A 55,171-nucleotide genomic window follows, 5' to 3' on the forward strand; every position below is an offset into this window, starting at 1 on the left:
GCAGGTGACCTCCCCCGCGTCGGGTTCGCGCAGGCCGGCGAGGATACGCAGCAGCGTGGTCTTGCCGGCGCCGTTGTCGCCGGTGAGTAGCACCCGGTCGCCGTCGCGCACCCGCAGGTCCACGCCCGCGAACAGGGGCCGGTCGCCGGCGCGGGCGGCCAGGCCCCGCGCGGCGAGCACGTCCCGGCCGTCGTCGCCGGCCGGGTCGGGAAACGCCAGGGTCAGCGCCGGGCGGGTCTGCGGCTGCGCCAGCCACCGCAGCGAGTCCATCTGCCGGCGTAGCCGCCGCTGCCGCGCCGTGGCCTTACGCGCGACCTTCTTCGCGTAGCGGCGCGCCTGGTCGGCGCCGAGGCCGCGGCGCACCGTCGACTCCACCCCGCGCGCGTGTTCCTTGGTGCGCGCGATGTCGGCCAGCAGCCGCTGGTGGGTCTTCTCCTGCGCCTCGTAGTCCAGCAGCAGCCGCTGCCAGCGGCGGGTCTTCTCCGCCCGGTAGTCGGTGTACCCGCCGGTGTACGTCTGCGGTGTGTCGTGGATGCCGTCGAGTTCCACGACGCGGGTGACGGTGCGGTCCAGGAACGCCCGGTCGTGGCTGACCACCAGCACGCCGCCGCCGAACGCGGCCAGCCAGCCGCCGAGCCAGGCGATGCCGTCGGCGTCGAGGTGGTTGGTCGGCTCGTCGAGGATCAGCAGGTCCGGGGTGTCCAGCAGCACCCGGGCCAGGGTCAGCCGGGCCTGCTCGCCGCCGCTGACGCGGTGCAGCGGCGCGTCGTCGGGCAGGCCGGCCACGTCGAGTCGCTGGCGGACCTCGGCCAGCCGTGCCTGCGCCCGCCACCCGTCCAGGGCGGCGAAGCGGTCCTGGGCCTCGCCGTAGGCGTCCAGGGCGGTGGTGTCCCCGCCGGCCAGCCGCCGCTCCAGGGTCCGCAGCCGCCGGTCGAGCCGGCCCAGCTCCCCGAGGCCGGCGGCGAGGAACTGCCCGACGGTGACCGTCGGGTCGGGCGGCTGCTGGGCGAAGTAGCCGATCCGGGTACCGGGGGCGAGGCTGACGTGCCCGGTCGACGGCGGCTCGGCCCCGGTGAGCACCCGCAGGAGGCTGGACTTGCCGACCCCGTTGGGGCCGACCAGGCCGACCCGGTCACCGGCGTTGACGACGAGGTCGACGCCGGTGAACAGCGGCTCGGCGTCGTACTGCAAGCTGACGGACACGACCTTCAACACGGTGATCCTCCGCGGGACGGCAGGCGGGCCGGGACGCCCACGACGGGCGGCCGGTCGGTGCGCGTGGCGGCGGGGCGGTCGGCCCGGCCGCGGCCTGCGGGATCACATGTGCTGGTCGGCTCCGGTGTCTCGGCTGCGGGGACGTCGTCGAGTCTGGCATCCCCCGCCGCCGTCCGCGACCGGTTTACGTGTCGTCGCGATCAGGGCACCCGACGCGGGGTGCCCTGATCGCGACGGGTGCCGTCAGGCGTCGATCTGCCGGTGGCCGTTGCTGCCGGTGGCGATGGCCACCCGGCGGGGCTTGGCCCGCTCTGCCACGGGGATGCGCAGGGTCAGCACCCCGTGGTCGTAGCCCGCCTCGAGGCGGTCGGTGTCGAGGGTGTCGCTGAGGAACAGCTGCCGGCTGAACGTGCCCATGGGGCGCTCCGCCGCGACCAGTTCGACGTTGTCGCCGGTCGGGCGGCGGCGCTGCGCGCGGACGGTCAGCACGTTGCGTTCGACGGTGCAGTCGATGCTGTCCGGGTCCACCCCGGGCAGGTCGAACGCGGCGTAGAAGTAGTCGCCGTCGCGGTAGGCGTCCATGTGCATCACGGCGGGGCGGGAGTTGGTGCCGAGCAGCTGCTCGGCGAGCCGGTCGATCTCCCGGAACGGGTCGGTGCGCATCAGCATCGTGGTTCCTCCTCGGTTCTCCTGGCCGAAGGCATCAAGTTGAGTCTGGGTGACTCAAGTCCTGGTTCTTTGATAGCGCGCACCGGCGGCCGTGTCAACCCGACGCCGCCTCACCCGGTCGGGAAGTCGGCCAGCTCCCGCACCGCCGTCTCCAGCGCGGCGTCGACGCCGTGGTCGACCATCGTCCGGTACGCGGGGTCGCCCGCCGCCGCCGTGCGGCGGATGCCCTCGGCCGAGGCGGCCACCCGCTGGCGGACCACCTCGACGAACGACCCCACCGGCCCGGCGTGACCGTAGGCGTCGAGGAACAGCCGCAGCCGCCGGGGCCGGTCCGCGAACGCCGTGAACCCCTCGGCGGCCACCACGTGCCGGGCGTGCAACGGCACCCACGCGAACGCGGTGAACGCCAGGTCCCACTCACGGGTGACCGGGGCCGCGAGGTCCCAGTCGAAGAACCCGACGAGCCGCCCGTCGGCCCACGCCGCGTTGTACGGGGCCGCGTCGTTGTGCCCGACGATCAGGCCCGGCCGCCAGACGCCGCCCTCGCGCCACCGCGCCCCTGCGGGCGGCACGAAGCCCGCCACCGCGGCGTGCAGGTCCCGCAGCCACCGCGCGACCTGGCGCAGCGCGTCGTCGCTGTGCGCCCAGGCCGGCCACGGCCGGGTGACGCCGACCGTCTCCCCGGGCAGGAACGACAGGACCTCCCGCCCGTGCTCGTCGAAGCCCCGCGCCCGGGGCGCCCCGTCGAAGCCGACCGTCTCCAGGTGCCGCAGCAGCGCGTGCACCGACGACGTCCACGCCCCCGGCGTACGCCGCACCGTGTCGCCGATGCGGACCGCGCCGCCGGTGTTGCCGCCGGCCAATCGCTGTTCCTCACCCACGGTCCCATCCTCGCGCACGGGCGGGTGATACGGTCACCCCGCCGTGCACGAGCACTGTCCGAGGAGGTGAGTCCGATCAACGCTGCGACCGGTCGGGGCTCCCTCCCCCGCATGGCCTAGGGAGCGCCCGCACAAGGCATCCCTGAAAGGCGCGTATTCGGCATGCGCATCCACGAAGAACACTTCACTGTCGACGGTGTGCCCGCTGTCCGGTGGACCCCGCCCGACAGCACCACTACCGGCCCTCGCCCGCTGATCCTCATCGGCCACGGCGGCGGCCAACACAAGACCGCCCCCGCCGTCGTGCACCGCGCCCACCGGTTCGCGGCCAGCGGTTTCGCGGCCGTCGCGGTGGACGCGCCGAACCACGGCGACCGCCCGAGCGACGACCGCTACCAGCGCATCGCCACCGAGATCCGGGCCCGCGCCGACGCCGGCGGCGACCCGGCACCCCTGCTCGCCGACTTCCAGACGCTCGTCGCCGCGCAGACCGTACCGGAATGGCGGGCCGTCCTGCACCACCTCGATCCCGGACCGGTCGGCTACTGGGGCGTCTCGCTGGGCTGCGGACTCGGTGTGCCGTTCGTGGCCGCCGAACCCCGGGTCCGCGCGGCGGTCCTCGGCCTGGGCGGGGCATCGGCCCCCGCCGCCGAGGCCGCCGCGCGGATCACCGTGCCGGTCGAGTTCCTGGTCCAGTGGGACGACGAGCGGGTCCCCCGCGCGCAGAGCCTGGCCCTGTTCGACGCGTTCGGCTCCACCGAGAAGACCCTGCACGCCAACCCGGGCCGGCACGGCGACCGGCTGCCCGAACACGAACTGGACAGCGCGGTCCGGTTCTTCACCCGGCACCTCACGCCCCCGCCGCACTGACCGACGGTCGCCGCCCGCCCCGGACCGGCCGCCGGTCCGGGGCGGGCGGCCTGATCAACCGCCCCGACGGGCCTGCCTGCCCACTGCGGCACGGAACACCGCGGCGAACCGCTCCGGCGCCTCCAGCCAGGGATGGTGACCCGCGTCCGGCACGACGGTCACCTCGCAGCCGAGGCGTGCCCCCAGCCGGCGCAGCGCATCGGCGGGGCGGCTGTCCCCGGCACCGCCGATGATCATCGCGTCGGGCGGTAGCCGCTCACGGAGTTCGTCCACGCGCGATTCGAGCGGGTCGGTCTTCGCCGCCGCGTTGAGCTGGTGGTTCATCGCGTAGTTGACGGGCCGCAGCGTCCGCGCCGCCGCCGACGCCCACTCCCATGCCCGGTCCCGGTCGGCGTGGTCGGTGCACCACGACAGCGTCAGGTACTCGATCTCCTCGGCGTCGGTGCGGGACTCCACCGCGTCGAGGGCGTCGAGCCTGGCCTGCTGCGGGTCGGTGCGTCGGGCCCGCTGGGCTGCCCGGTCGGCCTCCCGCCACGGCTCCAGGAAGGGCCCGGCGAGCTGCACCAGCCCGGCCACCCGATCGGGCTGCGCCAGCAGGAAGTAGCTGGTCAGGTGGGCGCCGAACGAGTGCCCGACCAGCACCACCCGGTCGTGCCCCCACGCGTCGAGCAACGACGCCAGGTCGCGCACGTGGCGGGCGATCGTGTGCTGCCCGGCCCAGGAGGACCACCGGTGCCACGCTGGTCGTAGCGGTGCACCAGATACCGGTCGTCGACGATGCCGGCGACCGGGGCCAGATAGTCGCGGATCCCGGGGCCGCCGTGCAGCATCACCAGGGGCAGCGTCTGCGGGTTCGTCGCGCCTGTGGTCCAGGTCCGTAACCGCGTACCGTCATCCGCCTCGATCAGGGCTTCGGTCATGGACGTGAGCGTAGTGGGATCGTTCCGATACCGAGCGTGCGCGCCGTGCGCCCCCGACACAGTTCGGCGGGCCGTTATCGTGTGATCCATGACGATTTCCGCGCCTCGTCTCATCCGTCCACCGGCCATCCTCGGTCGTGTCGGCACCATCGCCGTGACGCACTGGGGGTTGGTCGATGGCCTGCACGGGCTGTCGCTGGTGGTCGAAATCGTCGACGTGGACGGACCTGGCGTACTCCAGCAAGGGGCATGGAGACTGTCGGGAATCGACACCGTCAGGGTCACTGCCACCAGCGGCACCGGCGAGTTGGTCCACCCCTCGTACGGGGCAGCCGCAGCCCGCCGATGGCAGCGATGGACGATGGCATTCGGCCGCAGCGAACTGCGGGACCTCACCATCACGGTCCCGCCGATCACGTTCACCCACACCTTGACCGTGGGGGAATGACGTGGCTCCCGGCGTCGGGGGCCACGGGGCGGTTTCGGTCGGGGTGGGAGCTCATCCCCCGCCGGGATCCTTATTTCGTCCTTCGGGAGCACGGCAGAAACACGTTGGCGGGTCACGGCGGCCACTGCTAGCTTTCGGGAGGCCGTGTGAGAGACCGAGGAGGTGGTACCCGTGAACGTTTCGACATGGGTGCTCCCCTCCGGGGTCACGGTCGGGCGGTAGGTCGTCCGGGAGCGCCGTTACGAGCGATCCCGAAAGGCACGACCATGCGATTCACTACTGAACAGCGCCTTGACGACGGCGTCCTCGAACGCGAGTTCGCCCTCGGCGAGATCCCCGGCATCCTGTGGACACCCGCATCCGCATCCGCGCCGGTCCCGCTGACCCTGCTCGGCCACCCTCCGCTCGGACTGCGCAAGATGTACCCCCGTCTGGTGGCCCGGGCCCGGCGCGCCGCGGCGGACGGCTTCGCCGCGGCGGCCATCGAGCTCCCCGGCAGCGGTGACCGGCCCCGTTGGGCCGCCGCCGAGCAGGCCCGCGCCGACCTGCGCCGGGCGCTGGAGGCCGACGAGCCGGTCAGCGACGAGATCGTCGACTCCCTCATCCTCCCGCTCGTCGGCAGGGCGGTCCCGGAAACGCAGGCCGCCCTGGATGCCCTCCTGTCGCTGCCCGAGATCGGTGGTCCGGTCGGGTACTCGGGTGGTGTGATCTCCGTCGGCATCCGGCTTGCGGTGGTCGAGCCCCGCATCGTGGCCGCCGGTCTCTTCGCCGGGAGTTTCGTGCCTCGCGCCATGTTCGAGGAGGCCCGACAGGTCACCATTCCGCTGCATGTCCTGCTGCAGTGGGACGACGAGGGCAACGACCGCCAAGCGGCCCTGGACCTGTTCGACGCCTTCGGCTCCACGGAGAAGACGCTGCACGCCAACATGGGCGGGCACACCGGTGTCCCGCAGTTCGCCGGGGAGGACGCGGCCGGGTTCTTCGCCCGGCACCTGCGCTAGCCGCCGCAGGCCGTACGCGTCGCCGGCCCTCCTGCATAGCGGTGGCCACAGCAGAGGTGCGCAACCGCCCGATCGCGTCAGCTGGCAGACCCGGTCCTGTTCGGGTCTGTCAGCTGACGCTACGGTCAGTTGGTCGTCTCGACGCGCGCGATGAGCTGCTTGAGTCGCGCGATCTCGTCGGCGAGCGCGGTGGCTCCGGCGGCGGTGAGGGTGATCCAGGTCCGGCCGCGCCGCCCCTCGTAGCCTTTCTGGATCTCGATCAGGCCGGCCGTTTCCAGCACGCTGAGGTGCTTGGAGAGGTTGCCGGCGGTCAGCTCGAGGTGGGTGCGCAGGTAGCCGAACTCGACCCGGTGGGCCTCGTGCGCGATGGTCAGGATGCCCAGCCGTGCCCGCTGGTGCACCACCTCGTCCAGCCCGGTGACCGGGTGCCCTGGGCCCGGGGTGCCGATCGTCGCCGTCACCGCTGCCGCCTGCGGGCTGCTCTGAAGAACCCGGCCGCGCCGAGCAGCAACAGCGCGCCGCTGACGACTTGCGGTGCCGCGAATCGGGCCTGAACTCCCCAGCCGGCCAGTCCCCAGCCCTCGTTCGTCGGCAGCACCAGCAGTACCAGGGCCAGGTAGGCGAGGGTGAACAGCAGCAGTCCGATGTTGCGCTCGATCCGGGCCAGCACCACCAGCGCGATCCAGGGCGAGACCAACCGGTCCAGGACCAACCACCAGTACGGCAGCGGCTGGTACGGCAGCGGGTGATGCGGAAAGTACAGGGCTGCGGCTACCCACGCGGCGGTGAACACGACAGTCGTCGCGGCGCCGACGATCGCGTACGGCAACGTCCGGGCACCCAGGCCCCGGGACCGGGCGGCCCGCGAATAGCAGACGGCGATCGCCGTGTAGGCCAGCAGGAGCGCCGAGGGCCAGTAGAACAGCACGCCCCGCCGCGCGAACTCGCAGCTGGTGTCGGGGTGGCAGCGCACCGTCATGGCGAGCCAGTCGAACGGGATTCCGGCGAGCGTCACCGCGCCCAGCACCAGCAGGGCGACCCAGGTCATCCGTTGGTCGAGGCGCACCTGGTGCGCCAGGGAGCGAATGTCAGACAGCAGTCGGCGGGGATCGCCACCGGCAGCAACCGGCTCAGTAGTCATGCCAATAGGTTTCCACAGCAAACTTATTGGCGCTAGTGCCGAGTTCGCGCTCTTCCGACAGCGCCGGCACACCCGGCGGCTCGTTGACCACCGCATCCGTCGGCCCGCGGGACGCATGACGCCGACGCGCACATAACTGTCATTATGGTGCGCAGGTGATTCGCCCCTTTTGCCGCATCAAATTATCGGATTAGTGTTACCGGTAATGCGCTAATAAAGCGAAGTTGTCGGCGGGGACGAGGGCTGGCACGGTCGGGGCATGACGGACACGGGTGGGGCGGGCGTGCGCGCCGCGATCGGCGAGATGGGCCGGGTCCTCGGGCCACACACCGACGCCGACTGGACGGTGCCGGCAGGGACGCTGGAGTGGAGCTGCTGGACAACCGCGGCGCACGTGGCGCACGACCTGCTCGCGTACGCGGGGCAGCTGGCCGGCCGGCCCGCCGACGGCTACCTGCCGTTCGACCTGCGCGTCTCCCCCACCGCGACGCCCGCCCAGGTGCTGACCGTCGTCGCGGCCTGCGGTGACCTGCTCGCCACCGCCGTCGATGCGGCCGACCCGGGCGTGCGGGCCTGGCACTTCGGCCCCTGCGACCCGGCCGGGTTCGCCGCCATGGGCGTGGCGGAGACCCTGCTGCACACCCACGACATCACCCGGGGCCTACACGTCGACTGGCAGCCGCCCGCCGCGCCCGCCGCCGCCGTGCTGACCCGGCTGTTCCCGGACGCTCCGCCCGGCCCGCCGGCCGAGGTGCTGCTGTGGATGACGGGGCGGGCCGAGTTCGACGGTCGGCCCCGCCGCACCTCGTGGACGTGGCAGGCCGCGCTGCCCTGACCGCATCGGCCGATCAGGCATCGGGCCTGACGAGCACGATCCTCGCGCAGGAACCGACGCCGGTTCCTCCATTCGCCAGGGTCGGCACCTGCCCACCGTGACGGCCCCGGAGCCAGCGGACCACCTGCTCAGAACCGGCGAACACGGTCCGGACTAGAGGCCGAGCTGGACCGGCTGGTCCGGCGTTCCCACGGTGAGAAGCGCTGTCAGGGGTGTGGTGAGGTCGCGGGGCGAGAACAGCTCAGGTCCCCGGTGGGCGGCGATCTCCGAGAGCTGCCACCACCGGAACGCGGCCAGGTTCTCCGCAGCGAGTTGGTCGTCTGTCAGCTCACCGCGGGGCTGGAAATGGTTCGTGCGGACGAGGAAGTAGTCGTTGATGACGCCGTCGAAACCCGGCGCGACGTCGGCGGCCACGACTTCCTGGTGCCAGACGTGCGGCGGTTCGGCGACGATCGCCAGACCGGTCTCCTCCCGCAGTTCACGGCGCAGAGCCGTCAGCCGGTCCTCGCCGGGTTCGACGCCGCCGCCCGGGGCCGCCCAAACGGCCTTCGACTGCTCCGGCACGACCGGGTGGGGAAAGTCGAACCGGCAGAGCAGGATGCGGTCGTTCTCGTCGAGGACGATCGCGCGGACGGAGGGACGCAGGTGCGGCGTCATGCCGTGTCGGAAGCGGCGACGAGGCGCATGATCGGCATTGCCGCAGGTTATCAACCGCCCGCCTGCACCTCGGTCAGCCCCGGCCCGTCGCGGAGGGTTGTCGTCACCGAGCGCTCTTGTTAGCGTGCCGTTGCGGGTCGAGAGGCGCTGCGACGGATGACCATCCGCCACGCTCGGCCTGTTCCTTGGTCCAAGGGCGCCTCCCGCTGGGAGGCTGCCGTCCCTCCGGCGGATCACTCGCACGGTGAGGGTTGTGCAATGGCAACGGACCTGACTGACTTCATCGCCGGCTTGCCCAAGGTGGAACTGCACGTCCACCACGTCGGGTCGGCGACACCGCACACCGTGGCGCGGCTGGCCGAACGGCACGCCGGGACCACCGGGGTGCCGGCCGACCCGGCGCTGCTGGCCGAGTACTTCACGTTCACCGACTTCGCGCACTTCGTCGAGGTGTACCTGTCGGTGGTGGACCTGATCCGCGACGCCGAGGACCTGGCCACGCTCACCTACGACATCGGCGCCGGCCTGGCCGCCCAGTCGGTGCGGTACGCCGAGCTGACGCTGACCCCGTACTCGTCGATCGTGCGTGGTGTCCCGGCCGAGGCGTACTGCGAGGCGGTGGAGGACGCCCGGCTGCGGGCCGCCCGTGACCACGGCATCCAGCTGCGCTGGTGCTTCGACATCCCGGGCGAGCCCACGATGACCGGCGCCGACGTCACCCTGGAGGTGGCGCTCAAGCAGCGTCCGGACGGGCTCGTCAGTTTCGGGCTGGGCGGCCCGGAGTCCGGAATCCCCCGCGCCCGCTACGCCGGGCACTTCGCCGCCGCGCGGGCAGCCGGGCTGCGCAGCGTCCCGCACGCCGGTGAGTCGACCGGCCCGCAGACCGTGTGGGACGCGGTACGCCATCTCGGCGCGGAACGCATCGGCCACGGCATCGCCGCCGCCCGCGACCCCGAGTTGATGGCGCACCTGCGCGAGCACGACATCGCCCTGGAGGTGTGCCCGACCTCCAACGCCTGCACCCGCTCGGTGCCGTCGCTGGCCGAGCATCCGCTGCCGCAGTTGGTGGCCGCCGGCGTGCCGGTCACCGTCAACTCCGACGACCCGCCCATGTTCTCCACCACCCTGAACAGGGAATACCAGGTGGCCGCAGACCTGCTCGACCTCGACGAGCACGGCGTCGCGGAGCTGGCCCGCCAGGCCGTGCGGTACTCGTTCCTCGACGCTGCGGGTAAGACCGCCGTGCTGGCCGAGATCGACGACTACCTCCAGGCGTTCGCTGGCCGGGCGACGGCGACGACCAGTCCGACCGCGGGAGATCACCGGTGACCGCTGCCGGTGCCGGCAGCGGTCGGCCGGGTCGCCCCTGCCCGCGTCCCGCCGATTGAGGGTTGGCCCCGACGAGGAGCCGACGATGCCGGGAAAAGTTCACACCGTTCGTTCAACGATACCGTTGAGGGAATGACTGTCCGGAACATCGCACGGAAACTCGACGGGGCCGCCATCTCGGCCTTCCTGCGTTCCCTTCCCGCCCGGCCTGCGCTGCTCGGCCTGGGCGAAGCCCGGCACTTCGTGGGGGAGTTGGGCGCGTTGCGCAACGAGGTCTTCCGGCACCTCGTCGAACACGAGGGCTACCGGTCGTTCGCCATCGAGAGCGACTGCCTGATGGGCCTGGTGGTGGACGACCACATCGCGACCGGCGCCGGTGACCTCGACGACGTCATGGCGCGCGGCTTCAGCCACGGCTTCGGCGCGTCGGCGGCCAACCGGGACCTCGTGCGCTGGATGCGCACCTACAACGAGGCCCACGATGAGAAGCTGCGGTTCTTCGGGATCGACGGCCCCCTGGAATACTGGGCGGCCAGCCCGCGTCAGGCGCTCACCGCCCTGCACGGCCTCCTCGACGGCCCGCTGCCCTGCACCCGGGAGACCCTCGATGCGCTGCTCGGCCCCGACGAGCGGTGGTCGAACGAGGCCACCGTCATGGACCCGTCCCAGTCGATCGGCCGGTCCGCCGACGCCCAGCGGCTGCGGGTGATCGCCGACGACCTGCTGGCGCTGCTCGACACGCAGTTGCCGCAGCTGAGTGTGCGCGACCGGGAGCGGGCGGAACTGTACGGGCGTACCGCCGTCGGTCTGCTCCGCTACCACCACGCGATGGCCGACGGCACCGCGGACCGGATCTCCCGGCTGTCGGGGCTGCGGGACGCGATGATGGCCGCGAACCTGCGTGCCGTCGCCGCGCACGGCCCGGCGCTGGTCTTCGCCCACAACCTGCACCTGCAGCGCCACCCCAGCCGCATGTCGCTGGGCGACCAGGACGTGCGGATGTGGAGCGCGGGAGCCATCACCGCGGCCCGCCTCGGCGACCGGTACGCCTTCCTCGCCTCGGCCTTCGGCGCGATCGGTGGCGACGCCCCGGCTGCGGACACCACCGAGGGCATCCTGGCCACCCTCCCGTGGCACGCTTGCGTGGTCGACGGCCGCCGCCTGGCCCGGGCGGCCGCCGCAGCCGCCCCGCGGGTCTCCCGGGACTTCGCCTACTTCCCGCTGGACCCGACCCAGCTCGACACGATCGACGGCATCGTCTTCGTCAGAGAGGCCGTCGATCTGGGTGCCCCCGGCTAGCTGTAGGCGTCAGGGCCGCCGCGGTCCCCGCCACGGCCACTGCCACCGGCGGCGGGGACCGTGCTGAGGCGGTGCCGGCCGCGCCGCCGCCACCGCCTCCGCGCGGGCCCGTTCCCGGGCGGCACGCCACCCGGCCACCACCTCGTCGGCGTTGGCGGGACGCACGACGACCTGCGGGCCGGTCGGGTTGCGCAGCCAGGCGACGACCTCCCGGTTGAGATCGGCGACGTACGCCCGCACGGCCGCCTCGGTGGGCAGGTCCCGCACCTCGTCGGGCACTCGTTCGATCCTGCGGCGCAGCAGCAGCGGCGTCGGCAGCAGCAGGTCGCTGGGCAGCTTCTCGCGCTCCAGGAAACTCTTGATCCACCACGACTCGTCGTAGGGCGTGCCCCGGCCCGGCAGTGGTTTGCCCGCCCCGGGCAGGTTGTCGAACTCGCCGCGTTCCTGGGCGGTGCGGATCTGCGCCTCGGCCGCGGCCTCCCACCTGTTGCTCACCCCGGCACCTCCCCGGGTCCACGGTACCCGCCCGGTCGTGTCAGCGACCGGGGCGTGGACCCCATCACCCGGTCCCTAGCCCGCCGGGTAGAAGAGGAACAGTCTGCAGCCGGTGACGGTCGCGGGCACGTGCCACGATCCGGCCGGGGCGTGCAGGAACGTCCCCGCCGGGTAGTCGCGAGCGCCGTCGTGGAACGTGCCGTCGAGCACGTACACCTCTTCGGGGCCGGGCGTGTGGACGTCACGGCGCGGCCACGACGAGCCGGGGTCCATCTCGAGCACGGCGGCCTGCGCGCCGTGTGGTCCCCGCCACAGCGGACGCAGCCGGATGCCGGGGAAGAGTTCGCGGACGGGGGCCGCCTCGACGCGTACGGCGGTGTAGCCCTCCTGGGTCAGGATCTCTGGATGCATGCCCTCCACGGTGCCGCCGGCGCGCCCCGCACGACAGCGGCGACGAGGACACCGTGGGGTACTTTCTCGCCATGCATCGCGTGGTCGCCCTGGTACGACCGGTGCAGTCGACGTTCGAGCTGGGCTGCGCCGCTGAGGTCTTCGGCACGGTGCCCCCTGGCACGCCCCGCCACTACGAGTTCGGGGTGTGCACGGAGCGGCCCGGGCAGGTGCCCACGTCAGCCGGGTACGCGCTGTCGGTGTCGCGGGACCTCTCGGCTCTCGATTCCGCGGACACCGTGGTGATCCCGGGCTGGGCGCCGGTGGAGGCGCCGCTGTCGGCGCGGGTGCGCGGTGCGCTGCTGCGGGCCCACGCCCGGGGGGCGCGACTCGTCACGATCTGCGGCGGCGTGTTCGCGCTGGCCCGCACCGGCCTGCTGGACGGCCGCTCGGCCACGACGCACTGGGCGCGCGCCGAGCAGCTGCGGCAGGAGTTCCCCCGGGTGCGCGTGGAGGCGGACGTGCTCTACGTCGATCACGGGGACGTGGCCACGAGCGCCGGCGCCGGCGCCGGCATCGACCTGTGCCTGCACCTCGTCGGGAAGGATCACGGTGTCGGGCACGCGGCGCTCGTCGCGCGGTACATGGTGATGCCACCGCACCGTGACGGCGGCCAGACACAGCCCGTGCTGGCCGCGCCGGCCATGGACAGCCTGGACGGGCTCCTGGAGTGGGCCGAGGCGCGCCTGGGAACGGCGTTGTCGGTGGGTGACCTGGCGGCGCATCTGCACGTCTCGCCCCGGACGCTGGCCCGACGGTTCGCCGAGCAGCTCGGCACGAGCCCGGGCGCGTGGCTGCTGTCTCGCCGGGTGGCGCGGGCACGCACCCTGCTGGAGGAGACGGATCTGCCGGTGGAGGCCGTCGCGGTCCGCGTCGGCCTCACCTCGGCGGCGAATCTGCGCCGTCGCTTCCGCGTTCGGGTGGGCACGACTCCGGGTGCCTACCGGCGGGCGTTGCGGGGCTGCGCGACCTGACGCCGCCCGCTGCGGCTCACCCTCGGTCGCCGCCGGGGTGCGGGGCGGCGTGGCGGGCGTGGCGGTGCCCGTCGCGGGGGAACGGCGCCCGGGCGGGAAGTGTCTCCTGGAACGGGTAGCCGGCCTTCTCGGCGACCCGGCAGGAGGCGGTGTTGTCGACCTGGTGCAGCAGGTCCAGGCGGGTCAGGCCGGTCGCGGCGAACCGGGTGAACGCCCAGTCGGTGACCGCCTGCACGGCGCGCGGTGCGACGCCGCGCCCGCGGGCCCAGGCGGCCGTCCAGTAGCCGATCTCGGCGTGCGGGCGGCTGGGCAGGACGTCCTTGAGCACGACCGTGGCGACGAGGCGGTCGCCGCCGTCGCGGCGGGGCTCGCGTACGGCGAAGGCGAAGCGGCGGCCGGCGGCCCAGCCCTGCCGGCTGCGGACCATCCACCGGTGGGCGTCGCGGGCGTCGTCGACCGGATGCCGGGTCCAGTGGCGCAGCACCGGGTCGCGGTAGACCTCGATCAGCTCGGGGATGTCGCCGTCGTGCCAGGGGCGCAGCTCCAGCTCGGGATGGTGGGGGGTCGCGGGGGCCCGCAGGAGCACCGACATCCCCGTAGTGTTGCCCATCGCCGCCGTCGGTGCCGCCCCGCAGCGGCGCGGGGCCCGCGTTCAGGGGGTCCCGGGGTGGCGGTGGCGGCGCACGAGGCCGGCGGCCAGGGGCGCGGCGTCGAGGTCACCGGCGGCGATCCGCCCGGCGACGGCACGCCGTACGAGGCGGTCGGCCAGGGCGGGCGCGTGCCGGGCGACGGCCAGTTCGAGGCGGCCCCGGGTGGTGGTGGCCACGTCGCGTGGGGCGCGGCGGGCGGCGGCGGCGCGCAGGATCGCCGCGACGACGCCCTCGACGGGTTCGGGTCGGGACACCCCGTTCAGGGACAGCCCGGCGCGGGCGGTGCTGTCGTGGATGGGTGAGGCGACCATGCTGGGGTAGACGACGGTGACGCCGACGTGGGTGCCGACCTCCAGTCGCAACGCGTCGGCGTACGCGACGAGGGCGCGTTTGCTGACTCCGTACGCGGCGGCCAGGGGCAGCGGCAGCACCGCCATCCGGCTGGCCACGAAGATCACCCGGCCGTGGTCGGCGACGAGGGCGGGCAGGGCGGCGGCGGTGGTGCGCCAGGCGGCGAGCAGGTTCACCTCGATCTGCTGGCGCACGGTGTCGTCGGGGGGCAGCTCGGCGGGGGCGGGGCCGCCGACTCCGGCGTTGTTGACCAGCAGGTCGAGGCCGCCGAGCCGGTCGACGGCGGCGGTCACGGCGGTGGCGGTGGCGGCCGGGTCGCTCAGGTCGACGCCGAGCACGGGGGCGGCGGGGTCGTCGTGGGCGTGCAGGTCGAGGCCGACGACGCGGGCGCCGGCGGCGTGCAGGGCCGCGCACAGGTGCCGGCCGAAGGTGCCGCGCGCGCCGGTGACGAGGGCGCGGCGGCCGGTCAGGGCGCTCACGTCGCGTCCCGGGCGGCGCGGCGGGTGCCGGCGGCGAGTTCACGGCCCAGCTGCGCCAGGTACGTGTCGAAGTCGACGCGCATCGCCGGGCGGCGGTCTCCCCAGCGGGCGGTGGCGGCGCGCAGTTCGGCACGGCAGGCGGCGCGTTGGGCCGCCGGGGCCGGCGGGGCGTACCGGCCGGCGAGGCGGGCGGCGACGAGGCGGGCCTGCGCCTCCAGCAGGGGGAACGCCGCTCCGGTGGACTGCATCAGCCCGACGAAGGCCAGCCCGGGGGCGTCGAGGTGGAACACGTGCCGGTACAGCGGCAGGGTGTCGGGGCCGGTGCCGAGCAGCCCGGGGTCGAGGAACGGCACCTCGACGCGGTAGCCGGTGCACCAGACGACCAGGTCGACGGTGTCGACGCGGCCGTCGGTGAACTCGACCTGGTCGCCGTGGAACGCCGCGACGCCGGGGCGGGCCTCGATCTCGCCGTGGGTGAGCCGCGACAGCAGCCCGTCGGAGAGGGTGGGATGGTCCTGGAGGAAGCCGTGGGTGGGTGCGGGCAGCCCGTAGCGGGTGGGCGGCCCGACGGTGGCGGTGAGCAGGGTCTGGCTGATGCGCTGCCGCAGCCGCCAGGGCAGCCGCCGCGCGAGCGCCCCGTTGAGGGTGTCCGAGGGGCGGCCGAGCAGGTGCTTGGGCACCACCCACACGCCGCGGCGCAGCGACAGCAGCGTACGCCGGGCGGTGTGGGAGGCGTCCACGGCGATGTCCATGGCGGAGTTGCCGCCGCCGACGACGAGGACCCGCCGGCCGGCGAGCTGCTCGGGGCCGCGGTAGGCGTGGCTGTGGAGCTGTTCGGCGGTGCAGTCACCGGCGGGCAGGGGCGCGGGTGGGCGGGGCACCCGGTTGTGGCCGTTGGCGACGACGACGGCGGCGACGGTGACGTCGCTGGTGCCGTGGGGGCCGGTGGTCCGCACGGTCCACCGGTCGTCGGGGCCGCGGGTGACCCCGACGACGGTGTGCCGCAGCCGGACGGTGTCGAGGAGGCCGAAGCGGTGGGCGTAGTCGCGAAGGTAGCCGGCGACGCGGGTGTGGTCGGGGTAGTCGGGCCAGTGGGCGGGCATGGGGTGGTCGGCGAACTGGGTGCGGGTCCGGCTGGTGTTCAGGTGCAGGGTGCGGTAGGCGGGCGAGTCGGGTGCCCCGTACACCCACAGGCCGCCGATGGTGTCGGTGGCCTCGAAGGCCGCGGCTGGCACGCCGGCGTCGGCGAGGGCCTTGAGGGTGGCCAGGCCGGCGGCGCCGGCGCCGATCACCGCGACCCGTGGGGGTTGCCCCATGTCGTCGTCCTCCCCCGCGTTAATCCAACACTCGATGGATAATGCGGGGGGTGGTGGCCCTGCGTCAAGGCGTCCGGGCCCGTAATGCGGTCGACGGCGCCGCGCGCCGCGGTTACCTTACGGACCTCACGTCCCGGGAAGGTGTTTCGGTGGACCTGCCACGCAGCTTTGTCATCCGCGAACGCGACCACCGCATCCACAACCCCTTCACCGCCGCGAAACTCGCCACCCTCGGCCGGGCCCTGCGCCTGCGGCCGGGCACGACCCTGCTCGACCTGGCCTGCGGCAGCGGCGAGATGCTCTGCCAGTGGAGCCACGCGCACGGCGTGACCGGCACCGGGGTCGACATCAGCACCGTCTTCGTCGACGCCGCCCGGGCCCGCGCGGTCGAGCTGGGCGTAGCCGGGCGGGTGGCGTTCGTGCACGGCGACGCCGCCACGTACACCGCCGAGGTCGAGGTCGACGTCGCCGCGTGCGTCGGGGCGACCTGGATCGGCGGCGGCGTCGCGGGCACCATCGGGCTGCTCGAACGCGCCCTGCGCCCCGGCGGCCTGCTGCTGATCGGCGAGCCGTTCTGGCGGGTCGACCCGCCCGATGAGGCGACGGTGACGGCCTGCCACGCCACGGCCCGGGAAGACTTCCACGACCTGCCGGGCCTGGTCGCCCTGTTCGGCCGGCTCGGCTTCGACCTGGTGGAGATGGTCCTGGCCGACGAGGACAGCTGGGACCGTTACGTCGCCGCACAGTGGTTGTCGGTGCGCCGCTGGCTCGACGCCCACCCCGACGACGAACTGGCCGGCGAGCTACGCGCCGAACTCGACACCGCGCCGCTGCGCTACGTCCGCTACCAGCGCCCCCACCTGGGGTGGGGGGTGTTCGCGCTGATGCGGCGCTGACGCCCGCCGGCCGGTGCGCGTCAGGCGGCGCCCGCTACGGGGTGCCCGGCTGCCCGCCGGCCCAGTAGAGGCCGTCGAGGAACCGGTGCACGAAGGCGCGGAACTCCTGGCGTTCCCGCTGCGCCGCGGCCGCGTCGGCGGCCAGCGCCACCACGTGCGCGTGCACGGCCCAGACCAGGCTGCGCACCGTGATGTGCGGGGTGGGTTCGACCAGCGCCCCGGCGGCGGCCGCCGCCCGCAGCAGTTGCTCCACCAGCTCGTACAGCGGCGCGGAGTACCGCTCGTCGAGGTCGGCGTGCCGGTGCGGCTCCAGCCAGCGGCGCAGCCACAGGGCGGTGGTCTGCGGGTGCTCCTGCAGGAAGTCGACGAACACGTCGACCAGGTCGTGCAGCGCCCCCCGGGCGGCGGCGGGCCCGGTGTCGAGGGCGTCGTGGGCCGCCCGCGTCGCGGCCTGCAGGGCGTCGCGTTCGGCGACGAACACCCGGGCGAAGCAGGCGTCGTAGAGCTGCGCCTTCGTACCCGTGTGGTGGGAGACCGTGGCGACGTCGACGCCGGCGGCGGCGGCGACCTGCCGCAGCCCGACGGCGTCGAAGCCCCGGGCGGCGAACAGCGCGGTGGCGGCGGTCAGCACCACCTCGCGGGTGTCCCGGCTCTCGGAACGCCGGGGTCGGCCGGGACGTCGTCGGGGCATGGTCATGGGCGCCATTGTCCCCCTACAATCCAGCAACCGTTGGATTTGACGGCGGCGTGCCGCCGAAAGGACGCCCACGATGACCCAACCGGCCCCCGCGCCCCGGGCGGACCTGCCGCGCGGCCCCCTGCTCGGCTTCGCCGCCGGCTCCCTCGGCATGGGCGTGTGGGTCACCGTACCCGGGCTGCTGCTGCTGTACTTCCTCACCGACGTACTCGCCGTGGCGCCGTGGCTGGCCGGTCTGGCGCTGCTCGCCCCGAAGGTGGTCGACGTGCTGGTCCACCCGTGGGTCGGCCACCGCAGCGACGCCGAGTCGGCCCGCCGCGGCGACCGGCGGCGGCTGCTGCTGGCCGGCTGCGCGCTGCCCGCGGCGTTCGCCGCGCTGTTCGCGGTGCCCGGCGGCCTCACCGGCGTGGGCGCGGCGGCGTGGGTCGCGGCCTGGTTCGTCGCCGGGAACCTGCTGTTCGCCGCATACCAGGTGCCCTACCTGGCGACCCCGGCGGACCTGCGGATCGGCTACCACGAGCGGACCCGGCTGATGGCGTTCCGGATGGTGGTGCTCACCGCCGGGATCCTGGCCTCCGGGCTGCTCGCGCCGCTGCTGACCGGCGGCGACGCCGCGACTCGCGGCGGCTACCAGCGGATGGGCCTGCTGCTGGGCGGCGGCGCCCTGGCCGCCATGCTGGTCGGGGTCGCCGGCATCGGCCGGCTGCGCCGGGCCGCCGGCACCACCGCGCAGCGCCACGCGCCGGGCGGCTGGCGGGCGCTCGCGGCGGCGCTGCGCGACGGGCAGTTCCGCTGGCTGGTCGCGGCCTACCTGGCCATGTCGACCACGACGCACCTGGTGCTGGCCGGGGTGCCGTACTACGCCGAGTACGAGCTGGGCCGGCCCGCGCTGACCACGGTGCTGGTCGCCGCGTTCGTGGCGCCGGCGCTGCTGGTCACCCCGGGCTGGCTGGCCGTGGCCCGCCGCGCCGGCAAGCAGCGGGCCCTGCTCGTCGCGCAGGGCGCGTTCGCGGCCGGGTCGCTGGTCCTCGCCGTGGGCGCCCCCGCCGGCCTGCCCGTCCTGGTCGCGGCGGTGACGGTGCTCGGGGTCGCGTTCGCCGGCATGCAGCTGCTGCCGTTCGCGATGATGCCCGACGTCGTCCGCGCCGCCGGCACCACCGGCGCGGGCACCTACACCGGGGTGTGGACGGCCACCGAGGCCACCGGCGCGGCGCTGGGCCCCTACGCGTACGCGGTGTGCCTGACCGCGGGCGGGTTCGTCGCCTCGACCGGCGGTCAGGTGATCGACCAGCCGGACGCGGCGGGGGCGGCGATCCGCTACGGCTTCGGGTTGCTGCCGGCGGCGCTGATGCTCGCCGCGGTGCTGCTGCAACGCCGCTACACCCTCGACGGCGCCGCCCGCGCCGCCGGCTGACGGGACACCCCTCTTGACGCGTCCGGTGGAGCAGGGGCCCCTTGTCGACGCCCCACCGCAGGCGGTCACCGGACGTGGCCGACGCCCGTCGCTAGACTTCCGCCTCGATGGACGACCAGCCCTCCCCCACCGCCGACACCCGCCCCTGCGCCCACTGTGGGCGCGACGTGCCGCAACGGGCCGGCGCGGGCCGGCCGTTCCGCTACTGCCGCGACAACGACGGCGCCTGCCAGCGGGCCTCGCGCAACAGCCGGATGCGGCACCGCAACGCCCCCGGCCTGCCCGGTCAGGTGGCCCGCACGTGGGAGGCGGTGGACCGCCTCGACCAGATCGTGCAGACCCTCACCGAGGCGCTGCACGCCGAACTGTCCCCGGCGGGGGTGCAGCGGCAGCTGGCGCAGCTGCGCGCGGAGACCGCCGCGGAACTCGCCCAGGCCCACACCGAACGCGACGACGCCCGCCGCGACGCCCAGGACGCGGCGGCGGTCGCGGCCCGCGCCGGCCAGCAGGCCCGCACGGCCGCCGCCGAACGCGACGCCGCCGTCGCCCGCGCCGACGCGGCGCAGGCCGACGCGGCCGCCGACAGGCAGCGGGCCGAAGCGGCCGAGGCGGCCCGCGACGACGCCCGCCGCGACGCGGGCGCGGCGCAGGCGCTGCGGGTGCAGGCCGAGCGGGACCGCGACGCGGCCCGCCACGAGCTGCGCACGATGCGCGGCGAACGCGACGCGCAGCGGCAACGCGCCGCCGACCTGACCACCGAACGCGACGCCGCCCTGCAGGCCGCGCGCCGCGACGCCGAGGCCGCGGCGCAGGCCCGCCAGCGGGCCGAGCAGGCCGACGCGCAGGCGCAGCAGGCCCTCGCCGACGCCCGCACCGCAGTGGCGGGCGCCGACGCCGCCCGCGCCGACGCGCAGCGGGCCCGCGAGCAGGCCGACCGGCTGCGCGCCGACACCGCCGACGCCCGCCGCGACGCCGAAGCCGCCCGGGCGCAGGCGCAGGCCGCCCGCCAGGAGGCGGCGGCGCTGGCGGCGCGGCTGGCCGAGGCCACCGCCGCCCACGACACGGCCGCCGCCCAGGCGGCGGCCGCGCGGGAGGCCGCCGCCGCCGTCGAGGGCCGCCTCGGTGAGCTGGAGGTACGGCTACGCGCGGCCGAGGCCGAACGCGACGCCGCGCAGCGCCGCTCGGCGCAACTGGTCGACCAGGTCAGCGACCTCGCCACCGCGCTGGCCCGGCTGGGCGCCCCGCCGCGCTGACGGCACCCTGCGGCGGGCCGCCGGTGGCGGGTCAGCGCAGCGCGGTGGCGGCGGCGGCCAGCGGCATCCCGGCGGCGTGGCCGGCGCGTCACCGGGCGTCGCCGCCCACGCCGGCGCGGGAATGGGTAGCATGCCCGGTGAGCCGCCGAACACCTCCACCGATTCGCCCGGCCGGGACGACCCCGCCGGGCACCTGGCGTGGCCGGCTACCCTTGCAGGGGCGGCGGGGCTCGCCGCGTCCCGCCCGGCCGGCGGGGTGCGGCCCGGCGGGGCGGGAATGACCCGGCCGACACACACCGTTGGACCTGAAGACCAGCACCACGAACGAGGGGAAGTCGATCATGGGCGAGCGTATGCTGCGCGGAAGCCGTCTGGGCGCGGTCAGCTACGAATCCGACCGCAACACGGAGCTCGCGCCGCGTCAGACCCGCGAGTACCTCTGCGCCAAGGGCCACCAGTTCGAGGTGCCGTTCGCCGTCGACGCCGAGGTCCCCACGACCTGGGAATGCAAGTTCGACGGCAGCGTCGCCCGCCTGGTCGACGGCACCGAGCCGGAGCAGAAGAAGGCCAAGCCGCCGCGCACCCACTGGGACATGCTGCTGGAGCGCCGCTCCATCGCCGAGCTGGAGGACATCCTCGCCGAACGGCTCCAGGAGGTCCGCACCCGCCGGGGCCGCGCCTGACCCCACACCCACGACGACGCCCCCGCAGGGATCACCCTTGCGGGGGCGTTTCGCGTGGCCGCTCTACCGTTCGACGATCTCACCCTCGATGGCCCGGCCACCGTCGACCACCGTCGGCGCCGGCTCCTGCGGCTCCGGCTGCGCGGACGGCGCCGGCTCCTGCGGCTCCGGCTGCGCGGACGGCGCCGCGTCGCCGCGGCGCACCCGCACCCGCCGCGGCCCGAACAGGTCACCGGCCACCATCGACGACACCCGCCGCTCTGTGGCCCGCCGCACCCCCGCGCCTGCCAGCCGCCGCACCGGCGGCACCAGCAGCAGCAGCCCCACCACACCGGAAACCAGGCCCGGCACCGCCAGCAGCAACGCCCCCAGCAACCCCACCAGCCCGTCGGTGACCTGCGGGCCCGGCGGCGCGCCCGCCTGCGCGGCAGCCCGGAACCCCCGCCACGCCCGCATGCCCTCCCGGCGCAACAACACCAACCCCAGCAGCGACGCCGCGAACACCAGCAGCACCGCCGAACCGAACCCGACAGCCCGGCCGACACCCACGAACACCGCCAGCTCCGCCACCACGGCCGCCAGCGCGGCCACCGGCATGAACCTCAGTCCTCGGCGCATCTCACCCCATCGCCCCGTCGCGTCCCACCACCTGCTGCAGCAAGCATGACACGCCGCCGCTCACGGCCACCGCACCTGACCGTCACCGGTGCCGTGCAGACCCCGCCGCCACGCCGTCCGCCGATCCTGCACCGCCCACACACTGACCCGCCACAACGCCTCCGCCACGATCAACCCGCTCATCTTGCTCGCCCCCCGCTGACGCTCCGCGAACGTGATCGGCACCTCCACGATCCGCGCCCCCGCCCGATGCGCCAGCCGCGACAACTCCACCTGGAACGAATACCCCTGCGAACACACCGACCCCAGGTCCACCGCGTCCAACACCGCCAACCGGTACACCCGGTACCCGCCCGTCGCGTCCGTCACCGGCATCCCCAACGCCATCCGCGCGTACAGGTTCCCGCACCGCGACAGCAGCAGCCGCCGCAGCGGCCACCCCACCACCCGCGCCCCCCGGCACCACCGCGACCCGATCACCACGTCCGCGTCGGCGGCCGCGGCCAACAACCTCGGCAGGTCCTCCGGCGCGTGGGAACCGTCGGCGTCCATCTCCACCACCGCGTCGTAGCCGCGTTCCCGCGCCCACGCGAACCCCGCCAGATACGCCGCGCCGAGCCCCTCCTTACCGGCCCGGTGCAGCACGTGCACCCGCCCGTCGCAGGCCGCCAGGGCATCCGCGAGGACCCCCGTGCCGTCGGGGCTGGCGTCGTCGGCGACCAACACGTCCACCTCGGGCGCGGCGGCCCGCACCCGCGCCACGATCGACGTCACGTTGTCGGCCTCGTTGTAGGTGGGGATGACCACCAGCACCCGCCGCAGCGGCGCCCGGCCCGCCCGTGCTCGCACGCCCACCGCTGCACCCACCGTTCCCCCCGCCCCGCGCGCCGGCACCGCCGGCGCGCGTCCGTCACCCCGCCGTCACCCGGGACCGTCCGGCGCCCGAACGCCGCCGGCGCAGCACCGCCGCACCGGCCATCACGGCCACCGCCACCGCGACCAACGCCGCCTCCGGCCACACCCCGACCCGGGTGGCCAGGGTGCGCCCGTCACCGAGGCGCAACTGCCGCGACACCACGGCCCGGGTGTTGAACCCGGTGGCGTCGGATACCCGCCCGTCGGCGCCGACGAACCCGGACACCCCCACCGTCGACGCCATCAACGACGCACGGCCGTGCTCCACCGCCCGCAACCGCACCATCGCCAACTGCTGGCGCGCCTCCGCCACGTCGAACGTCGCGTTGTTCGTCTGCACCACCAGCACCTGCGCCCCGCCGGTGACCGTGTCCCGCACCAGCCCGTCGTAGGCCACCTCGAAACAGATCACGTCACCCACCGTCACCGCACCCGCGTCCACGACCCCCGGCCGGTCACCGGCCACCATGTCGCTGCGGACCCGGTCGACCTCCTTGCTGATCATCCGCGCCACGTCCCGCAACGGCACGTACTCGGCGAACGGCACCGGATGCCGCTTCGTGTACATCTGCTCCAGATCAGGCCCGGCCCCCGGCCGCCACAGGATCCCCGCGTTCTGGCTCTGCCCCGGCCCCGGCCCCACCAGCACCGCACCCACCAGGATCGGCGCCCGCACCGCCGCCGCCGCGACGCCGATACGCTCACCGGCCGCCGCGCTGCGCAACGGGTCGATGTCGCTGGCGTTCTCCGGCCACACCACCAGGTCCGGCTGCCGGCGCTGCCCGGCCGCCACCTGCGCCGCCAGGTCCAACGTCGCCTGCACATGATTGTTCAGCACCGCCTGCCGCTGGGCGTTGAAGTCCAACCCCAGCCGCGGCACGTTGCCCTGCACCACCGCCACCGACACCGCGGCCCCACCGCCGGCCACACCCACCGGCACCAGCCACCCCACCGACAGCACCGCCACCGCCGCGACCGCCGGCCCCACCGCCGCCCACCGCCCCCGCGCACCCCCGGACCGCCACGGCCGCCACAGCGCCACCACCAGCAGACCACCCGCCGCGGCCACCGCGAACGTCACCAGCGGCGCCCCACCCCACGCCGCCAACCGCAACGTCGGCGCATCCCCCTGGCTGAACGCCAACCGGCCCCACGGGAACCCCCCGAACGGCGCCCGCGACCGCAGCGCCTCCTGCCCCACCCACAACACCCCGCACACCAGCGGCCACGCCCACCGCCACCGGTCCACCACCGGCGACACCCACGCCGACGCGGCACCCAGCAGCGCCACCACCGCCGCCTGCGACAGCGACAACAACACCCACGGCAGCATCCCCGTGTGCAGGTTCGTCCACTCCAGCAGCGGCGCGAACAACGCCAACCCCGCCAGGAAACCCAACCCCGCCCCGGCCCGCACCCGACGCCGGTGCGTCGCCGCCGCCAGCAACGCCACCCCCACCGGGGCACCCACCCACCAGTCGTACGGGGGGAACGCCACCAACAGCACCAACCCGGCGGCCACCGCCACCGGCACGGCCACCCGCAACGGCAGCGACCCCGCCCCCGGGCACATTACGGGCGCAGACGACGGGTCCTGCGCGACAGCCGTCACCGGCATCTCACCTGCGATCACACCGCCGAAGGCTACCCGCCCCACCCCGACAAGCCGGCGACAGACGCCACCTGCGAAACGGAAATCGGGGCGCGGCATACGCCGCACCCCGATGCTCCCAGGCCCTTCCCGGCCGGTGGGGCGAGGATCAGGCACAACGACCTTCGGACCGACCCGACGGGAAACTGGCTGCCCCCGCCTGGCCGTTGTCTACTGGCCGCGCACCTCACCCTGCCCGTACACCGGTAACCGCGGCCGGTTCGCGCCGCCCCGCCGACCCCCGCCCGCTGGACCTGGCCGCCGTAACCCGAAGGTCACTCGGCCAGCGGACGAAGGGACGAAGCGAACAACAGCCGCTTCCCGTAGTAGGACTCAAAGACGGTACGTGCTGCCCCCCGGCCCCTGTCAACCCGCCCCGGCCAGTCGCCCCACCCACACGGCGTGTCGCGTCGGCGAGTCTCAATCCACGGCGAGATGCCGACGCACCAACGCCCCCGCCGCCTGCGGATGATCCGCCGCCAACAACCCCGCCGCCGCCAGCACGTACTCGACGTCCACCACCGCCCGCGCCGCCCGCGGCACCGCCCACCCACCCGCGTGATCCGACAACACCGCCCCCAACACCCCCGCACCCGCCCCCGCCGGCACGTGACGCAACACACCCCCCGACCCGACCAGCAACCGCACGTCCCGCAGATCCCGCCCCCCACGCTCCCCCGTCGCCCCGCCCCGCGCATGCCGACGCACCGCCACCGTCGCCGCCAACGCCGCGATCCGCGCGTCCACCACCCACCCCGCCTCGTCCGCCGCCACGAACCCCGGATCCGCCGCCCGCACCCCCGCCGCCACCGCCAACGCCCCCGCCTCCACCGCGTCGACCAGCCGCTCCTGCACCGCCGCCCGCACCACCCCCGGCGCGCTCCACCGCACCCCCAGATCCCCCTCCCCCGTGCGGGCCCGCCACAACGACCCGGCGACCTCCCGCCCCGGCCCCGCCGCCCGCTCGTCCGGCGTCAACACCGAATACACATCCGTCGTCGCCCCACCCACGTCCACCACCACCAGATCACCACCCACGGCGTCCGCGAGGACCTCCACCCCCGTCAACACCGCGTCCGGCGTCGCCGCCCGCACCAACCGCCCGAACCGAGGCCCCCGCGACAGGCGCTTCCCACCGATCACATGCCGCAGGAACACCTCCCGGATCGCCGCCCGCGCCGACCCCGGCTCCAACACCCCGATGCGCGGCAGCACGTTGTCGGCCACCGTCACCGGCACCCCCGCCCCGGCCAACACCGCCCGCAACTCCTCGCGCACGTCGACGTTGCCCGCCAACACCACCGGCACCCGCCACCGCGCCCGCGCCAACCGCGTCGCGTTGAGCGTCAACACCTCCGCGTCACCACCGTCGGTGCCACCCACCAGCAACACCACGTCCGGACGCGCCGCCCGCAACGCCGACACCTGCGCCGCACCCAACCGGCCGGCGGCCACATGCACCACGTCCGCCCCCGCCGACAGGCCCACCCGCCGACCCGCCTGCGCCGTCACCAACGCCTCGTAGCCCACCACCGCAAGGCGCAACCCACCCCCGGCCGACGAACACACATACCACGGCACGTCACCCACACCGGCCGCCGCCGTCGCCGCACCCACCGCCGCGTCCAACCCCCGCAACACGTCCGAACCCACCGTCGTCGGCGACGCCCCCGCACCCACCAGCCGACCAGCATCCAGGTCGACCACCACCGCCTTCGTGTACGTCGAACCCACGTCGACGCAGACCGCAGTGCTCACGCCACCGGCGGCACGACCACCGTGCCCGTCGCCGTCACCGCCACGATCGGCTCCGCCAACACCTCCGCCGCCGACTCACCCCGATCCGGGCGGCCCCGACACACCACCCGCGCCTCGAAGTCGATCGTGCGGCTCCGCGTGCCCACCCGCGTCACCGTCGCCACCACCTCCACCACGTCGCCCGCCCGCAACGGCGCCCGGAACTGCACCTCCGAATACGACGCGAACAACCCCTCATCCCCGTCGGTACGGATACACACCTCCGTCGCCACATCCCCGAACAACCCCAACGCGTACGCCCCGTCGACCAGGTTCCCCGCATAATGCGCATGCGAATACGGCACATACCGACGGTGCACCACGGTCAAACCGACCCGGGGATCACTCATGCGACACTCGCCTTCCTCGACGTGATCAGAGCATGAACGAGATAACTGGCCACCTCACCCGGAGTCGTGCCCCGGCCGAAGATCCGATCCACACCCAACTCGCCGGTCATCGACTCGTCGAACCGCGGCCCACCGACGATCAACAACGGCCGCTTCCCGGCCGGCATCGCCTCCCGGAACGCCGCCGACATCTCCCGCGTGTTGTGCAGGTGCGCATCCCGCTGCGTCACCACCTGCGACACCAGCACCGCGTCGGCGCGTTCCCGCCGCGCCGCCTCCACCAGCTCCGGCACACTCACCTGCGCACCCAGGTTCGTCACCTTCAACTCCCGGTAGTACTCCAGACCCTTCTCCCCGGCGATGCCCTTCACGTTGAGGATCGCGTCGATGCCCACCGTGTGCGCGTCCGTGCCGATGCACGCCCCCACCACCGACAGCTTGCGGCGCAGCCGCCGCTTCACCACCGCGTTGACCTCCTTGGCCGACAACAGCGGATAGTCACGCTCCACCACCTGCACCTTCGCCAGGTCCACCAGGTGGTTCACCCGCCCGTACACCACGAAGAACGTGAACCCGTCACCCATCTGCCGGGCATGCACCAGCATCGCCGGATCCAGGCCCATCTTGTTCGCCAGCTGCACCGCCGCGCCCTCGGCCCGCTTGTCGTGCGGCACCGGCAACGTGAACGACACCTGCACCATGCCGTCACCCGTCGTGTCCCCGTACGGCCGCACCACCGTCTTCCCGCTCATGCCGCGCTGACCGGGCATGCTCCCGCAGCCCTCGCTCCGCTCGGTGCGCTCGCTCATGCCGGCTGCTCCAGGATCTCCGTGGCCGGGTTGTAGTAGTCGCCCTCATGCCGCGCCACCCCGTCGAGACCCTTCCCCCGATCCGCCGGCCGCTTCATGATCCCGAACGTGCCCTCCGCGATCGCCGTCAACAACGACTGGTCCCCGATCCGCTCCAACAGGTCCACCGCCTCACCCAACACCCGGCGCGCACGCTGCTGGATGAACCCACCCGACGCCGGCACGAAATCCTCGTGCAACCCGCCCGCCGCACCCAGCACGTACCGCACGTTCTGCAACGCGATGTCCCGGTCCGACAACCACGGCGTCACCACCGCCTCCGTCATCATCCCGACCAGCAGAATCCCCTGCCCCGTCATCGCACCCACCAGGTTGAAGAACCCGTCGAGCAGATTCCCCCGGAACACGTCCCCCGTCATGTGCTTCGTCGGCGGCATCCACTTCAACGGCGCATCCGGAAACAACTCCCGCGCCAACAACGCGTGCGCCAACTCCAGGCGCAACGACTCCGACACATCCGGGTTGATCTCGAACGCGTGCCCCAACCCCAACTGCCAGTCCGCCAGCCCCGCCTCGTGCGCGAAGAACTCGTTCAACAACTGCGACACCGTCACCGTATGCGCCTCGTCCACCGCATCCGCAGTGGTCAGATAGTTGTCCTCACCCGTGTTGATGATGATCCCCGCCCGCGCGTGCACCTGCCGCGAGAACCGCTGATCCACGAACGTCCGGATCGGATTGATGTCCCGGAACAGAATCCCGTACATCGAATCGTTGAGCATCATGTCCAGCCGCTCCAGGCCCGCGAGCGTCGCCATCTCCGGCATGCACAGACCCGACGCGTAGTTCGTCAACCGCACATACCGGCCCAACTCCCGCGACGAGGAATCCAACGCCGCCCGCATCAACCGGAAGTTCTCCTGCGTCGCATACGTCCCCGCGAACCCCTCCCGCGTCGCCCCCTCCGGCACATAGTCCAACAGCGACTGCCCCGTCGACCGGATCACCGCGATCACGTCCGCACCCGCCCGCGCCGCCGCCTGCGCCTGCGGAATGTCCTCGTAGATGTCACCCGTCGCCACGATCAGATAGATCCACGGCCGCTGCGCCGGATCCCCGAACCGCCTCACCAGGCGATCCCGCTCCGCCCGCCGCCGATCGATCCGCCGGATCCCCGCCGCCACCGCCCGACGCGACGCCCGACGCGCCGCCGTCGCCGCCCGCCCCGACGGCACAGCGAACCGCACCGACCCGGCCGCCGCCTTCTGCGCCAGCAACGTCACATCCGAAAGGCCCTCCCGCGCCAGCGCGTCGAACACCGGCACCGCCACCCCATGCCCCAACCCCACATCGGCGACCACCGCGTCGACCAGCCGGTTCACCCACGGAATCCCGTCCGGATCAGCGCCGGACACCCCCGCAAGCCGCAACACCGCCCGCTCCACCGACACCGTCGTGTGGCTACGCGCCAGATCCACCACCGGCTGCCCGGCCCGACGCGCCAACTCCCGCGCCCGCCCCACCAGCGCCGGATCCAACCCAAGCTTGCCCGTCACGACACGCCTTCCTCGTAGATCACGTCACCCCGCAACACCGTCGCCCGACACACCGGCAACGGCGTCGGATCACCCGCACCCCGCAACTCCGGATCCTCGGCCTGCAACACCGGCAACCCCCGCTCCACCCCCGCCGGGGAGTCCCACACCGCGAACGTCGCCGGCGCCCCCAACGCCAACACACCCTCGTTGTCCAGATGCACCGCCCGCCACCCACCCCGGGTATGCGCCGCGAACGCCGCCCGCACACTCATCCGCTGCACCGGATTGTGATGCGCCGCCGCCGCCCGCACCGAACCCCACGGATCCAACGGCGTCACCGGCGAATCAGACCCGAAAGCCAACGCCACCCCCACCGAATGCATCGCACCCATCGGATTCGACTCCAACGACCGCGACAACCCCAACCGCGCCTCATACATCCGACCCGCACCACCCCACAACCGGTCGAACGCCGGCTGCATCGACGCCACGATCCCGAACTCCACAAAACCCGCGATCAACCGCCGGCTCATCAACTCCGCGTGCTCCACCCGATGCCGCCCCGCCCGCAACCGCTCCACCCCCACCCGCTCCGCCGCCCCCGCGAACCCCGCCAACACCGTCCCGATCGCCGCATCACCGATCGCGTGGAACCCGCCCTGCACCCCGTGCGCCACACAATCCAACACGTGATCACGCACCTGCTCCGCCGACACGTACCCGTGCCCGCACGCCCCCGGCTCCCCATCCAGGTACGCCGCCGACACGTGCGCCGTCCGCGACCCCAACGCACCATCGGCGAACAGATCCCCACCCGCACCGACCGCACCCAACTCCCGCGCCCGCTCCGCACCCAACAGCTCACCCCAGTACCCGTACACCTCCGGCACACCCCGCCCGGAAATCCCCAGCAACCCCGTGAAGTCCTCCTCGTCGGAGATCTCCGGACCACCGCACTCGTGCACCGCGGCGATACCCAACGACGCCGCATGCTCCAGAGCCCGCCGCTGCGCCGCCACCCGCTGCGCCCGCGTCACCGACCCGAACGCCGCCGCCCGCACCACATGGTGCGCGTCCCGCCGCAACCACCCCGACGCGTCGAACCCGGCCGCCGACACCACCTCCGGACACGCCGCCAGCAACGCCTCCGACACCAACGCCGAATGAATCGACGCCTGCGACAGATACACCCGCCGCCCACCCGCCGCCCGACCCACCGCCGCCGCATCCGGCAACACCACGTCGCCCCAACCCGACTCGTCCCACCCGTGCCCCAACACCACCGCGTCACCCGGCAACCCCGCCGCGAACACCGACACCGCGTCCAACAACTGCCCCGCCGACCGCACCCCCGACAGGTCCAGCCCCGACAACGCCAACCCCGTGTCCGTCGCATGCACATGCGCATCCACGAACGCCGGCGTCACCAACGCCCCCGCCAGATCCACCACCCGGTCCGCCGACGGCGCCTCCGCGTCCACCCCCAACCAGGCGATCCGCCCGTCACGCACCAACAACGCCGTCGCACGCGGATCCGCCGGACAATGCAGCACTCCACCGCGGTACAAGATCGAGGGACTAGTCATGACGTCAGTCTGCCGCCAACCGGGCCTCGAACAGGCCACGCACCCCAGGCTCCGACCGCAACAACCCCAACGCCAACTCCGCATGCCCCGGCACGTACCCGTTGCCCACCAGCATCGTCACGTCCGCCGCCAACCCCTCCGCCCCCAACGCCGCCGCCGCGAAACTCGTCGCCATCGAGAAGAAGATCACCGTCCCGCCGTCCGCCGTCGCCAACACCGCCCCATGCTCACAACCCGGCACATCCACACACACCACCGTCACGTCCGCCGGCACCCCCAACGCCGACGTCACCGCAGTCGACAACCCCACCGGATCCCGCGCATCGGCCAACACCACCTCCGACGCCAGACCCGCCGCCACCAACGCGTCCCGCTCCGCCACCACCGGCACCACCCCGACCGTACGAGCCGCACCCGCCCGCCGCGCCGCAGCCAACGACAACGACCCGCTCTTGCCCGCCCCACCGATCACCGCCACACACACCGGCCGGGAATCACCCGCCCGCTCCCGCCGCGCCACCTGATCGGCCACCACCCGCGCCGTCAACGCCGGCGCCCCACACACGTCCAGCACCGCGAGCGACAACTCCGGATGCAGATCCGCCGGCAACACCGCCGCGATCGACCGCGCGAACAGGATCGCGTACCCGTCACACGGCACCTGCTCGCTGCGCCCGTCCCAGCGCGCCAACCCGTCGGTGATCGCCAACGGGGTCAGCGTCAGCGACACCAACGTCGCCACCCGATCACCCACCCGCAGCCCCAGCGGCGACCGCCGACCCGCCTCCTCCACGGTGCCGATCAGCATCCCGCCCGACCCCGTCACCGGGTTCTGCATCTTCCCCCGCGTCGCGACGATCTCCAGCACCTCGGCGCGGACCTTCTCCCCGTCCCCGCCGTGCTTCTGCCACAACTGCCGGAAACTCGCCGCGTCCAGGTTCAACCGCTCCACCCGGATCCGCACCTCGTTCGGCGCGATCCGCGCGCTGGCGTCCAACCGCCACGCCGCCTGCGGCAGCACCCCCGCCGGTTCGACAACGCGGTGCAGACCCACCGGTGACGTCACGCCGACCTCCCCTGTCCAACCGCCCGAAGCCCCGCCCGGGACTCGCATCGCGGGAAAACTTACGGCAGACTAATTTCTTCGCCGGATATTTTCCAGTAGCCTACGGGCCGCCGATCATCCGCACCACGCACCGAGGAGGGGCCGTGACCCAGACCCAACCGGCTGAGACCATCCCTCAGCCCCGTCACGCCCCGGTCGCCGCACCGACCGCCGGGCAGCCCTACGAATACCGCCGCAGCCCCCTGGTCGAACCCGACTGGACCCGCTTCCCCGGCTGGCGCCACGTCACCCGAGACCAGTGGGAAAGCGCCCAGTGGCAGCGCGTCAACTGCGTCAAGAACATCAAGCAGCTGCACGCCGTCCTCGGCGACACCGTCGACGAGTCCTTCTACGCCGACCTGGAGGCCGACCAGCAGGCCCTGGCCACCATGTCCATGCTCGTGCCACCCCAAATGATCAACACCATGGTGCCGCACGCGCCCCTGACCACCACCGCGCTCCTCGCCGACCCCATCCGGCGCTACATGATCCCCGTCGCCTCCGACCGGCGCACCGACTGGCCCTCCCACCCGTACGCCAGCCGCGACTCCCTCCACGAGCACGACATGTGGGTCGCCGAAGGCCTCACCCACCGCTACCCGACGAAGGTCCTCGCCGAACTGCTCTCCACCTGCCCCCAGTACTGCGGGCACTGCACCCGGATGGACCTCGTCGGCAACTCCACCCCCGCCGTCGACAAGCTCAAGCTCACCCTCAAGCCCGTCGACCGGTACGACGCCCACATCACCTACCTCAAGGCCCACCCCGGCGTACGCGACGTGGTCGTCTCCGGCGGCGACGTGGCCAACGTCCCGTGGCGCAACCTCGAGTCGTACCTGATGCGGCTGCTGGAGATCGAAACCATCCGCGACGTCCGGCTCGCCACCAAGGCCCTCATGGGCCTGCCCCAGCACTGGCTGCAGCCCGACGTCGTCGAGGGCCTGGAGCGGGTCGCCCGCACCGCCGCCCGCCGGGGCGTCAACCTGGCCATCCACACCCACGTCAACCACGCCCAGTCGCTCACCCCGCTGGTCGCGAAGGCCGCCCAGACCGCCCTCGACGTCGGCGTACGCGACGTGCGCAACCAGGGCGTGCTCATGCGCGGCGTCAACGCCACCGCCCCCGACCTGCTCGACCTCTGTTTCGCACTCCAGGGCGAGGCGGGCATCCTGCCCTACTACTTCTACATGTGCGACATGATCCCCAACGCCGAGCACTGGCGGGTCCCGGTCTGGCACGCCCAGCAGCTCCAGCACGACATCATGGGCTACCTGCCCGGCTACGCCACTCCGCGGATCGTCTGCGACGTGCCGTTCGTCGGCAAGCGGTGGGTGCACATGCTCACCGACTACGACCGCGAGCGCGGCATCTCCTACTGGACGAAGAACTACCGCACGTCGATCGAGTCGGCCGACCTGGAGGCGCTCAACAAGCGCTACGCCTACTACGACCCGATCGACACCCTGCCCGCCGCCGGCCAGCAGTGGTGGCACGAGCACCGCGACGACTGAGCGACATCCGCTCGACCCATGGGCCCCGGCGTACGCCGGGGCCCATGCTTTTTGGGTTCGGCGTGGCGTGCCACGCCCCCTAAGGCGTCCTAGGACGCTAGGGTTGGTGCCTCGGCTTCGACGTGACGCCGGCCGGCGAGCAGTGGCGAGGGTGCGCCACGGTGGGCCGCGCGCCAGGCCGCGATCAACAGGAGCACCGCCCACAGCATGACGACGGTGGTGGAGACGGCGGCGACGGTTCCCGACGCGGCGGCCGACGCCGAGGACAGGTTGTAGGCCACGTGCCAGCAGGCAGCGGCGGCGATGCCGCCGCCCGCGGCGTTGTACACGTACGCCAGCACCACCGCGCCGGCGAGCATGCCGAGGAAGAAGCCGGGCAGCACGGCGGGGCGGAAGCCGCGGAAGGTGGCCAGGATGACGAACAGCGGCGCGTGCCAGACCGCCCACCCGACGGCGGTGAGCAGCGCCGCCCGGACCGGCCCGTGGCGGTCCTGGAGCCGCTCCTGGGCGAAGCCACGCCACCCGCCCTCCTCCCCCAGGCCGTTGAGCACGATCAGGCCCAGGAGCATCGGCAGCGCCGCCGACGGCAACCCGCTGATCACGAACAGGTCCCGCCAGGGTGGGACCGGCTGACCGGCCAGGGCGGCGACGATCAGCCCGATGGCCAGCATCGCCAGCGGGCTGGCCGCCAACGCCGCCGTGCGCCAGCCGCCGCGCCAGCGCCACAGCCGGCCGACGTACCCTGCCACCGCCGCGCGACCACCGGTCAGCGCGGTGACGGTCACCGCCGCCAGCAGCGGCCCGAGCAGGCCGGGCATGTGCGTGGGCCACGGATCGCCGCCCCGCACCACGCCCCCGGCGACCGCGATCGGCACCCACCAACCCCACGACAGCAGGTACGCCAGGGCGAAGAACGACGCCACCGGCCACCGCCGCACCAACTCACGCAGCTTGACGACCATGCCCCGAGTACAGCAGCGGCCGGCCGCCCCCGGACAGGGCCGGAAGACCGCGGCAGACCGGCCGACAGCCCGTGTCCAACCTGGACACGAACGCCTCCGGCCAGGCCCTCGTTGCGGGAAACCTTCAACCCCGGAAGTTCGATTGAAGGGTATCGACATCGACGGGTGTAACCGGATAGCGTGCCGTCATCCCTGCCCACCGACCGGGCGGACCACCGTCCGCCGCCGTGAGGAGTGCCGTGGCCACGTCACCCGTCGCCCGCCTGCGCCGCCGAGGGCTCCTCGGCTTCCCCGCCCTCGTCGCCGCCGCGCTCACCGTCGCCCTGCGCCCCGCGCCCGCCCGGGCCGAGGCACGCGCCGAGTGCCTCGCCGACCTGACCGAGCAGTCCTGATGGCCACCGTCGGCTGGCTCGCCGACGTCCTGCGCGCCGCCGGCGTACAGGTCGTCGAGGAGGGTGACTGGCGCAACCGGATGCGCCCCGGCGACTTCGACCCCATCGGCGTGCTGTGGCACCACACCGCCTCCACCTCCAGCGCCACCAACCCCCACCCCGCCCTGGGCATCTGCATCAACGGCCGCTCCGACCTGCCCGGGCCCCTCTGCCAGGCTCTCGTCGACTATCACGGCGTGTTCCACCTCATCTCCGCCGGCCGCGCCAACCACGCCGGCACCAGCGGCGGCAGCGGACCCATCCCCGCCGGCGACGGCAACACCCTCATGATCGGCTGGGAGATCGACTACAACGGCGTCAGCCAGGAGATGACCCCCGCCCAGTACGAGGCGTCGCTGCGCGCCACCGCCGCCGTGCTCACCCGCCTCGGCCGCGACGCGAGCCACGCCCGCGGTCACCGCGAGACCAGCACCACCGGCAAGATCGACCCGTCCTTCATCGACCTGGACGTGATGCGCGCCGACGTCGCCGCCCGGATGAGCGGCGGCACCGCCTGGAGCACGATCGTCGACAACGCCACCTCGGGCCGCTTCACCGCCAGCGCCAACTGGCGCGTCTCCACCTACTCCGGCCAGCGCTACGGCGCCGACTACCGCTACGCCGACCCCGTCGCCTCCAGCGACGTCGCCTGGTACCGGGTCAACGTCCCCGCCACCGGCACCTACCGGGTCGACGCCTGGTGGCCGGCCAACGCCGGATACAACAACGCCACCCCTTACCTCGTCGCCACCACCATCGGCAACAAGACCGTGTACGCCGACCAGCGCGCCACCGGCGGGCAGTGGCGCGCCCTCGGCACGTTCGCCCTCCCCGCCGGCGACGCCAACCGGGTCGGCGTGAGCCGGTGGACCACCGGCACCGGCCTCGTCATCGCCGACGCGATCCGCGTCACCCGGGTTTCCTAGCCCACGCTCCTCCCCCGGCGGCGGGGACGGCACCGACGACGGCGGCCCCGGAGGAGGATCCTCCGGGGCCGCCGCGCGGTCGGGTCACTTGGTGAACGCGTCGCGCACGTCCCGGCCGGCGTCCTTGACGTGCTCGCCCGCCTGCCGGGCCCGCGCGTCGCTCTGCTCGGTGGCACCCTCGGCCCGCAGACGCTCGTTGTCGGTCATGTCGCCGACGCGCTCCTTGGCAGCGCCGGCCAGCTCCTGGGCCTTGTTCTTCGCCTTGTCGGTGAAGCTCATCTCGACTCCCTCTGCTCCGGCGTTCCGGGGCCTCACTGCCCCTGACCGTAGGCATGCCCGGGGCGCGGGCAGCGGAAACCTCGGGCGGCGGGACGCGGGTCACGTGGCGTAGATCATCCTAGGAGGCTAGGTGTGATCGGACGGCGAGGGCCTGGTTGACTGGGCGGATGGGAGAGATCGTCCTCGTCCGCCACGGCGAGACCGAGTGGAGCGCCAGCCGCCGGCACACCTCGTACACCGACCTGGAGCTCACCGACGACGGCGAGCGGGAGGCCCGCGGCCTCGCCGCGCTCCTGGCCGGTCGGCGCTTCGCCCTGGTGCTGGCCAGCCGGCGCCGCCGGGCGCTGCGCACCGCCGAACTGGCCGGGCTGGCCGTCGCGGCGGTCGACGAGGACCTGGCCGAGTGGAACTACGGCCGGTACGAGGGCGTCACCACCGCCGACATCCACACCGAGCGCCCGGGGTGGAACATCTGGACCGACGGCTGCCCCGCCGGGGAGTCACCCGCCGAGGTGGGCGCGCGGCTCGACCGGGTGCTGGCCCGCGCCTCCGCCGCGCTCGCCGACGGCGACGTCGCCCTGGTCGGCCACGCGCACAGCCTGCGGGTGCTGGGCGCCCGGTGGATCGGCCTGCCGCCGTCGGGCGGCGGGCTGCTGCGGCTGGACACCGCCACCGTCAGCGCCCTCGGCCACGAGCACGGCCGGCCGGTCATCCTGCGGTGGAACCAGCCGCCTCCCCCGCCGCCCGGGACCGCGCCCGGGCCGACGCCTCCCCGCTGATCTTCGGCGGCCGGTTCTCGTACGGGGTGGACAGGACCACGGTGGTGCGGGTGGTGACGTTCGCGGCCGTGCGGATCTCCTGGAGCAGCCGCTCCAGGTCGGCAGGGGAGGCCACCCGCACCAGCAGCAGGTAGAAGTCCTCCCCCGCCACCGAGTAGCAGGAGTCGATCTCGGGCAGGTGGGCCAGCCGCTCCGGGGCGTCGTCGGGCTGCGACGGATCGAACGGCCGGATCGCCACGAACGCGCTCAGCGGCAGGTCCACCGCCTCGAAGGAGACCCGGGCGGCGTACCCCCGGATCACCCCGCGCTGCTCCAGCCGGCGCACCCGCTGGTGCACGGCGGACACCGACAGGCCCACCTTCTCCGCCAGATCCGTGTACGACAGCCGCCCGTCGGCGGTCAGCGCCGCGACGATGGCCCGGTCGATCTCCTCCACGGCGTGCAACCTACCGGTAAAAGCGCTCCCACGCGACGACGCCCCCGCCCCACGTGACGCTCGGTGCACCTCGGATGACCTTCCGCAGCGGGCCTCAGTCCCACTGGTCCTGGTTGAGGAAGCGGGCGAAGCCGCGCCAGGAGTTCGGGCCCATCACCCCGTCGACCGGGCCGGTGTAGCCCCAGCCGGAGGCGAGCCGCTGGACGGCCTTCCAGGTGTTGACCCCGGGCACGCCGTCGATCGGGCCCGTGTAGCCGTAGCCGCGCATGGCCCGCTGCAGGGCGGCGTAGGTGTTCACCCCGGGCACGCCGTCGATCGGGCCCGTGTAGCCCGACGTGATCCGCAGCCAGTTCTGCATCCGCTTGTAGCAGATGGGGCCCGGGATGCCGTCCTGCTCGGTGGTCGTCTTGGGCAGGCCGCCGCCACCCGGGTTCTGGCCGACGTAGACCAGCGGGTCGATCCGCACCCCGCTCGGGTTGATCATGTGCCAGTGCAGGTGGGGGCCGGTGGAGCTGCCGGAGCCGGGGGCACCGACGGCGCCCCCGGAGCGCCCCACGACCGTCCCGGCGGCGACGGCGGTGCCGTCGGACAGCAGGAACTGCGACAGGTGCATGTACTGGCTGCGGTAGCCGTCGGCGTGGTGGATGGTCACGGTGTGCCCGCCCGTGCCGTTGTTCGGGATGTTCTGGATCGTCCCGGCACCGCAGGCCGGCAGGTTCGTGCCGACGCCCATCCCGAAGTCGATGCCGCCCAGCGAGCCGCTTCTGATGTGCTCCTCCCAGGTGCCGGTGATCGGGTAGCCGGCGAACGGGTTGTAGATGGCGGGCGCCGCGTGGGCCATCCCCGGCAGGCCGACGACGCCGCCGACAGTGAGGGCGCCGGTGGTCAGCGCCGCGCCCCGCAGCAGCGTACGGCGGCTGAGCCCGGCCTGCGGCGGCGCGGACGGGCCGCCGCAGCAGCCGGACGGGTTCTCGTGATCCATGCGCGGGCCTCCGTGCGGTCGTCGACGGACCATGGCAAGCAGAGGCTAGCCATCAGATAGTCGAACATCAATCGTTGACACCGGGGGCCGGCGGTGCGGGGGCCGGGCCCGCACCGCGGGCGCGCGCTCAGCCCCTGGCCAGGGCGCGGGAGATCACCAGGCGCTGGATCTGGTTGGTGCCCTCGACGATCTGGAGCACCTTCGCCTCCCGCAGGTAGCGCTCGACGGGATGGTCGGCGACGTAGCCGGCCCCGCCGAGCACCTGCACCGCGTCGATGGTCACCCGCATCGCCACGTCCGTGGCGAACAGCTTCGCCTTCGCCGCCTCGATCGAGTACGGCCGGCCGGCGTCGCGCAGCCGCGCGGCGGCCAGCATGAGCGCGCGGGCGGCGGAGATCTGGGTGGCGTGGTCGGCCAGGGTGAACCCGAGGCCCTGGAAGTCGACGATCGTCCGCCCGAACTGCCGACGCTCACGGGCGTAGCCGACCGCGTAGTCGAGGGCGGCCTGGGCCAGGCCGACGGCGCAGGCGGCGATGCCGAGGCGGCCGGAGTCCAGGGCGGACATGGCGATGGTGAAGCCGGCGCCCTCCCCGCCGATGAGGCGGTCGGCGGGCACGCGGGCGTCGTCGAAGGCGACCTGCGCCACCGGGGAGGCGTGCAGGCCCATGGTCCGCTCGGCGGCCTGCGGAACGATGCCGGGGGTGTCGCGGTCGGCGAGCAGGCAGGAGATGCCCTTCGGGCCGGGCCCGCCGGTGCGGCAGAAGATGTTGTAGAAGTCGGCGACCCGGGCGTGGGTGATCCACGCCTTGGTGCCGGTGACCACGTACGCCTCGCCGTCGCGCACGGCCCTCGTGGTCAGCGCCGCCGCGTCCGAGCCACCCTGCGGCTCCGACAGGCAGTACGCGCCGAGCAGCTCGCCGCCGATCATGTCGGGCAGCAGCTTGCGCTGGGCGTCCGTGCCGAACTGCGCCAGGGGGTAGCAGGACAGGGTGTGCACGCTGACCGCCTCGGCGACGGCGAGCCAGCGGCTGGCGAGGACCTCCAGCACCTGCAGGTACACCTCGTACGGCTGGGCGGCCCCGCCGTGCTCCTCGGCGTAGGGCAGGCCGAGCAGGCCGGCGCGGCCGAGGGTGCGCAGCACCTCCCGGGGGAACTCGGCGCGGGACTCGAACCCGGCGGCGCGGGGGGCGAGTTCCCGGTCGGCGAGTTCGGTGGCGAGGTCGAGCAGGTCGTGGGCCTCGTCGGTGGGCAGGATCCGGTCGACGGTCATAGCGCGCTGAGCTCCGTGGGGGTGGTGTTGAGCCGGTCTCGCCGCCCGTCGTGCGGACGGCGTCGGGTTCCGGTGGCCGGTTCTGCCGTCGGTTCCCATCCTGTGAGCTTAACGGTCGTTTGGTCACCTGCGGGAGGCGCTCGCGGCGGCCGTGTCGCGTCGAACCCGCCCGACCCGGGCGGCGACGTCGATAGCCTGGACCCACGCCGGCACCGGTCCGCCGGCCGACGGAGGGGAAGGCGGCGCGATGGGCGGCGAGCGGGAACGCGGGGCCCGGCGCCGGCGCGGGCTGCTGTGGGCCGGCATCCTCGCCGTCGCCGGGCTGGTGCTGCTGGCGGTGGGCCTCACCGTCGCCAACGGGGCCCTCGCGTGGCTGGAGGCGGCCGTCGCCCTCGTCCTGCTGGTGGCGAGCTACGCCGTGCAGCGCCTCGCCCGCCGGGAGACGCTCTACCGGCACGCCGGGCCGCGCTGACCGCCGCGCCGCGCCCGGATCGTCGGACGGCTGTGCCAGGCTGTCCGGCGTGGCACACCGACCCCCGATCCTGCTGATCGACGCTCCCAGCCTCTACTTCCGGGCCTACTTCGGCGTCCCCGAGTCCGCCGCGCGGGCCACCGACGGCAGCCCCGTCAACGCGGTGCGCGGCTTCCTCGACATGCTCACCACGCTCGTGCGCACCCGCCGCCCCGACCGGATGGTCTGCGCCCTGGACCACGACTGGCGTCCCGACTGGCGGGTGGCGCTCCTGCCGTCGTACAAGGCGCACCGGGTGGCCGCGGAGGGGGGCGAGGAGGTGCCCGACACCCTCGGCCCGCAGGTGCCGGTGATCCTGGACGTGCTGGCCGCGATCGGCATCACGGCGGTCGGCGCCACCGGTTACGAGGCCGACGACGTGCTGGGCACGCTGTCGGTGACCCAGCCCGCGCCGGCGGAGGTGGTCTCCGGCGACCGGGACCTGTTCCAGCTCGTCGACGACGCGCGCGGGGTGCGGCTGCTCTACGTCGGGCGGGGCGTGGCGAAGCTGGAGGACTGCGACGACGCGGCGGTGCGCGCCCGCTACGGGGTGCCCGCCGACCGGTACGCCGACTTCGCGGCCCTGCGCGGCGACCCGAGCGACGGGCTGCCCGGGGTGCCGGGCGTCGGCGAGAAGACGGCAGCCCGGCTGGTCGACCGGTACGGCGGCGTCGCCGGCATCCTCGCCGCGCTCGACGACCCGGGCTCCGGGTTCGCCCCCGGCCTGCGGGCCCGGCTGGACGCCGCGCGCGACTACCTGGCCGTCGCGCCGACGGTGGTGCGGGTGGCGCTGGACGTGCCGCTGTCGGAGCTGCCCACGGCGCTGCCGCAGGCCCCGGCCGACCCGGACCGGCTGCTGGAGCTGGCCGAGCGCTGGAACCTGGCCGGTTCCTGCCGCCGCCTCGTCGACGCCCTCGCCACCCGCGACTGACCGCGCCGCGCCCGCCCTCGCCGCCAGCGACCGCGGACCGGGCCGAGCCCCGGGCCCGGTGAACGTGCCGGCCGGGTCCGGCGAGGACGGCATTCGGCCCGGCACGCGGGGTCAGCGCGGCGGGTCGACGCGGCGGGTCGGGAACGTGCTGCCGGGCCGGGCCAGGGTGCCGCGGGCGCGCAGCCCGACCGGGTCCGGGGCCGGCTGCGGATCCGGCACGCTCGCCCCGGCCGGGTCGACCCGGCGCGCGTCGAGGTAGGCGGCGCCGGCCCGGTCCTCCTCGGTGGGCGCCGCGAGCAGGGCGTAGACCAGCCCCACGACCACGAAGATCACCGCGAGGACGATGGGCACCAGCAGGGTGCTGAAACCGGCACCGGTGATCTCGCCCTGCTGCTCGTGCAGGTGCACCGACAGGGCGCTCATGCCGGTGAAGTGCATGCCGTTGACGGCGACGCCCATCACCAGCGCGGACGCGGCGACGGCCAGGGCCCGGCGCACGGTGACGGCGAGCCACAGCGCCACGGTCGCCGCGACCACGGCGATCGCCACCGACAGGGCGACCCGGACGCCGTCGTAGCCGAGGGAGCCGCCGAGCCGCATCGCCGCCATCCCGGTGTAGTGCATGGCGGCGACCCCGGCCCCGGTGAACACGCCACCGACGCCGATGCGCAACGCGGAGACCCGGCCGGTGCCGACGATCGCCAGGCCGATGCCGACCGCGACCACGGCGATGAGGGCGCTGACCACGGTGATCGGCACGTCGTAGCGGATCCGGGTGCCCTCGACGGCGAAGCCGAGCATCGCCATGAAGTGCATGCTCCAGATCGCGGTGCCGCCGATCGCCCAGGCGGCGAGGATGCCCCACCACACGCGCTGGCCGGTGGTGGCGGCGACCCGGATGCGGGCCGCGCAGACCAGACCGAGGAACGAACCCAGCACCGACAACGCGTAGCTGAGCGCCGGTGTGATCCAGCCGTACTCAAAGTGATTGATCTCCGCCACGGCGGTTGTCCCCCCACCCGGTTACCGACGCGTCAACGACGTGCCGGAGACATGATCGGGGACGCGTTGAGCTGCCGCAACAGCACCCCCCGGCCACTTCGGGGGGTGCTGTTGCAGTGACAGTCCGATGCATGGGACCCGCGCCGAGATGACGCAGGGTGACCGTCAGGCGGTGGCGTGGTAGGCGAGGACGCCCCGGTTGACGGCGGCGATGGCCTGCCGGGCGGTGGCGCGCAGCTCGGTGGAGGCGCCGCCGGAGTCGGCGACCTGACCGAGCAGGTCGACGACCTGCCGGGCCCAGCGGACGAAGTCGCCGGCCGGCATCTCGCCGTCGAGCTGGTGCCCGCTGGCGAGCACCTTGGCCAGGGCCTCGCCGCGCGCCCAACGGTAGATCGGCCAGGCGAAGCCGAGGTCGGGCTCGCGGGTGACGGCGAGACCCCGGGCGGCCTCGTCGGCCTCGATGCCGCTCCACAGGTGCAGCGTCTCGTCCACCGCGTCCGCGACGGGGCCGCGCGGCAGCGACGCCCGCTCGTCGGCGTCCCGGCGGGCCTCGAACACCACCACCGACACGGCGGCGGCCAGCTCCGCCGGGGAGAGCCCGTCCCAGACGCCCCGGCGCAGGCACTCGGCGACCAGCAGGTCGGCCTCGGTCCAGATCCGGCCGAGCATCCGGCCGGCGTCGGTGACGGCACCGTCGGCCGACAGGTAGCCGCGCGCGGTGAGCAGCGCGACGATCCGGTCGAACGTGCGGGCCAGGGAACCGGTGCGGCCGGCGACCCGCTGGCGCAGCTCCTCGGTGTCGCGTTCGAGGCGGCGGCGGCGCTCGGCCCAGCGGGCGTGTTCCTCCCGGTCGGGGCAGGCGTGGCAGGGGTGCCGGCGCAGCTCGGTGCGGAGCTGGCTGAGCGCGTGGTCCTCGCCCGCGCCCTGCCGGGACCGGCCGCCGCGCCGACCGCCGTGCCGGTCCAGGCCAGTGCCGCTGACCTCGGCGGCGAGGTCACGACGGGCCGCCGGGGAACGGTGGTTGAAGTGCTTGGGCACCCGGATGCGGGCGAGCACCTCCGCCGGGGTGGTGAAGTCGCCGGGGCTGACCCGCCCGGCCCACCGGTCCTGCGTGAGCACGAGTGGACGGGGCTCGCCGAACCCGCCGGTGGCCGGGTCGAGCACCACCGCGAGGCCGGCGCGCCGCCCGGACGGCACCCGGATCACGTCACCGACGCGCAGCCGCTCCAGCGACGCCACCGCGGCGGCCTTGCGCTGGTGCTGGCCCTGCCGGGCGATGGCGCGCTCCCGGTCGGCGATGGCCACCCGCAGGGCGAAGTACTCGTCGAAGTCGCCGTGGTGGCAGGCGGCCTCCGCGCCGTACGCGTCGATGGTCTCGGTGTTGCGCTGCACCTGCCGGGCCAGGCCGACCACCGACCGGTCGGCCTGGAACTGCGCGAACGAGCTCTCCAGCAGCGCGCGGGCCGGCTCCGCGCCGACCGTGCCGACCAGGTTGACGGCCATGTTGTAGGACGGGCGGAAGCTGGACCGCAGCGGGTAGGTGCGGGTGGAGGCCAGGCCCGCCACGTGCCGGGGGTCGGTCTCGGGCGACCAGACCACGACGGCGTGCCCCTCGACGTCGATGCCCCGGCGGCCGGCGCGCCCGGTGAGCTGGGTGTATTCGCCCGGGGTGAGGTCGACGTGGGCCTCGCCGTTGAACTTCACGAGACGTTCGAGGACGACGCAGCGGGCCGGCATGTTGATGCCCAGCGCCAGGGTCTCGGTGGCGAAGACCGCCTTGACCAGGCCCCGGACGAACAGCTCCTCGACGACCTCCTTGAACACCGGCAGCATGCCGGCGTGGTGGGCGGCCAGGCCGCGCTCCAGGCCGTCGAGCCACTCCCAGTAGCCGAGCACCGTCAGGTCCTCGCCGGGGATGGCGGTGACCCGGGACTCGACGACCCGGCGGATCTCGGCGCGTTCCTCCGGGTTGGTCAGCCGCAGGCCGGCGGCGAGGCACTGCTGCACGGCGGCGGCGCAGCCGGCGCGGCTGAAGATGAACAGGATCGCCGGCAGCAGCCCCTCCCGGTCGAGCCGGTCCACGATGTCCGGGCGCAGCGGGCCCCGCCAGCGCGGCCCGCGCCGGCCGCCGCCCGGCCCGGCGCTGCGCCCCTCCCCCAGCTCCAGGCGGCGCATCGTCTCCCGGGTGTAGCGCAGCAGCTCCGGGTGCACGTCGTGCTTGCGGGCGGCGTCGGCGTCGTGGAACAGGTCGAACATCCGCTTGCCGACGAGCATGTGCTGCCACAGCGGCACCGGGCGGTGCTCGCTGACCACCACGGCGGTCTCGCCGCGCACGGTGACCAGCCAGTCGGCGAACTCCTCGGCGTTGGAGACGGTCGCCGACAGCGAGACCAGGGTCACCGAGGCGGGCAGGTGGATGATCACCTCTTCCCAGACCCCGCCGCGGAACCGGTCGGCGAGGTAGTGCACCTCGTCCATGACCACGTAGGCCAGGCCCTCCAGGGTGGCCGAGCCGGCGTAGAGCATGTTGCGCAGCACCTCGGTGGTCATCACGACCACCGGGGCGTCGCCGTTGATCGCGTTGTCGCCGGTGAGCAGGCCGACGTGCTCGACGCCGTAGCGGTCCACCAGGTCGTGGTACTTCTGGTTGGACAGCGCCTTGATCGGCGTGGTGTAGAAGCACTTGCGCCGGGTGGGCGGGGGGCCGTCGCCGTCGGCCGCCGCCGGCCGCGCGGGGGCGCCGCGCAGGGCCAGGTGTACGGCGAACTCGCCGACCACGGTCTTTCCGGCGCCGGTGGGGGCGCAGACCAGCACGCCGCTGCCCCGTTCCAGGGCCTGGCACGCCTCCCGCTGGAAGTCGTCGAGATCGAACCCCAGGTCAAGGGTGAACTCGTCCAGCGCCGGGAACTGTGAGGCCTGCGCGGCCCGGCGGCGCGCCGCGGCGTACCGCTCGGCGGGGCTCGACATGTCCCCAAGATTAGTGCGTGCCTCCGACGACCACCGCCTCAAGGCCGTCCGACAGGGGGGTCGGGGGCGGTCGGTAGGGTGCACGGCGTGCCGGATCATGCCGAACCGACCCAGTCGACCCCACCCAGCGCCGACGCCGCCGCGGGCGCCCGGGCGTCCCGTCGGCCCGTCGAGGCGGTCCTGTTCGACTTCCACGGCACCCTCGCCCAGGTGGAGGACCCCCACGACTGGGTGCTCGCCGCCGCGCGGGCGTGCGGGGTGAGCCTGGAGCGCATGCGGGCCACGGCGCTGGCCGACCGGCTGCTCACCGCGGGCCGCCCCGGTGGCCCGCTGCCGGCGCGGGTGCCGCCGGCGCTTGCCGAGCTGTGGTCCGAGCGGGACCTCTACCCGCACGCCCACCGGGGCGCGTACACGGGGCTGGCGGAGACCGTGGACGCCGGGATCGACGGCCTCGCCGACGCGCTCTACGAGCGCGTGCTGGTGGCCGAGGGCTGGGTGCCCTACCCGGACACCGCACCGACCCTCGCGGCGCTGCGGTCGGCGGGGGTGAAGGTGGCGGTGGTGAGCAACATCGGCTTCGACATCCGGCCGTTCTTCGCCGCGTGGGGCCTCGACGCCCTGGTGGACGCGTTCGTCCTGTCGTACGAGGTAGGGCGCTGCAAGCCGGATCCGGCGATCTTCTGGCGAGCCTGCGGGATGCTCGGGGTGGACGCGGAGCGGGCGCTGATGGTGGGCGACACGGCGGCGGACGCCGGGGCGGTGCGGGCCGGCTGCGCGGTGCTGGTCCTGCCCGAGGCGGAGCCGGGCCGACCCAACGGGCTGGGCTCCGTGCTCGACCTGGCCCTGCCCGGCTGATCCCACATTCCGGTTTCGTCCGGCGGGACTCGTCTCCCATTCGGCGGCACGCCGACGAGTCGCATTCTTCTCGATAGAAACGGCCGAGAAGGATGCATTTACCCCCGTCGGCGGGCGGTCGTGGGCGGGGGGCGTGACATATTGCTCGACGTCGTTGGATAATGTCCGCCGCGATGAGTCGTCGCGGGTCGCGTCCAGGTGCCCCGACGCCAACCGAAGGGGACAATTCCGTGAAGCGGGACCACTCACCCGTGCTGCCGGGCGACGGCGACACCGACTACGCGCGTTACATGCGCGTCGATGAACTGCTCGACCTGCAGCGCGGCCCGGATCAGGTGATCTGTCGCGACGAGCTGCTCTTCCAGGTGGTCCACCAGTCGACCGAGCTGTGGCTCAAGCTCGCGGCGTCGGAGCTGCGCGAGGCCGCCGCGCGGCTCGACGCCGGCGAGCCCGGCGCGGCCGAGCTGCTGCTGACCCGGGCGACGCTCGGCGTGCGGCTGGTCACCGACCAGCTGGAGATGTTCCGCCACCTGTCCCCCGCCGACTTCCAGGCGATGCAGCCGGCGCTCGGCAACGGCTCCGGCGCCGAATCGCCAGGTTGGCGGCAGGTGCAGGCCGCCAGCCGGCGGCTCGGGCGGGCCTTCGCCGACCATCTCGCCGCCCTCGGCGTCGACGTGTCCGCGCTGCCGGGCACCGACGCCGCCGATCCGCTGCACCGGCTGGCCGAGGCCATGGTCGAGTGGGACGAGCGGGTGTCGTCCTGGCGGGTGCGGCACTACCAGGTGGCCCTGCGCATCGGCGGCCACGGCCCGGCCGGCACTCCGGGCAGCCCGGCGACCATGCTCGCCCGGCTGATCGACCACCGGTTCTTCCCCGAGCTGTGGCAGCTGCGGGTGGGTGCCGCCGGCCCCACGCCGGCCGCCCCACGGGCCTGACCCGGCCGCCGCCGAAATCGTCGGTTCCTCACCGTCCGTATTTAACACGATCGTAATGTTGAGGTGCCGTTCGTGCGTGAGCTGACGTCCTGGCGGTCCGGCCTATCCGATCCCGGTGACTTTCCCTACTCTGCGGTGCTCGGCGAGTTCCAGCGCGTCGGTAAACACTTTGTCGAAAAAGAACTGCTCGCACTTCTCGACGAGATTCGGACGCGCGTCGTCGCGGCGGCGGGACGCGCCGTGCCCGGGGCCACGGGGCCGACCCGCCTGCTGTGCGACTTCCTCGACGCCGCGCTCGACAAGTGGGACGGCCGGTACGACTACCGCAGCTACCTGGCGCTGCCCCTGCTGCGGCTGCCCTGCACGGCGGACGACCCCGTCGCCGGCCCGGGGAACACCCCGCAGACCGACCCGGCGGGCGCCCGCCGCGACTCCGACCGGCTCCTGCTGCGGCTGGTCGCCGACGCCCTCGCCTTCGAGCTGACCGCCGCGGCCGGGGCCACCAGCCTGCTGCCCGAGCAGCGCCCCGGCCCGGAGACGGTCGCGAAGCGCCTGCGGCTCGGCGTCCGGGCCGCGCTGCCCGCGGTGTCCCGGCTGGACCCGACGCGGACGGTCGACGACCAGGAGCCGGCCGACGCGGCGGCGGCCCTGCACGCCCTCGCCGCCGCCGACGTCACCGACGACGAGGAGCGCCGGCTGCGGCTGAGCATGCTGCCGGTGTACCGGTCGCACGACGAGTACCTGTTCGTCCGGGTGCTCCAGGCGTACGAGTGCGTCTTCGCCGGGCTCGCCGACGAGCTGCGCGGCACCGTCGCCGCCCTGACCACCGGGGACCCGGCGGCGGCGGCCGACCGGCTGGCGTACGCCCGCGACCGGCTCGCCGCCGCCGGGCCGCTGTTCTCGCTGCTGGCCACCATGCAGCCGGAGTCCTTCCGGACCTTCCGGGAGTACACCGAGGGGGCCAGCGCCATCCAGTCCCGCTCCTACAAGCTGGTGGAGTCGCTCTGCCGTACCCCCGAGGGGTCGCGGTTGGACTCGGCGGCCTACCGCTCGGTGCCCGAGGTGCGCGAGTGGGTGCTCGCCGGGCACCCGTCGGTCGACGCGGCCCACCGGGCGGCGGTGCGCGCCGGCCGGCTCGCCGGGGCCGACCGCGACCGGGTCGAGCGGGAGATGCGGGCCTTCGCCGACGCGGTGCTCGGGTGGCGGCGCACCCACCACCGGCTGGCGGTCCGGATGCTCGGCGCGCGCCCCGGCACCGGCTACACGGAGGGCACCCCCTACCTGGCCGCCGTCCGCTCCACCCCCGTCTTCACCGCCGTCGGCCACGACCCGTGCCCGGCGGCCCCGCCGACGAACACCGGAGGCTGTCCCGAGTGAGCACACCCGACCCGGCCCCGGCCGCCGACGAGGCGCGCTGCCTCGACGCGGACGCGCACGCCGCCCTGCGCGCCGAGTTCCCGCTGCTGGGCACCTGCGTCTACCTGAACAACAACTCCACCGGCGCGGTCCCGCAGGGCGCGCAGCGGGTCCTGGCCGACTACTGGGAGACCCTGCGCGGCTGGCGCGACGACGTGTGGCAGGACTGGCACGTCGGCCTCGACCGGTACGCCGACTCGGTGGCCGCGCTCATCGGCGCGCCGGCGGGCAGCCTGGTCACCGACGCGAACCTGAGCACCCTGCTGGCCCGGATCGCCTCCTGCTTCGACTACCGCCCGCCCCGCGACCGGGTCGTCACCACCGACCTGGAGTTCCCGACCGTGCCGTTCGTCTGGAACGCGTTCGGCCGCTACGGGGCGCGCGCCGACGTCGTCGCCACCGGCGGCGTCCGGTTCGACCAGGACGCCCTCGAGGCGCGCATCGACGAGCGGACGCTGCTGGTGTGCGTGCCGCACGCCAGCTTCGCCTCCGGCGACACCATCGACCTGCCCCGGCTCGTCGCCCACGCCCACGACGCCGGCGCCCTGGTGGTCGTCGACGCCTTCCAGACGGTCGGGGTGCTGCCGCTGGACGTGACCGCGCTGGGCGTGGACGTCGTCCTCGGCGGCGCGCACAAGTGGCTGTGCGGCGTCGGCACCGCCTTCTGCTACGTCCGGCCGGACCTGACGCCCCGGCTGGAGCCGGCGGCGACCGGCTGGCAGGCCGGGGACGTCGCGCTGACCTTCCGGCCGTCGACCGGCTGGGCGGCCGGCGCGCAACGGTTCGCCGGCGGCACGCCGTTCCCGCTCACCTCCCTGGTCTCCCAGGTGGGCCTGGACCTGCTGGCCGGCGTCGGCGTGCCCGCGATCCGGCGGCACTCCCTGGCCTGCACCGGGCGGATCATCGAGCGGGCCGCCGCCGCCGGGATCGCGGTGGTCAGCCCGACCGAGCCGCACCGCCGCGGCGGCGTCGTCTGCCTCGACGTGCCCGACGGGGAGGCGGTCAAGCGGCGGCTCGCCGCGCGCGACGTGATCTGCAGCTGGCGCGGCTGGCTGCGGGTCGGCCCGCACGTCTACAACACCCTGGAGGAGGTCGACGTGTTCATGGACGCGCTGGAAGAGGAGATTCGCCGGTGAACGTCACCCTGTCGCCGAGGGCACTGATGAGCCTGCTCGCCAACGGCCCGAAGGCGATGGACGTGCTGGAGACCGCCCTCACCCTGGGCCTGCTCGACGCGCTGGAGCCCGGCCCCGCCCGGCTGGGTGACCTCGCCGAACGGTTCGGGTTCCGGCCGCTGCGGCTGTACAAGTTCCTGGACTGCCTGGAGAGCCTCGGCGTCGTCACCCGCGAGGAACCCGACGACGACATCGCCGCCGCCCGCTACCGGGCCGAGCCGGGGCTGCGCGACGCCGTGGCCGCGGTCGTCGGGCCGGACGCCGTCGAGCGCGACCGGGACCGCTACCCGTGGCGGGTGCTGCACGGCCGGCTGGCCGAGAGCCTGCGCGGCGAGGTCGGCATGACCGACGAGGACTTCGCGTGGCCGCCGCGCACCGACGAGCAGACCGCCGCGTTCGAGCGGAGCATGGCCGTCGGGCTCGGCCCGGTGCTGGAGACGCTGCACCGGCACGCCGACCGGCTCTGGGCGGACCGGCGCCGCCTGCTCGACGTCGGCGGCGGCGACGGCACCCTCGCCGCCCGCGTGCTCGACGACGCCCCGCACCTGCGGGCCGACGTGTTCAACCTGCCGGCGGTGGCGCCCCTGGTGGCCGACACCCGGCAGCGCTGCGGCCACCCCGAGCGGCTGGGCTTCGTCGGCGGGGACTTCTTCGCCGAGCCGCTGCCGACCGGCTACGACGCGCTGGCGTTCGTCCGGGTGCTGCACGACTGGCCCAACGACGTCGCCCGCCGGCTGGTCGAGGCGGCGTACCGGGCCCTCGAACCGGGCGGGCTGCTGCTCATCGGCGAGGAGTTCCGCACCCCGGACCGGCTGGCGATGCAGTTCTTCTGGAGCTACTTCCTGATCGGCGTCGACACCTGCGTCAGCCGGCTGCGGGAGGTCGAGTTCTACACGGGGCTGCTCAAGGAGGTCGGCTTCGAGCGGGTGGCGGTGCTGCCCGGTGGCTGGGAGCTGGTCACCGCGTACAAGCCGGCGGGCTGACCGGGTCGGGCGGGCCTGTGCCCGCCCGACCCGGGGCGCGCGTCAGGCCCGGCGGGCCACCACGGCGCCGTTGGCGCCCGGCGCGTCGAACGTCAGCCGCTCGATGTCGACGAAGCCGGCGTCGGCGAGCCACGCCGCGTACTCGGCGCCGGAGTAGTTCTTGCCGCCCTCGGTCTCGACCAGCATGTTCATGCCCATCAGGGCCGCCTCCGGCGGGCCGGTGCGGTCGTCGTCGAGCAGCAGCTCGCAGATGACGACCGCACCGCCGGGCGGCAGCGCGGCGTGGCACTTGGCCAGCAGCGCCCGGTTGGTCGGCTCGTCCCAGTCGTGCAGGATCATGCTGAGCAGGACGACGTCGTGCCCGCCCGGCAGCGCCGGGTCGGCGAGGAAGTCGCCCGCGACCGTGCCGATCCGGTCGGCCAGGCCCTCCGCCGCGATCCGCTCCTGCGCCTTCGCGCACACGTGGGGCAGGTCGAGGATCGTCGCCCGCAGCTGCGGCAGCCGGCGGCAGAGCTCGATCGGGAACGCCCCGGCCCCGCCGCCGACGTCGAGCAGCCGGGTGTGCGCCCCGAAGTCGTACGTGTCGGCCAGCGCCCGGGCGGTGAAGCTGGAGGTGGAGAACATGGCGTCCCAGAACTGCGCCACCATCTCCGGGTCGACGGTGTCGAACAGCGACTGCTGGGACTGCGGGTCCCAGGTCAGCGGCCGGTTGGTGCGCAGCGCGTCGGCGATGCGGTGCCACGGCAGGTAGGTGCGCAGGTCGGAGTAGCGCACCTGCGCGCCGAAGTAGTAGGGCCGCCCCTCCACCAGGAACTGCTCGGCGAGCTCGGTGTTGCGGTAGCCGTCGCCGGCCCGCTCCAGCAGGCCGAGGGACGCGCTCGCGGCCAGCAGGAGGTCGGCGGGGCGCTCGTCGAGCCCGAACTCGGCGGCGGCCTCGGCGACGGTGATCGTCCGGCCGCCCGCGAGGCGGGTGAACAGCCCGAACTCGACGCCGACGGCGAGGGTCTTGAACCCCCAGACGCCGGCCACGAGGCGCATGAGAGGAGAGGGATTGATCATGAAAGCATGAGATCACAGCCCTCGGTCAATCCACAGTAGACACCCCGGGGGGATCCGGCTACCCGGCCGTCGGCCGGTCTCGCCCCCGCCCCCTGACGGCACGGCCATGCGCGAGCGAGGGCCACCGGTCCACGGCCCACTCCCACCAGCCACGCCACCCCGGCGGCGGGCCGGGAACGTCGCCGCCGCCGAGTTCGGCGGCATCCGGTGCCTGGAACTGCCCCCGCCAGGTGTCGATGTCCGCCACGCTCATCGGGAAGGTCGTGTGCGACGCCGTCGCCCAGCGGTGGGTGATCCGGGCGAGCTGGGCGTCCCGGTCGACCGGCAGGTAGACGACGTGGCTGGCCGCCCCGGCCGAGGCGGCCAGCCAGCGCAGGGCCGACCGTTCGTCGCGGCTCCAGAGCCCGAAGTCGAGTACGACGTCCACGCCCAGGCGCAGCGCCTGCAGGGCCAGTGCGATGAGCCGTCCCTCCAGCAGGTCGCGCTTGCCGTCGGGCTGCGACCCGTCGAACAGGGGGATCATCCACTCGTCCGGGGTCAGCCGCAGCGCGCGGTGCGCCGCGGCGAGTTCCTCGGCCCGGGTGGTCTTCCCGGCCCCGGGGAGCCCGACCATCAGGAACATCGTGGCGGGTTCGGGCGGCACGTCACGCTTCGGCGTCGCTGCGGGTGCGGGTGCGGGTGCGGCGAGCCTGTCGGTTCCGGTGAGGGATGCCCCGGGCGGGCCGGCGAAGGTGGCCGGGTGCGGTGGACGAGACTGCTGCGACATGGGTCTGCTCCCCGGATCACGCGGGACGATCCGGCAGCCCGCCGAGACGCGCGGGCTGCCGGCGGGACACCGATCCGGCGGTACGCCCGGCCCTGACCCCGACGGGGCGGGCGACGAGGCCGCGGTCACGGGCAACCGCGATACCGCCGCTATGCGGCGGCGCGGACGTCCATCGCGGCGAAGCAACCCATGCGCTCACCGTAGCCGATGACGCCGCCCGGTCACCGAGCGCTCGGCCGGGTCGCCGGGATCCATTGCAGGACGCCTCGCCGTCGGAGCTCGTCCCGACGCCCGCCGGATCGCGCGGGAACCACGCCGCGCCGCCGAGCGACTATCGGTACATGCGGTGCGAGCGGTGGCGGGAGATGCTGTCGGCCCAGTTGGACGGGGAGGAGACCCCGACCGAGCGGGTCGCGGCCGAGGGGCACCTGGTCACGTGCGGTGACTGCCGGGCGTGGTTCGAGACGGCTGCGGCGGTGACCCGCCGGGCGCGTACCCGGGTGGTGACGGCGACGCCCGACCTGGCCGACACGGTGCTCGCCGCCGTCGCCGCCGCGCCGCCGGCGCGGCGGCGGTGGTCGGCGCGACGGTGGCGGGAGCGCCTGGTCGCCGGGCTGCGGGCCACGCTGGGGCTGGTGGGGGCGGTGCAGGTGGTGTTGGGGCTGGTGCAGGTGGGCCGGGGCACCACCGTCGCCCACGCGCACGCCACCGGGCAGCACCTGTGGCACGAGTCGGCGGCCTGGAACGTCGCCGTCGGCGCCGGATTCCTGTTCGTGGCGGTACGGCGGTTCCCGCCGGCCGGCGTGCTGCCGATGCTCAGCGCCTTCGTCGCGACCCTGGTGCTGCTGTCGGTGAACGACCTGGTGACCGGCCAGGTCGCCGTGTCGCGGCTGGTCAGCCACGCGATCCTGGTGTTCGGCTGGGTGCTCACCGCGCTGCTGTCGCGCCCCGGCCTGCGGCCGGGTGGACCCGCGCCCCGACAGGGCCGGTCGTCGGGATCCCGCTGGCGCGTCGAGCTGGACGCGCCCGAACCGTCGGCGCCGACGCTGCGGCTGCTGCCCCCGCACCCGTACTCGGCGCGGGCCCACGCCCGCCCCGCCGCGTCGGCCGGCGGGCGGGACGACCGGCAGGCCGCCTGACCGGGCGCAGATCCCGCGACCCGAGGGCACCCTGGATCGGACGCGGGGGCGGCCCACCGACCCGCGGGGCGGGCGGCGGGTGGGCTCAGCCGGCCCGCGTCGACCGGGTCGGCCGGCTGTCGGCGTGCCAGGCCGCCACGAGGTCCTCCCGCGCCCGCGCCACCCGGGAGCGGATCGTGCCGACGGGGCAGCCGCACACCTGCGCCGCCTCGGCGTACGACAGGCCGGCGACCTGGGTGGCAACGAACGCCTCCCGGCGCTCCGGGGCCAGACCGGCGATCAGCTGGCGCAGGACGACCCCGTCGTCCGTGCCCGGCTCGGCCATGCCCGCGCCCTCCGCCGCCGCCTGCCAGTCCGGCAACGCCGCCGTGCGCGGGCGGGTGACCGCCGTGCGGACGTGGTCGACGGCGACGCGGCGGGCGATGCTGAACACCCAGGTGCGGGCCGAGGACCGGCCGGCGAAGCCGGGCAGGCTGCGCAGCGCGCGCAGGAACGTCTCCTGGGTGAGGTCGTCGGCCTCCCCGGGCCCGGCGAGGTGGGCCAGGAACCGCCACACCGGACCCTGCAGGGCCCGCACGAACGCGGCGGCCGCCGGCTGGTCGCCCGCGCCGGCCAGTCGGGCCCAGCGGGTCACCTGCTCGTCGTCGGCCCCCGCGCCGACTGCCCACCCCGCTCCGCCACCGGGGCCGCTCACCGGCGGCCGTCCGCGCCGGTGCCGATCGTCGGCCGCGACGGGCGGTGCCGTCGGGCGCTCACCTGGACCGGTACGGTCCGCGACGCTGCTCGGTTCACGTGGTCTGTCTCCCGGCCCAGCTCCGGCGGTTGGCACCCTCCGCCGGGGCGAAGGGCCGATCTCGATACGCCGCCCGGAAGCGCCGCACCCCGGTTTGTCGGCCCCCACCCCCAAAAAGTTCCCACCCACCCACCCATTCCCCACCCCACCCACCCCACCCCGCCCGCCCCGGTGATCAAGAGAAAAGCGTCAGGGTTGATCTCGACGATGACGCAAACCTCTTGATCACGGAGCTGGGGCCAGGGATGCCCGGGCGGTCCGGTGGGGATGAGCACGCCCGGACGTGGGTGGTTCGTCCCGGGAGGCGCTCGTCGGCGTCGGGGCGGAGCGCATGGTCCACACCGGGCACCGGAGGGCTTCGCCCCACGCCAGTTCCGGGGGTCGTCGACGCGGTCGACCTGTCGGTCGGGGCGCCGCCCGACGCGGACGAGCGGGCCGCCCCCATCGGGGGGCGGCCCGCTCGTGTCTCACGGTGACGTACGGGCGCTCGGCCCGCCGCCCGACTCAGTCGTCGTCGCGGTCGTCATCGTCGTCGCGGTCGTCCGCGTCGTGGTGATCGTCGCCGTCGACCGGCTCCTTCTCGGCCTCGACCACGGTGCCGTCGTTGCGGTCGACGTCGATCTCGTGCTCGGTCTGCCCATCGACGATCTCGATGCTCCACACCGCCCGGCCGTTCTCGTCGTCGGCCTCGATCTCGACGATCCGCCCGCCGCCGGCCCGCGCGAGGGCGATCTCGCCGGCCCGCTGCTGGTCGACCTTGCCGGCCGGGGCACCGGTGTCCGCCGGGGCACCGGTGGCCGACGGCACGCCGGTGGCCGTGGGAGCGCCGGTCGGGGTGCCGCTCGCGCCGTCGTCCGGGGTGGTGGCCGCCGGGGCGGCGGTGGCGGCGGTCAGGGTGGTGCGAGCCACCCGGTCGTCGGCGGCGGTGACGCCGACGGCCACCCCGGCCGCCGCCAGCATCGCCGCGCCGCCCAGGGACGCCATGATCAGGGAGTTGCGCTTCATCTCGGGCACCTTTCCTCGTGTTCCTGCCTAGAAGGATCGGTCCCGGCGGGATAGCGGCGCGCTGCACCGACGCTAAGGCCCGGTTAAGGCCGACCGGGACGTCGGCGGGCCGAGCCAGAGCCGCACCTCCGCCCCGCCGCCGTGGGCGGTGCGCAGCTCCAGCCGGCCCCCGGCGGCCTCCGCCGCCCGGCGGGCGATGTCCAGGCCGAGGCCGGTGGACCCGGCCGGGCTCGCGCCCCGGGCCACGGTGGCGGCGGGCATGCCGGGGCCGGAGTCGGCCACGGCGAGCAGCACCCGCCCGTCCCGCCGGGCGAGCCGGACGGTGAACGCGGTGCCGTCGGGGGTGTGCGCGAAGACGTTGCCGAGCAGCGCGTCGACCGCGGCGGCCAGCTCGTCGGCGGGCACCCCGACCGGCAGCGGCCCGCCGGCCAGGTCGCGGTGGACCTCCCGTCCGGTGTCCTCGGCCAGCACCGACCAGAACGCCACCCGGTCGGCCACCACGGCGGCCGCGTCGCAGGCGCTCGGGGCGGTGGCCGGTGACCGGTCGCGGCGGGCCTGGCGGATCAGGCCGGTCACGGCCCGCTCCAGCGCGTCCGCCGCGGCGGCGATCCGGGCCGCGTCCTGCGGGTCGGGCAGCGACTCGGCCTCCAACCGCAGGGCGGTGAGCGGGGTACGCAGCCGGTGGGACAGGTCGGCCACCTGCTCGCGTTCCTGCGCCAGGAGCACCTGGATGCGGCCGGCCAGGTGGTTGAGCGCGCCGGCCACC

The 55,171-nt window shown here is 74.2% G+C and carries 58 protein-coding genes and 1 riboswitch (2 of these 59 only partly in view); of the genes, 23 read left to right on the forward strand and 35 right to left on the reverse strand.

Annotated features, from left to right (window positions below; all coding sequences use genetic code 11):
• The 3 genes from TK50_RS31470 to TK50_RS31480 all read right to left on the reverse strand — a co-directional run.
• A protein-coding gene (locus tag TK50_RS31470) for an ABC-F family ATP-binding cassette domain-containing protein (protein ID WP_229405533.1) crosses the window boundary here: on the reverse strand, nt 1-1,203 show its 5' portion. The gene continues 474 nt to the left of window position 1, outside the view; the window shows 1,203 of its 1,677 coding nt (coding positions 1-1,203); the start codon lies at nt 1,201-1,203; the stop codon falls past the left edge of the window.
• 255 nt (nt 1,204-1,458) lie between these two features.
• Nucleotides 1,459-1,884: an Hsp20/alpha crystallin family protein gene (locus tag TK50_RS31475; RefSeq protein ID WP_043969146.1), complete on the reverse strand. Its 426-nt coding sequence runs from the start codon at nt 1,882-1,884 to the stop codon at nt 1,459-1,461.
• 110 nt (nt 1,885-1,994) lie between these two features.
• Nucleotides 1,995-2,765, reverse strand: a complete 771-nt coding sequence (locus TK50_RS31480) for an aminoglycoside phosphotransferase/kinase family protein (RefSeq protein WP_052504037.1) — start codon at nt 2,763-2,765, stop codon at nt 1,995-1,997.
• Nucleotides 2,766-2,927: 162 nt separating this feature from the next.
• Here TK50_RS31480 and TK50_RS31485 point away from each other — a divergent pair, with 162 nt between their 5' ends.
• Complete coding sequence (locus TK50_RS31485; RefSeq protein WP_043969148.1) at nt 2,928-3,635, forward strand: dienelactone hydrolase family protein; 708 nt, start codon at nt 2,928-2,930, stop codon at nt 3,633-3,635.
• Nucleotides 3,636-3,689: 54 nt separating this feature from the next.
• Here the strand turns inward: TK50_RS31485 and TK50_RS31490 are convergent, their stop codons facing one another.
• The gene (locus TK50_RS31490) at nt 3,690-4,325 is read right to left on the reverse strand and encodes an alpha/beta fold hydrolase (protein WP_338390917.1); all 636 of its coding nucleotides are present in this window, start codon (nt 4,323-4,325) and stop codon (nt 3,690-3,692) included.
• Nucleotides 4,244-4,555, reverse strand: coding sequence for an alpha/beta fold hydrolase (locus TK50_RS35660; RefSeq protein ID WP_338390918.1), 312 nt, complete (start codon nt 4,553-4,555; stop codon nt 4,244-4,246). Before TK50_RS35660 ends, TK50_RS31490 begins: the two co-directional genes overlap by 82 nt.
• 88 nt (nt 4,556-4,643) lie before the next feature.
• Here TK50_RS35660 and TK50_RS31495 point away from each other — a divergent pair, with 88 nt between their 5' ends.
• Nucleotides 4,644-5,003: a hypothetical protein gene (locus TK50_RS31495; RefSeq protein WP_043969149.1), complete on the forward strand. Its 360-nt coding sequence runs from the start codon at nt 4,644-4,646 to the stop codon at nt 5,001-5,003.
• Nucleotides 5,004-5,269: 266 nt separating this feature from the next.
• Nucleotides 5,270-6,004 carry a hypothetical protein gene (locus tag TK50_RS31500; RefSeq protein WP_043969150.1) on the forward strand — a complete coding sequence of 245 codons (735 nt, stop codon included), beginning with the start codon at nt 5,270-5,272 and terminating at the stop codon, nt 6,002-6,004.
• 125 nt (nt 6,005-6,129) lie between these two features.
• Here the strand turns inward: TK50_RS31500 and TK50_RS31505 are convergent, their stop codons facing one another.
• Together TK50_RS31505 and TK50_RS31510 are read right to left on the reverse strand one after the other, a co-directional pair.
• Complete coding sequence (locus TK50_RS31505; protein WP_043969151.1) at nt 6,130-6,465, reverse strand: transcriptional regulator; 336 nt, start codon at nt 6,463-6,465, stop codon at nt 6,130-6,132.
• The gene (locus TK50_RS31510) at nt 6,462-7,145 is read right to left on the reverse strand and encodes a hypothetical protein (RefSeq protein WP_043969152.1); all 684 of its coding nucleotides are present in this window, start codon (nt 7,143-7,145) and stop codon (nt 6,462-6,464) included. Before TK50_RS31510 ends, TK50_RS31505 begins: the two co-directional genes overlap by 4 nt.
• A gap of 259 nt (nt 7,146-7,404) precedes the next feature.
• On the opposite strand from TK50_RS31510, the gene TK50_RS31515 reads away from it, so the two are divergent.
• Nucleotides 7,405-7,980, forward strand: coding sequence for a maleylpyruvate isomerase N-terminal domain-containing protein (locus tag TK50_RS31515; RefSeq protein ID WP_043969153.1), 576 nt, complete (start codon nt 7,405-7,407; stop codon nt 7,978-7,980).
• Nucleotides 7,981-8,133: 153 nt separating this feature from the next.
• Here the strand turns inward: TK50_RS31515 and TK50_RS31520 are convergent, their stop codons facing one another.
• Nucleotides 8,134-8,637 (reverse strand): NUDIX domain-containing protein, encoded by a 504-nt coding sequence (locus TK50_RS31520; RefSeq protein WP_043969154.1) that lies wholly within the window; start codon nt 8,635-8,637, stop codon nt 8,134-8,136.
• A 133-nt stretch (nt 8,638-8,770) separates the two neighbouring features.
• Nucleotides 8,771-8,845: riboswitch (S-adenosyl-L-homocysteine riboswitch) on the forward strand.
• Between the two features lie 50 nt (nt 8,846-8,895).
• Between TK50_RS31520 and TK50_RS31525 the strand changes: the two genes are divergently transcribed.
• Together TK50_RS31525 and TK50_RS31530 are read left to right on the forward strand one after the other, a co-directional pair.
• Nucleotides 8,896-9,966, forward strand: coding sequence for an adenosine deaminase (locus tag TK50_RS31525; RefSeq protein WP_043969155.1), 1,071 nt, complete (start codon nt 8,896-8,898; stop codon nt 9,964-9,966).
• Between the two features lie 132 nt (nt 9,967-10,098).
• Nucleotides 10,099-11,265, forward strand: coding sequence for an erythromycin esterase family protein (locus tag TK50_RS31530; protein ID WP_043969156.1), 1,167 nt, complete (start codon nt 10,099-10,101; stop codon nt 11,263-11,265).
• Nucleotides 11,266-11,274: 9 nt separating this feature from the next.
• On the opposite strand, the gene TK50_RS31535 is transcribed toward TK50_RS31530, so the two are convergent.
• Nucleotides 11,275-11,760 carry a DnaJ family domain-containing protein gene (locus tag TK50_RS31535; protein ID WP_043969158.1) on the reverse strand — a complete coding sequence of 162 codons (486 nt, stop codon included), beginning with the start codon at nt 11,758-11,760 and terminating at the stop codon, nt 11,275-11,277.
• A gap of 75 nt (nt 11,761-11,835) precedes the next feature.
• Entirely contained in the window at nt 11,836-12,171 is a 336-nt protein-coding gene (locus tag TK50_RS31540) for a cupin domain-containing protein (RefSeq protein WP_043969159.1), read from the reverse strand.
• Between the two features lie 71 nt (nt 12,172-12,242).
• On the opposite strand from TK50_RS31540, the gene TK50_RS31545 reads away from it, so the two are divergent.
• Nucleotides 12,243-13,184 (forward strand): GlxA family transcriptional regulator, encoded by a 942-nt coding sequence (locus TK50_RS31545; protein WP_043969161.1) that lies wholly within the window; start codon nt 12,243-12,245, stop codon nt 13,182-13,184.
• Between the two features lie 16 nt (nt 13,185-13,200).
• On the opposite strand, the gene TK50_RS31550 is transcribed toward TK50_RS31545, so the two are convergent.
• From TK50_RS31550 to TK50_RS31560, 3 genes are read right to left on the reverse strand one after another with little or no spacing between them, the layout of a single operon-like run.
• A complete protein-coding gene (locus tag TK50_RS31550; protein WP_043969162.1) occupies nt 13,201-13,776 on the reverse strand; it encodes a GNAT family N-acetyltransferase in 576 nt (191 codons plus the stop codon).
• Between the two features lie 60 nt (nt 13,777-13,836).
• Nucleotides 13,837-14,664 (reverse strand): SDR family NAD(P)-dependent oxidoreductase, encoded by an 828-nt coding sequence (locus TK50_RS31555; RefSeq protein ID WP_043969163.1) that lies wholly within the window; start codon nt 14,662-14,664, stop codon nt 13,837-13,839.
• Nucleotides 14,661-15,980, reverse strand: coding sequence for a flavin-containing monooxygenase (locus TK50_RS31560; RefSeq protein ID WP_043969164.1), 1,320 nt, complete (start codon nt 15,978-15,980; stop codon nt 14,661-14,663). Before TK50_RS31560 ends, TK50_RS31555 begins: the two co-directional genes overlap by 4 nt.
• 149 nt (nt 15,981-16,129) lie before the next feature.
• On the opposite strand from TK50_RS31560, the gene TK50_RS31565 reads away from it, so the two are divergent.
• Complete coding sequence (locus TK50_RS31565; protein ID WP_043969166.1) at nt 16,130-16,876, forward strand: SAM-dependent methyltransferase; 747 nt, start codon at nt 16,130-16,132, stop codon at nt 16,874-16,876.
• 34 nt (nt 16,877-16,910) lie between these two features.
• Here the strand turns inward: TK50_RS31565 and TK50_RS31570 are convergent, their stop codons facing one another.
• Nucleotides 16,911-17,573, reverse strand: coding sequence for a TetR family transcriptional regulator (locus tag TK50_RS31570; RefSeq protein WP_374199688.1), 663 nt, complete (start codon nt 17,571-17,573; stop codon nt 16,911-16,913).
• A gap of 73 nt (nt 17,574-17,646) precedes the next feature.
• Between TK50_RS31570 and TK50_RS31575 the strand changes: the two genes are divergently transcribed.
• The 3 genes from TK50_RS31575 to TK50_RS31585 all read left to right on the forward strand — a co-directional run bounded on the left by TK50_RS31575 (nt 17,647) and on the right by TK50_RS31585 (nt 20,923).
• Nucleotides 17,647-18,987, forward strand: a complete 1,341-nt coding sequence (locus TK50_RS31575; RefSeq protein ID WP_043969167.1) for an MFS transporter — start codon at nt 17,647-17,649, stop codon at nt 18,985-18,987.
• Between the two features lie 107 nt (nt 18,988-19,094).
• A complete protein-coding gene (locus tag TK50_RS31580) occupies nt 19,095-20,240 on the forward strand; it encodes a hypothetical protein (RefSeq protein WP_043969168.1) in 1,146 nt (381 codons plus the stop codon).
• A gap of 341 nt (nt 20,241-20,581) precedes the next feature.
• Nucleotides 20,582-20,923, forward strand: a complete 342-nt coding sequence (locus TK50_RS31585; RefSeq protein WP_007070998.1) for an RNA polymerase-binding protein RbpA — start codon at nt 20,582-20,584, stop codon at nt 20,921-20,923.
• A gap of 63 nt (nt 20,924-20,986) precedes the next feature.
• Here the strand turns inward: TK50_RS31585 and TK50_RS31590 are convergent, their stop codons facing one another.
• From TK50_RS31590 to kdd, 9 genes are all read right to left on the reverse strand, one after another.
• Nucleotides 20,987-21,541, reverse strand: coding sequence for an FxsA family protein (locus TK50_RS31590; protein WP_043969169.1), 555 nt, complete (start codon nt 21,539-21,541; stop codon nt 20,987-20,989).
• Between the two features lie 60 nt (nt 21,542-21,601).
• Entirely contained in the window at nt 21,602-22,396 is a 795-nt protein-coding gene (locus TK50_RS31595; RefSeq protein WP_374199689.1) for a polyprenol monophosphomannose synthase, read from the reverse strand.
• A 55-nt stretch (nt 22,397-22,451) separates the two neighbouring features.
• Complete coding sequence (gene lnt, locus TK50_RS31600) at nt 22,452-24,029, reverse strand: apolipoprotein N-acyltransferase (protein ID WP_043969170.1); 1,578 nt, start codon at nt 24,027-24,029, stop codon at nt 22,452-22,454.
• A 498-nt stretch (nt 24,030-24,527) separates the two neighbouring features.
• The gene (locus TK50_RS31605; RefSeq protein WP_043969171.1) at nt 24,528-25,865 is read right to left on the reverse strand and encodes a glutamate mutase L; all 1,338 of its coding nucleotides are present in this window, start codon (nt 25,863-25,865) and stop codon (nt 24,528-24,530) included.
• Nucleotides 25,862-26,254 (reverse strand): 3-aminobutyryl-CoA ammonia lyase, encoded by a 393-nt coding sequence (kal, locus tag TK50_RS31610; RefSeq protein ID WP_043969172.1) that lies wholly within the window; start codon nt 26,252-26,254, stop codon nt 25,862-25,864. The genes TK50_RS31605 and kal overlap by 4 nt, the downstream gene beginning before the upstream one ends.
• Entirely contained in the window at nt 26,251-27,006 is a 756-nt protein-coding gene (kamE, locus tag TK50_RS31615; protein WP_043969652.1) for a lysine 5,6-aminomutase subunit beta, read from the reverse strand. The genes kal and kamE overlap by 4 nt, the downstream gene beginning before the upstream one ends.
• 53 nt (nt 27,007-27,059) lie before the next feature.
• A complete protein-coding gene (gene kamD, locus TK50_RS31620) occupies nt 27,060-28,619 on the reverse strand; it encodes a lysine 5,6-aminomutase subunit alpha (RefSeq protein ID WP_043969173.1) in 1,560 nt (519 codons plus the stop codon).
• The gene (locus TK50_RS31625) at nt 28,616-30,187 is read right to left on the reverse strand and encodes an amidohydrolase (protein ID WP_043969174.1); all 1,572 of its coding nucleotides are present in this window, start codon (nt 30,185-30,187) and stop codon (nt 28,616-28,618) included. Before TK50_RS31625 ends, kamD begins: the two co-directional genes overlap by 4 nt.
• 4 nt (nt 30,188-30,191) lie before the next feature.
• Nucleotides 30,192-31,253 (reverse strand): L-erythro-3,5-diaminohexanoate dehydrogenase, encoded by a 1,062-nt coding sequence (kdd, locus tag TK50_RS31630; protein WP_043969175.1) that lies wholly within the window; start codon nt 31,251-31,253, stop codon nt 30,192-30,194.
• 143 nt (nt 31,254-31,396) lie between these two features.
• Here kdd and TK50_RS31635 point away from each other — a divergent pair, with 143 nt between their 5' ends.
• Complete coding sequence (locus tag TK50_RS31635) at nt 31,397-32,803, forward strand: KamA family radical SAM protein (RefSeq protein WP_043969176.1); 1,407 nt, start codon at nt 31,397-31,399, stop codon at nt 32,801-32,803.
• Between the two features lie 89 nt (nt 32,804-32,892).
• On the opposite strand, the gene TK50_RS32455 is transcribed toward TK50_RS31635, so the two are convergent.
• Nucleotides 32,893-33,765, reverse strand: coding sequence for a CPBP family intramembrane glutamic endopeptidase (locus tag TK50_RS32455; protein ID WP_052504038.1), 873 nt, complete (start codon nt 33,763-33,765; stop codon nt 32,893-32,895).
• 239 nt (nt 33,766-34,004) lie between these two features.
• On the opposite strand from TK50_RS32455, the gene TK50_RS34610 reads away from it, so the two are divergent.
• Nucleotides 34,005-34,157 carry a hypothetical protein gene (locus tag TK50_RS34610; RefSeq protein WP_198956787.1) on the forward strand — a complete coding sequence of 51 codons (153 nt, stop codon included), beginning with the start codon at nt 34,005-34,007 and terminating at the stop codon, nt 34,155-34,157.
• Nucleotides 34,157-35,122: a golvesin C-terminal-like domain-containing protein gene (locus TK50_RS35550; RefSeq protein WP_043969177.1), complete on the forward strand. Its 966-nt coding sequence runs from the start codon at nt 34,157-34,159 to the stop codon at nt 35,120-35,122. The genes TK50_RS34610 and TK50_RS35550 overlap by 1 nt, the downstream gene beginning before the upstream one ends.
• Nucleotides 35,123-35,206: 84 nt before the next feature.
• On the opposite strand, the gene TK50_RS31650 is transcribed toward TK50_RS35550, so the two are convergent.
• Nucleotides 35,207-35,401 (reverse strand): CsbD family protein, encoded by a 195-nt coding sequence (locus TK50_RS31650; RefSeq protein ID WP_043969178.1) that lies wholly within the window; start codon nt 35,399-35,401, stop codon nt 35,207-35,209.
• Nucleotides 35,402-35,568: 167 nt separating this feature from the next.
• Here TK50_RS31650 and TK50_RS31655 point away from each other — a divergent pair, with 167 nt between their 5' ends.
• Nucleotides 35,569-36,180 carry a histidine phosphatase family protein gene (locus TK50_RS31655; RefSeq protein ID WP_043969179.1) on the forward strand — a complete coding sequence of 204 codons (612 nt, stop codon included), beginning with the start codon at nt 35,569-35,571 and terminating at the stop codon, nt 36,178-36,180.
• Here the strand turns inward: TK50_RS31655 and TK50_RS31660 are convergent.
• From TK50_RS31660 to TK50_RS31670, 3 genes are all read right to left on the reverse strand, one after another.
• Complete coding sequence (locus TK50_RS31660) at nt 36,110-36,616, reverse strand: Lrp/AsnC family transcriptional regulator (RefSeq protein ID WP_043969180.1); 507 nt, start codon at nt 36,614-36,616, stop codon at nt 36,110-36,112. The genes TK50_RS31655 and TK50_RS31660 overlap by 71 nt on opposite strands.
• Before the next feature lie 94 nt (nt 36,617-36,710).
• Entirely contained in the window at nt 36,711-37,598 is an 888-nt protein-coding gene (locus TK50_RS31665) for a peptidoglycan DD-metalloendopeptidase family protein (RefSeq protein ID WP_043969181.1), read from the reverse strand.
• A gap of 127 nt (nt 37,599-37,725) precedes the next feature.
• Entirely contained in the window at nt 37,726-38,868 is a 1,143-nt protein-coding gene (locus TK50_RS31670) for an acyl-CoA dehydrogenase family protein (RefSeq protein ID WP_043969182.1), read from the reverse strand.
• Between the two features lie 247 nt (nt 38,869-39,115).
• On the opposite strand from TK50_RS31670, the gene TK50_RS31675 reads away from it, so the two are divergent.
• Both TK50_RS31675 and TK50_RS31680 read left to right on the forward strand, forming a co-directional pair.
• Entirely contained in the window at nt 39,116-39,340 is a 225-nt protein-coding gene (locus TK50_RS31675; RefSeq protein ID WP_043969183.1) for a hypothetical protein, read from the forward strand.
• 49 nt (nt 39,341-39,389) lie between these two features.
• Complete coding sequence (locus tag TK50_RS31680; RefSeq protein ID WP_043969184.1) at nt 39,390-40,310, forward strand: 5'-3' exonuclease; 921 nt, start codon at nt 39,390-39,392, stop codon at nt 40,308-40,310.
• A 111-nt stretch (nt 40,311-40,421) separates the two neighbouring features.
• Here the strand turns inward: TK50_RS31680 and TK50_RS31685 are convergent, their stop codons facing one another.
• Together TK50_RS31685 and TK50_RS31690 are read right to left on the reverse strand one after the other, a co-directional pair.
• The gene (locus tag TK50_RS31685; RefSeq protein ID WP_043969185.1) at nt 40,422-41,312 is read right to left on the reverse strand and encodes an MHYT domain-containing protein; all 891 of its coding nucleotides are present in this window, start codon (nt 41,310-41,312) and stop codon (nt 40,422-40,424) included.
• A gap of 165 nt (nt 41,313-41,477) precedes the next feature.
• Nucleotides 41,478-44,279, reverse strand: coding sequence for a DEAD/DEAH box helicase (locus TK50_RS31690; RefSeq protein WP_043969186.1), 2,802 nt, complete (start codon nt 44,277-44,279; stop codon nt 41,478-41,480).
• Between the two features lie 180 nt (nt 44,280-44,459).
• Between TK50_RS31690 and TK50_RS31695 the strand changes: the two genes are divergently transcribed.
• The 5 genes from TK50_RS31695 (at nt 44,460) to TK50_RS31715 (ending at nt 49,643) form a co-directional block, all read left to right on the forward strand.
• Nucleotides 44,460-45,134, forward strand: a complete 675-nt coding sequence (locus TK50_RS31695) for an HAD family hydrolase (protein ID WP_374199690.1) — start codon at nt 44,460-44,462, stop codon at nt 45,132-45,134.
• Nucleotides 45,135-45,364: 230 nt separating this feature from the next.
• Nucleotides 45,365-46,069: a tryptophan 2,3-dioxygenase family protein gene (locus TK50_RS31700; protein WP_043969187.1), complete on the forward strand. Its 705-nt coding sequence runs from the start codon at nt 45,365-45,367 to the stop codon at nt 46,067-46,069.
• 63 nt (nt 46,070-46,132) lie between these two features.
• Nucleotides 46,133-47,446 (forward strand): tryptophan 2,3-dioxygenase, encoded by a 1,314-nt coding sequence (locus TK50_RS31705; RefSeq protein WP_043969188.1) that lies wholly within the window; start codon nt 46,133-46,135, stop codon nt 47,444-47,446.
• Nucleotides 47,443-48,621, forward strand: coding sequence for an aminotransferase class V-fold PLP-dependent enzyme (locus TK50_RS31710; RefSeq protein WP_229405561.1), 1,179 nt, complete (start codon nt 47,443-47,445; stop codon nt 48,619-48,621). Before TK50_RS31705 ends, TK50_RS31710 begins: the two co-directional genes overlap by 4 nt.
• A complete protein-coding gene (locus TK50_RS31715; protein WP_082106807.1) occupies nt 48,618-49,643 on the forward strand; it encodes a methyltransferase in 1,026 nt (341 codons plus the stop codon). The genes TK50_RS31710 and TK50_RS31715 overlap by 4 nt, the downstream gene beginning before the upstream one ends.
• A 42-nt stretch (nt 49,644-49,685) precedes the next feature.
• Here TK50_RS31715 and TK50_RS31720 read toward each other — a convergent pair whose 3' ends face one another.
• On the reverse strand, nt 49,686-50,702 hold the full coding sequence (locus TK50_RS31720; protein ID WP_043969189.1) for a methyltransferase: 1,017 nt from the start codon (nt 50,700-50,702) through the stop codon (nt 49,686-49,688).
• Nucleotides 50,703-50,760: 58 nt separating this feature from the next.
• Nucleotides 50,761-51,315: a P-loop nucleotide/nucleoside kinase family protein gene (locus tag TK50_RS31725; RefSeq protein WP_199486184.1), complete on the reverse strand. Its 555-nt coding sequence runs from the start codon at nt 51,313-51,315 to the stop codon at nt 50,761-50,763.
• A gap of 494 nt (nt 51,316-51,809) precedes the next feature.
• Between TK50_RS31725 and TK50_RS31730 the strand changes: the two genes are divergently transcribed.
• Entirely contained in the window at nt 51,810-52,607 is a 798-nt protein-coding gene (locus TK50_RS31730) for a zf-HC2 domain-containing protein (RefSeq protein ID WP_043969658.1), read from the forward strand.
• 85 nt (nt 52,608-52,692) lie between these two features.
• Here TK50_RS31730 and TK50_RS31735 read toward each other — a convergent pair whose 3' ends face one another.
• The 3 genes from TK50_RS31735 to TK50_RS31745 form a co-directional block, all read right to left on the reverse strand.
• Entirely contained in the window at nt 52,693-53,301 is a 609-nt protein-coding gene (locus TK50_RS31735) for a sigma-70 family RNA polymerase sigma factor (protein WP_043969190.1), read from the reverse strand.
• Between the two features lie 603 nt (nt 53,302-53,904).
• Nucleotides 53,905-54,405 (reverse strand): PepSY domain-containing protein, encoded by a 501-nt coding sequence (locus tag TK50_RS31740; protein WP_043969191.1) that lies wholly within the window; start codon nt 54,403-54,405, stop codon nt 53,905-53,907.
• A gap of 72 nt (nt 54,406-54,477) precedes the next feature.
• A protein-coding gene (locus TK50_RS31745) for a sensor histidine kinase (RefSeq protein WP_043969192.1) crosses the window boundary here: on the reverse strand, nt 54,478-55,171 show its 3' portion. The gene runs 605 nt beyond the window's last position; the window shows 694 of its 1,299 coding nt (coding positions 606-1,299); its start codon lies off the right edge, out of view; it ends in the stop codon at nt 54,478-54,480.

The organism is Micromonospora haikouensis (assembly GCF_000876225.1).
In the GTDB taxonomy this organism is placed as follows: domain Bacteria; phylum Actinomycetota; class Actinomycetes; order Mycobacteriales; family Micromonosporaceae; genus Micromonospora; species Micromonospora haikouensis.

Excerpts from the sequence above, each read along its gene's own strand:
- TK50_RS31475 (WP_043969146.1), bottom strand. The coding sequence starts at position 1,884 with ATGCTGATGCGCACCGACCCGTTCCGGGAGATCGACCGGCTCGCCGAG.
- TK50_RS31485 (WP_043969148.1), top strand. The coding sequence starts at position 2,928 with ATGCGCATCCACGAAGAACACTTCACTGTCGACGGTGTGCCCGCTGTC.
- TK50_RS35660 (WP_338390918.1), bottom strand. The coding sequence starts at position 4,555 with ATGACCGAAGCCCTGATCGAGGCGGATGACGGTACGCGGTTACGGACC.
- TK50_RS31495 (WP_043969149.1), top strand. The coding sequence starts at position 4,644 with ATGACGATTTCCGCGCCTCGTCTCATCCGTCCACCGGCCATCCTCGGT.
- TK50_RS31500 (WP_043969150.1), top strand. The coding sequence starts at position 5,270 with ATGCGATTCACTACTGAACAGCGCCTTGACGACGGCGTCCTCGAACGC.
- TK50_RS31510 (WP_043969152.1), bottom strand. The coding sequence starts at position 7,145 with ATGACTACTGAGCCGGTTGCTGCCGGTGGCGATCCCCGCCGACTGCTG.
- TK50_RS31515 (WP_043969153.1), top strand. The coding sequence starts at position 7,405 with ATGACGGACACGGGTGGGGCGGGCGTGCGCGCCGCGATCGGCGAGATG.
- TK50_RS31520 (WP_043969154.1), bottom strand. The coding sequence starts at position 8,637 with ATGACGCCGCACCTGCGTCCCTCCGTCCGCGCGATCGTCCTCGACGAG.
- TK50_RS31525 (WP_043969155.1), top strand. The coding sequence starts at position 8,896 with ATGGCAACGGACCTGACTGACTTCATCGCCGGCTTGCCCAAGGTGGAA.
- TK50_RS31530 (WP_043969156.1), top strand. The coding sequence starts at position 10,099 with ATGACTGTCCGGAACATCGCACGGAAACTCGACGGGGCCGCCATCTCG.
- TK50_RS31540 (WP_043969159.1), bottom strand. The coding sequence starts at position 12,171 with ATGCATCCAGAGATCCTGACCCAGGAGGGCTACACCGCCGTACGCGTC.
- TK50_RS31545 (WP_043969161.1), top strand. The coding sequence starts at position 12,243 with ATGCATCGCGTGGTCGCCCTGGTACGACCGGTGCAGTCGACGTTCGAG.
- TK50_RS31550 (WP_043969162.1), bottom strand. The coding sequence starts at position 13,776 with ATGTCGGTGCTCCTGCGGGCCCCCGCGACCCCCCACCATCCCGAGCTG.
- TK50_RS31560 (WP_043969164.1), bottom strand. The coding sequence starts at position 15,980 with ATGGGGCAACCCCCACGGGTCGCGGTGATCGGCGCCGGCGCCGCCGGC.
- TK50_RS31570 (WP_374199688.1), bottom strand. The coding sequence starts at position 17,573 with ATGACCATGCCCCGACGACGTCCCGGCCGACCCCGGCGTTCCGAGAGC.
- TK50_RS31575 (WP_043969167.1), top strand. The coding sequence starts at position 17,647 with ATGACCCAACCGGCCCCCGCGCCCCGGGCGGACCTGCCGCGCGGCCCC.
- TK50_RS31580 (WP_043969168.1), top strand. The coding sequence starts at position 19,095 with ATGGACGACCAGCCCTCCCCCACCGCCGACACCCGCCCCTGCGCCCAC.
- TK50_RS31585 (WP_007070998.1), top strand. The coding sequence starts at position 20,582 with ATGGGCGAGCGTATGCTGCGCGGAAGCCGTCTGGGCGCGGTCAGCTAC.
- TK50_RS31590 (WP_043969169.1), bottom strand. The coding sequence starts at position 21,541 with ATGCGCCGAGGACTGAGGTTCATGCCGGTGGCCGCGCTGGCGGCCGTG.
- lnt (WP_043969170.1), bottom strand. The coding sequence starts at position 24,029 with ATGTGCCCGGGGGCGGGGTCGCTGCCGTTGCGGGTGGCCGTGCCGGTG.
- kal (WP_043969172.1), bottom strand. The coding sequence starts at position 26,254 with ATGAGTGATCCCCGGGTCGGTTTGACCGTGGTGCACCGTCGGTATGTG.
- kamE (WP_043969652.1), bottom strand. The coding sequence starts at position 27,006 with ATGAGCGGGAAGACGGTGGTGCGGCCGTACGGGGACACGACGGGTGAC.
- TK50_RS31625 (WP_043969174.1), bottom strand. The coding sequence starts at position 30,187 with ATGACTAGTCCCTCGATCTTGTACCGCGGTGGAGTGCTGCATTGTCCG.
- TK50_RS32455 (WP_052504038.1), bottom strand. The coding sequence starts at position 33,765 with ATGGTCGTCAAGCTGCGTGAGTTGGTGCGGCGGTGGCCGGTGGCGTCG.
- TK50_RS35550 (WP_043969177.1), top strand. The coding sequence starts at position 34,157 with ATGGCCACCGTCGGCTGGCTCGCCGACGTCCTGCGCGCCGCCGGCGTA.
- TK50_RS31650 (WP_043969178.1), bottom strand. The coding sequence starts at position 35,401 with ATGAGCTTCACCGACAAGGCGAAGAACAAGGCCCAGGAGCTGGCCGGC.
- TK50_RS31655 (WP_043969179.1), top strand. The coding sequence starts at position 35,569 with ATGGGAGAGATCGTCCTCGTCCGCCACGGCGAGACCGAGTGGAGCGCC.
- TK50_RS31665 (WP_043969181.1), bottom strand. The coding sequence starts at position 37,598 with ATGGATCACGAGAACCCGTCCGGCTGCTGCGGCGGCCCGTCCGCGCCG.
- TK50_RS31670 (WP_043969182.1), bottom strand. The coding sequence starts at position 38,868 with ATGACCGTCGACCGGATCCTGCCCACCGACGAGGCCCACGACCTGCTC.
- TK50_RS31675 (WP_043969183.1), top strand. The coding sequence starts at position 39,116 with ATGGGCGGCGAGCGGGAACGCGGGGCCCGGCGCCGGCGCGGGCTGCTG.
- TK50_RS31690 (WP_043969186.1), bottom strand. The coding sequence starts at position 44,279 with ATGTCGAGCCCCGCCGAGCGGTACGCCGCGGCGCGCCGCCGGGCCGCG.
- TK50_RS31720 (WP_043969189.1), bottom strand. The coding sequence starts at position 50,702 with ATGATCAATCCCTCTCCTCTCATGCGCCTCGTGGCCGGCGTCTGGGGG.
- TK50_RS31725 (WP_199486184.1), bottom strand. The coding sequence starts at position 51,315 with ATGGTCGGGCTCCCCGGGGCCGGGAAGACCACCCGGGCCGAGGAACTC.
- TK50_RS31730 (WP_043969658.1), top strand. The coding sequence starts at position 51,810 with ATGCGGTGCGAGCGGTGGCGGGAGATGCTGTCGGCCCAGTTGGACGGG.
- TK50_RS31740 (WP_043969191.1), bottom strand. The coding sequence starts at position 54,405 with ATGAAGCGCAACTCCCTGATCATGGCGTCCCTGGGCGGCGCGGCGATG.